Source organism: Dechloromonas denitrificans, from assembly GCF_020510665.1.
GTDB lineage: Bacteria > Pseudomonadota > Gammaproteobacteria > Burkholderiales > Rhodocyclaceae > Azonexus > Azonexus denitrificans_B.
Genome location: NZ_CP075187.1, coordinates 3,357,599 through 3,414,132, shown reverse-complemented (window position 1 = coordinate 3,414,132; position 56,534 = coordinate 3,357,599). Strand labels below are relative to the sequence as shown.

General features: G+C 59.0%; 55 protein-coding genes (2 of these 55 running past the window's edge). 22 read left to right on the top strand and 33 right to left on the bottom strand.

The genetic code is table 11. From position 1 onward, the window contains the following. Positions 1-254, bottom strand: the 5' portion of a protein-coding gene (locus KI614_RS16130; protein WP_226406948.1) for a sodium:solute symporter family protein. The gene continues 1,243 nt to the left of window position 1, outside the view; 254 of the gene's 1,497 nt are visible here — the first part of the coding sequence; its start codon is at positions 252-254; its stop codon lies off the left edge, out of view. Positions 255-339: 85 nt separating this feature from the next. Continuing rightward, entirely contained in the window at positions 340-990 is a 651-nt protein-coding gene (locus tag KI614_RS16125; RefSeq protein ID WP_226406946.1) for a pseudouridine synthase, read from the bottom strand. A 265-nt stretch (positions 991-1,255) separates the two neighbouring features. Here KI614_RS16125 and recA point away from each other — a divergent pair, with 265 nt between their 5' ends. The 9 genes from recA (at position 1,256) to KI614_RS16080 (ending at position 8,621) form a co-directional block, all read left to right on the top strand. After that, a complete protein-coding gene (recA, locus tag KI614_RS16120) occupies positions 1,256-2,284 on the top strand; it encodes a recombinase RecA (protein ID WP_226406944.1) in 1,029 nt (342 codons plus the stop codon). Further along, complete coding sequence (recX, locus tag KI614_RS16115; RefSeq protein ID WP_226406942.1) at positions 2,277-2,720, top strand: recombination regulator RecX; 444 nt, start codon at positions 2,277-2,279, stop codon at positions 2,718-2,720. Before recA ends, recX begins: the two co-directional genes overlap by 8 nt. Next, entirely contained in the window at positions 2,717-3,454 is a 738-nt protein-coding gene (lptB, locus tag KI614_RS16110) for an LPS export ABC transporter ATP-binding protein (protein WP_226406940.1), read from the top strand. Before recX ends, lptB begins: the two co-directional genes overlap by 4 nt. Positions 3,455-3,482: 28 nt before the next feature. Further along, a complete protein-coding gene (locus KI614_RS16105) occupies positions 3,483-4,952 on the top strand; it encodes an RNA polymerase factor sigma-54 (protein WP_226406939.1) in 1,470 nt (489 codons plus the stop codon). A 15-nt stretch (positions 4,953-4,967) separates the two neighbouring features. Beyond that, positions 4,968-5,291, top strand: a complete 324-nt coding sequence (gene hpf, locus KI614_RS16100; RefSeq protein WP_203468028.1) for a ribosome hibernation-promoting factor, HPF/YfiA family — start codon at positions 4,968-4,970, stop codon at positions 5,289-5,291. A gap of 54 nt (positions 5,292-5,345) precedes the next feature. Next, entirely contained in the window at positions 5,346-5,792 is a 447-nt protein-coding gene (gene ptsN, locus KI614_RS16095; protein ID WP_226406938.1) for a PTS IIA-like nitrogen regulatory protein PtsN, read from the top strand. Between the two features lie 9 nt (positions 5,793-5,801). After that, positions 5,802-6,737 carry an HPr(Ser) kinase/phosphatase gene (hprK, locus tag KI614_RS16090; RefSeq protein ID WP_226406937.1) on the top strand — a complete coding sequence of 312 codons (936 nt, stop codon included), beginning with the start codon at positions 5,802-5,804 and terminating at the stop codon, positions 6,735-6,737. Positions 6,738-6,787: 50 nt separating this feature from the next. Next, positions 6,788-7,051: a PsiF family protein gene (locus KI614_RS16085; RefSeq protein WP_203468025.1), complete on the top strand. Its 264-nt coding sequence runs from the start codon at positions 6,788-6,790 to the stop codon at positions 7,049-7,051. Between the two features lie 97 nt (positions 7,052-7,148). Next, on the top strand, positions 7,149-8,621 hold the full coding sequence (locus tag KI614_RS16080; protein ID WP_226406936.1) for an IS1182 family transposase: 1,473 nt from the start codon (positions 7,149-7,151) through the stop codon (positions 8,619-8,621). Between the two features lie 100 nt (positions 8,622-8,721). Here the strand turns inward: KI614_RS16080 and KI614_RS16075 are convergent, their stop codons facing one another. The 4 genes from KI614_RS16075 to KI614_RS16060 form a co-directional block, all read right to left on the bottom strand. Next, positions 8,722-9,573, bottom strand: coding sequence for an adenylate/guanylate cyclase domain-containing protein (locus KI614_RS16075; protein WP_226406935.1), 852 nt, complete (start codon positions 9,571-9,573; stop codon positions 8,722-8,724). Positions 9,574-9,641: 68 nt separating this feature from the next. Then, positions 9,642-10,505 (bottom strand): tRNA 2-thiocytidine(32) synthetase TtcA, encoded by an 864-nt coding sequence (gene ttcA / locus KI614_RS16070; protein WP_203469263.1) that lies wholly within the window; start codon positions 10,503-10,505, stop codon positions 9,642-9,644. Between the two features lie 77 nt (positions 10,506-10,582). Then, the gene (locus tag KI614_RS16065) at positions 10,583-13,696 is read right to left on the bottom strand and encodes a response regulator (RefSeq protein WP_226406934.1); all 3,114 of its coding nucleotides are present in this window, start codon (positions 13,694-13,696) and stop codon (positions 10,583-10,585) included. Between the two features lie 11 nt (positions 13,697-13,707). Then, positions 13,708-14,850 carry an FIST signal transduction protein gene (locus KI614_RS16060; protein ID WP_226406933.1) on the bottom strand — a complete coding sequence of 381 codons (1,143 nt, stop codon included), beginning with the start codon at positions 14,848-14,850 and terminating at the stop codon, positions 13,708-13,710. A 96-nt stretch (positions 14,851-14,946) separates the two neighbouring features. Between KI614_RS16060 and KI614_RS16055 the strand changes: the two genes are divergently transcribed. Further along, positions 14,947-16,107 carry a class I SAM-dependent methyltransferase gene (locus KI614_RS16055; protein ID WP_226406932.1) on the top strand — a complete coding sequence of 387 codons (1,161 nt, stop codon included), beginning with the start codon at positions 14,947-14,949 and terminating at the stop codon, positions 16,105-16,107. 3 nt (positions 16,108-16,110) lie between these two features. Here the strand turns inward: KI614_RS16055 and KI614_RS16050 are convergent, their stop codons facing one another. Next, positions 16,111-17,073, bottom strand: coding sequence for a hypothetical protein (locus KI614_RS16050; protein WP_226406931.1), 963 nt, complete (start codon positions 17,071-17,073; stop codon positions 16,111-16,113). A 63-nt stretch (positions 17,074-17,136) separates the two neighbouring features. Here KI614_RS16050 and KI614_RS16045 point away from each other — a divergent pair, with 63 nt between their 5' ends. Next, positions 17,137-17,328, top strand: a complete 192-nt coding sequence (locus tag KI614_RS16045) for a YjfB family protein (RefSeq protein WP_226406930.1) — start codon at positions 17,137-17,139, stop codon at positions 17,326-17,328. On the opposite strand, the gene KI614_RS16040 is transcribed toward KI614_RS16045, so the two are convergent. Then, positions 17,318-18,124, bottom strand: a complete 807-nt coding sequence (locus tag KI614_RS16040; protein ID WP_226406929.1) for an alpha/beta hydrolase — start codon at positions 18,122-18,124, stop codon at positions 17,318-17,320. The genes KI614_RS16045 and KI614_RS16040 overlap by 11 nt on opposite strands. Before the next feature lie 59 nt (positions 18,125-18,183). On the opposite strand from KI614_RS16040, the gene KI614_RS16035 reads away from it, so the two are divergent. After that, positions 18,184-18,381, top strand: coding sequence for a DUF2905 domain-containing protein (locus KI614_RS16035; protein WP_203468017.1), 198 nt, complete (start codon positions 18,184-18,186; stop codon positions 18,379-18,381). Here the strand turns inward: KI614_RS16035 and KI614_RS16030 are convergent. Genes KI614_RS16030 through KI614_RS16020 form a run of 3 tightly spaced genes read right to left on the bottom strand, consistent with a single transcriptional unit; the run spans position 18,346 to position 22,532 of the window. Continuing rightward, positions 18,346-19,584 (bottom strand): multifunctional CCA addition/repair protein, encoded by a 1,239-nt coding sequence (locus KI614_RS16030; protein ID WP_226406928.1) that lies wholly within the window; start codon positions 19,582-19,584, stop codon positions 18,346-18,348. The two genes, KI614_RS16035 and KI614_RS16030, sit on opposite strands and share 36 nt — an antisense overlap. A gap of 16 nt (positions 19,585-19,600) precedes the next feature. Then, on the bottom strand, positions 19,601-20,563 hold the full coding sequence (locus KI614_RS16025; RefSeq protein WP_226406927.1) for a complex I NDUFA9 subunit family protein: 963 nt from the start codon (positions 20,561-20,563) through the stop codon (positions 19,601-19,603). Between the two features lie 37 nt (positions 20,564-20,600). Further along, positions 20,601-22,532, bottom strand: a complete 1,932-nt coding sequence (locus KI614_RS16020) for a lytic transglycosylase domain-containing protein (RefSeq protein WP_226406926.1) — start codon at positions 22,530-22,532, stop codon at positions 20,601-20,603. A 14-nt stretch (positions 22,533-22,546) separates the two neighbouring features. Between KI614_RS16020 and KI614_RS16015 the strand changes: the two genes are divergently transcribed. Next, positions 22,547-23,134 carry a 5-formyltetrahydrofolate cyclo-ligase gene (locus KI614_RS16015; protein WP_226406925.1) on the top strand — a complete coding sequence of 196 codons (588 nt, stop codon included), beginning with the start codon at positions 22,547-22,549 and terminating at the stop codon, positions 23,132-23,134. Here the strand turns inward: KI614_RS16015 and KI614_RS16010 are convergent. From KI614_RS16010 to ilvA, 6 genes are all read right to left on the bottom strand, one after another. Beyond that, positions 23,109-23,399: a hypothetical protein gene (locus KI614_RS16010; protein WP_226406924.1), complete on the bottom strand. Its 291-nt coding sequence runs from the start codon at positions 23,397-23,399 to the stop codon at positions 23,109-23,111. The two genes, KI614_RS16015 and KI614_RS16010, sit on opposite strands and share 26 nt — an antisense overlap. Then, positions 23,396-24,526 carry a MalY/PatB family protein gene (locus KI614_RS16005; protein WP_226406923.1) on the bottom strand — a complete coding sequence of 377 codons (1,131 nt, stop codon included), beginning with the start codon at positions 24,524-24,526 and terminating at the stop codon, positions 23,396-23,398. Before KI614_RS16005 ends, KI614_RS16010 begins: the two co-directional genes overlap by 4 nt. Beyond that, on the bottom strand, positions 24,523-25,455 hold the full coding sequence (cysK, locus tag KI614_RS16000) for a cysteine synthase A (protein ID WP_226406922.1): 933 nt from the start codon (positions 25,453-25,455) through the stop codon (positions 24,523-24,525). The genes KI614_RS16005 and cysK overlap by 4 nt, the downstream gene beginning before the upstream one ends. A 14-nt stretch (positions 25,456-25,469) precedes the next feature. Continuing rightward, complete coding sequence (locus tag KI614_RS15995; RefSeq protein WP_226406921.1) at positions 25,470-26,243, bottom strand: EAL domain-containing protein; 774 nt, start codon at positions 26,241-26,243, stop codon at positions 25,470-25,472. A gap of 14 nt (positions 26,244-26,257) precedes the next feature. Continuing rightward, positions 26,258-27,253, bottom strand: coding sequence for a sulfate ABC transporter substrate-binding protein (locus KI614_RS15990; RefSeq protein WP_226406919.1), 996 nt, complete (start codon positions 27,251-27,253; stop codon positions 26,258-26,260). A gap of 103 nt (positions 27,254-27,356) precedes the next feature. Next, positions 27,357-28,895: a threonine ammonia-lyase, biosynthetic gene (gene ilvA, locus KI614_RS15985; protein WP_226406917.1), complete on the bottom strand. Its 1,539-nt coding sequence runs from the start codon at positions 28,893-28,895 to the stop codon at positions 27,357-27,359. A 127-nt stretch (positions 28,896-29,022) separates the two neighbouring features. Between ilvA and KI614_RS15980 the strand changes: the two genes are divergently transcribed. The 8 genes from KI614_RS15980 to KI614_RS15945 all read left to right on the top strand — a co-directional run bounded on the left by KI614_RS15980 (position 29,023) and on the right by KI614_RS15945 (position 39,456). Further along, positions 29,023-31,038 (top strand): Cache 3/Cache 2 fusion domain-containing protein, encoded by a 2,016-nt coding sequence (locus KI614_RS15980; protein WP_226406915.1) that lies wholly within the window; start codon positions 29,023-29,025, stop codon positions 31,036-31,038. After that, a complete protein-coding gene (locus KI614_RS15975) occupies positions 31,035-31,460 on the top strand; it encodes a YqaA family protein (protein WP_203468005.1) in 426 nt (141 codons plus the stop codon). Before KI614_RS15980 ends, KI614_RS15975 begins: the two co-directional genes overlap by 4 nt. A 149-nt stretch (positions 31,461-31,609) precedes the next feature. Continuing rightward, positions 31,610-35,485 carry a DUF3683 domain-containing protein gene (locus KI614_RS15970; RefSeq protein ID WP_226406913.1) on the top strand — a complete coding sequence of 1,292 codons (3,876 nt, stop codon included), beginning with the start codon at positions 31,610-31,612 and terminating at the stop codon, positions 35,483-35,485. Positions 35,486-35,593: 108 nt separating this feature from the next. Further along, complete coding sequence (locus KI614_RS15965; protein WP_226406911.1) at positions 35,594-36,043, top strand: HIT family protein; 450 nt, start codon at positions 35,594-35,596, stop codon at positions 36,041-36,043. Between the two features lie 86 nt (positions 36,044-36,129). Next, positions 36,130-37,641 carry a hypothetical protein gene (locus KI614_RS15960; protein WP_226406909.1) on the top strand — a complete coding sequence of 504 codons (1,512 nt, stop codon included), beginning with the start codon at positions 36,130-36,132 and terminating at the stop codon, positions 37,639-37,641. 62 nt (positions 37,642-37,703) lie between these two features. Then, positions 37,704-38,123, top strand: a complete 420-nt coding sequence (locus KI614_RS15955; RefSeq protein WP_203468001.1) for a gamma-butyrobetaine hydroxylase-like domain-containing protein — start codon at positions 37,704-37,706, stop codon at positions 38,121-38,123. Positions 38,124-38,127: 4 nt separating this feature from the next. Continuing rightward, on the top strand, positions 38,128-38,865 hold the full coding sequence (gene ubiE / locus KI614_RS15950; protein WP_203468000.1) for a bifunctional demethylmenaquinone methyltransferase/2-methoxy-6-polyprenyl-1,4-benzoquinol methylase UbiE: 738 nt from the start codon (positions 38,128-38,130) through the stop codon (positions 38,863-38,865). A gap of 21 nt (positions 38,866-38,886) precedes the next feature. Beyond that, positions 38,887-39,456 carry an SCP2 domain-containing protein gene (locus tag KI614_RS15945; protein ID WP_226406907.1) on the top strand — a complete coding sequence of 190 codons (570 nt, stop codon included), beginning with the start codon at positions 38,887-38,889 and terminating at the stop codon, positions 39,454-39,456. A gap of 116 nt (positions 39,457-39,572) precedes the next feature. Here the strand turns inward: KI614_RS15945 and KI614_RS15940 are convergent, their stop codons facing one another. The 14 genes from KI614_RS15940 to mnmG form a co-directional block, all read right to left on the bottom strand. Next, the gene (locus KI614_RS15940; RefSeq protein ID WP_226406905.1) at positions 39,573-41,045 is read right to left on the bottom strand and encodes an IS1182 family transposase; all 1,473 of its coding nucleotides are present in this window, start codon (positions 41,043-41,045) and stop codon (positions 39,573-39,575) included. 98 nt (positions 41,046-41,143) lie between these two features. Continuing rightward, positions 41,144-41,569: a F0F1 ATP synthase subunit epsilon gene (locus tag KI614_RS15935; protein WP_203467997.1), complete on the bottom strand. Its 426-nt coding sequence runs from the start codon at positions 41,567-41,569 to the stop codon at positions 41,144-41,146. 25 nt (positions 41,570-41,594) lie between these two features. Further along, positions 41,595-42,998, bottom strand: coding sequence for a F0F1 ATP synthase subunit beta (gene atpD / locus KI614_RS15930; protein ID WP_226406903.1), 1,404 nt, complete (start codon positions 42,996-42,998; stop codon positions 41,595-41,597). Positions 42,999-43,035: 37 nt separating this feature from the next. Further along, the gene (atpG, locus tag KI614_RS15925; protein WP_226406901.1) at positions 43,036-43,896 is read right to left on the bottom strand and encodes a F0F1 ATP synthase subunit gamma; all 861 of its coding nucleotides are present in this window, start codon (positions 43,894-43,896) and stop codon (positions 43,036-43,038) included. Positions 43,897-43,913: 17 nt separating this feature from the next. Further along, a complete protein-coding gene (atpA, locus tag KI614_RS15920; protein WP_226406899.1) occupies positions 43,914-45,452 on the bottom strand; it encodes a F0F1 ATP synthase subunit alpha in 1,539 nt (512 codons plus the stop codon). Positions 45,453-45,461: 9 nt separating this feature from the next. Beyond that, positions 45,462-45,995, bottom strand: coding sequence for a F0F1 ATP synthase subunit delta (locus KI614_RS15915; protein WP_226406897.1), 534 nt, complete (start codon positions 45,993-45,995; stop codon positions 45,462-45,464). A gap of 5 nt (positions 45,996-46,000) precedes the next feature. Next, positions 46,001-46,471, bottom strand: coding sequence for a F0F1 ATP synthase subunit B (locus tag KI614_RS15910; RefSeq protein ID WP_203467992.1), 471 nt, complete (start codon positions 46,469-46,471; stop codon positions 46,001-46,003). Positions 46,472-46,509: 38 nt separating this feature from the next. Beyond that, positions 46,510-46,758, bottom strand: a complete 249-nt coding sequence (gene atpE, locus KI614_RS15905) for a F0F1 ATP synthase subunit C (RefSeq protein ID WP_027457100.1) — start codon at positions 46,756-46,758, stop codon at positions 46,510-46,512. 50 nt (positions 46,759-46,808) lie between these two features. Further along, positions 46,809-47,675: a F0F1 ATP synthase subunit A gene (atpB, locus tag KI614_RS15900; protein ID WP_226406895.1), complete on the bottom strand. Its 867-nt coding sequence runs from the start codon at positions 47,673-47,675 to the stop codon at positions 46,809-46,811. A 2-nt stretch (positions 47,676-47,677) separates the two neighbouring features. Next, positions 47,678-48,019 carry an ATP synthase subunit I gene (locus tag KI614_RS15895; RefSeq protein ID WP_226406893.1) on the bottom strand — a complete coding sequence of 114 codons (342 nt, stop codon included), beginning with the start codon at positions 48,017-48,019 and terminating at the stop codon, positions 47,678-47,680. Between the two features lie 116 nt (positions 48,020-48,135). Then, a complete protein-coding gene (locus KI614_RS15890; RefSeq protein ID WP_226406891.1) occupies positions 48,136-48,987 on the bottom strand; it encodes a ParB/RepB/Spo0J family partition protein in 852 nt (283 codons plus the stop codon). After that, entirely contained in the window at positions 48,984-49,745 is a 762-nt protein-coding gene (locus KI614_RS15885) for a ParA family protein (protein WP_226406889.1), read from the bottom strand. The genes KI614_RS15890 and KI614_RS15885 overlap by 4 nt, the downstream gene beginning before the upstream one ends. Next, the gene (rsmG, locus tag KI614_RS15880) at positions 49,742-50,359 is read right to left on the bottom strand and encodes a 16S rRNA (guanine(527)-N(7))-methyltransferase RsmG (RefSeq protein WP_226406887.1); all 618 of its coding nucleotides are present in this window, start codon (positions 50,357-50,359) and stop codon (positions 49,742-49,744) included. Before rsmG ends, KI614_RS15885 begins: the two co-directional genes overlap by 4 nt. Further along, positions 50,356-52,245, bottom strand: coding sequence for a tRNA uridine-5-carboxymethylaminomethyl(34) synthesis enzyme MnmG (gene mnmG / locus KI614_RS15875; RefSeq protein WP_226406885.1), 1,890 nt, complete (start codon positions 52,243-52,245; stop codon positions 50,356-50,358). Before mnmG ends, rsmG begins: the two co-directional genes overlap by 4 nt. 190 nt (positions 52,246-52,435) lie before the next feature. On the opposite strand from mnmG, the gene KI614_RS15870 reads away from it, so the two are divergent. Next, positions 52,436-54,121: a tetratricopeptide repeat protein gene (locus KI614_RS15870; RefSeq protein ID WP_226406883.1), complete on the top strand. Its 1,686-nt coding sequence runs from the start codon at positions 52,436-52,438 to the stop codon at positions 54,119-54,121. Between the two features lie 21 nt (positions 54,122-54,142). On the opposite strand, the gene KI614_RS15865 is transcribed toward KI614_RS15870, so the two are convergent. Then, positions 54,143-54,904 (bottom strand): ABC transporter ATP-binding protein, encoded by a 762-nt coding sequence (locus KI614_RS15865; RefSeq protein ID WP_226406881.1) that lies wholly within the window; start codon positions 54,902-54,904, stop codon positions 54,143-54,145. A gap of 3 nt (positions 54,905-54,907) precedes the next feature. After that, positions 54,908-56,534 carry the 3' portion of an ABC transporter permease subunit gene (locus KI614_RS15860; protein WP_226406879.1) on the bottom strand. Its footprint extends 134 nt past the window's final position, so the window shows 1,627 of its 1,761 coding nt (coding positions 135-1,761); its start codon lies off the right edge, out of view; the stop codon is at positions 54,908-54,910.

Below are 56,534 nucleotides of genomic sequence, written 5' to 3'. Positions count from 1 at the left end.
GCGATGATCAGGCACATGGCCGAGCCGAATGGGTCGGCAACGACGCCGCGCAAGCCCTCCTTGACGAAGGTGGCGGAAACGCCGAAGACAGCTTCGGCACCAAACCAGGTGGCAAATACGGTTGCGGTCACGACCGGCAGCGGCAGGTGGCGTCCGGCGACGGCAAAGTCTTTGGCGCTATGAACGCGGGTTGCCGCAAACAGGCCGATGCCGATGGAAACGAGCAGGTAAAGGACGACGAACCAAATCAGCATTTTTGCGCGGTCGACCGTGGCAAGAGGTTGAAAACGCGGGAATTATACGGTCAATGCGGGTTGTCGTTGCGCTTGCCCGAAGCGTTCAGAATGGAACCGGGCAGTGAAATTCCAGGCGCTCTTCGGTCAGTGGGTGAAAGACCGCCAGATCGCGGGCGTGCAATTGCAGGCGGTCGGCCATGAATTCAGCTTCCCCGCCGTAAAGATCGTCACCGAGAATGGGGTGGCCGATCGACAATAAATGAACCCGCAACTGGTGCGAACGGCCGGTCACCGGCTCCAGTTCGACGCGGCTGCTGCGGCCATCTGCGGCGGTCGACACAACGCGATAGCGCGTCAGTGAGGGGCGGCCAAGCTCGAAGTCGACCATCTGCTTCGGCCGGTTCGGCCAATCGACGATCAGCGGCAGGTTGATTTCGCCACTCTTGTTTTCCGGCTGGCCGATCACTACGGCGACGTACAGCTTGTCCACCTTGCGGTCCTGGAACTGGCGCGACAGCCGGCGGTGCATTTCCGGCCCGCGTGCAAAAACCAGCAGCCCCGAGGTTTGCATGTCGAGCCGATGGACGGTCAGCGCATCGGGAAAATCGCGCTGAACCCGGGTCAGCAGGCAATCCTGCTTCGCTTCGCCGCGCCCCGGCACCGACAGCAGGCCATGCGGCTTGTTGACGATGATCATCGACGGGTCGGTGTAAAGATAATCGAGGGGGGCGAGCGGGGGCGGTGAATACGTCATTGGCGGAAAATCTGCAGGCGGCGAAATGGCAAGGCAGCAATGCGGACTTGCATTCGCAGGGCGCCAACGGTATAACTGTAAATATACACAGTATATTGTGTGTCGTGCGCTGCTCGCTATACGCAAAGCTTCGACGAAAGGTGTGGAGCATACGCATTCACCGTCGGCGGTGTCTATCGGTAGTGATCATGAACCCGGTAACTGCAATTTCTATTCCATCTTTGGCCCCTGTGCCATAATTCCGTCAAATTCTAGAGGTATGCCCATGGACGACAACAAGGCAAAGGCGCTCGCCGCAGCGCTGCAACAGATCGAAAAGCAGTTCGGCAAAGGTTCCATCATGAAGATGGGCGATGCTGAAATTGACGAAGGCATTCAGGTTGTCTCGACCGGTTCGCTCGGTCTGGACATCGCATTGGGCGTTGGCGGTCTGCCGCGTGGCCGTGTAGTTGAAATCTACGGTCCGGAATCCTCAGGCAAGACGACGCTGTGTCTGCAGGTCGTTGCCGAAATGCAAAAGCTCGGCGGTACTGCGGCCTTCATCGATGCCGAACATGCGCTCGATCCGCAATATGCCCAGAAGCTTGGCGTCAATGTCGGCGACCTGCTGATCTCGCAGCCGGATACCGGCGAACAGGCGCTGGAAATCGCCGACATGCTGGTGCGTTCCGGCTCGGTCGACATCATCATCGTCGACTCCGTCGCCGCCCTCACCCCGCGCGCCGAAATCGAAGGCGAGATGGGCGACCAGATGGTCGGCCTGCACGCCCGCCTGATGTCCCAGGCGCTGCGCAAGCTGACCGCCAATATCAAGAAGACCAACACGCTGGTCATCTTCATCAACCAGATCCGGATGAAGATCGGCGTCATGTTCGGTTCGCCGGAAACCACCACCGGCGGCAATGCCCTCAAGTTCTACGCTTCCGTCCGCCTCGACATCCGCCGTATCGGCGGCATCAAGAAGGGCGATGAAGTGATCGGCAGCGAAACCAAGGTCAAGGTCGTCAAGAACAAGGTTTCCCCGCCTTTCCGCGAAGCCATTTTCGACATCCTGTACGGCGAAGGCATTTCCCGTCAGGGCGAAATTGTCGAAATGGGCGTCGCCCACAAGCTGGTCGACAAATCCGGTGCTTGGTACGCCTATAAAGGCGAAAAAATCGGCCAGGGCAAGGACAACGCTCGCGAGTTCCTGCGTGCCAACCCCGAAATTGCCCAGGAAATCGAAGCCGGCATTCGTGAGGCAGCCAGTACCAACGTCATCAAGCCGGTCAAGGCTGCCAAGGCTGATGCCTGATCCGGTTGTTGCGCTGCGTGTTGCGGCTCTTCGACTTCTGACCCGGCGTGATCACAGCCGGGCGGAGTTGAAGACCAAACTCGCCGCGCAGGCAGAATCCGAGGAACAGCTCGATGCTGTCCTCGAAAGACTGCAGACGGAGCGCCTGCTCTCGGATTCCCGTTTTGCCACTCAGCGCGTCGTTGCCCGGGCCGGACGTTACGGCAACGCCCGGTTGCGCCAGGAATTGCGCCAGACCGGCGTGAGCGACGATGAAATTGCAGCCGCCTTGCCGGAAGCAGGGGACGAGACCGAGCGTTGTCGTCAGGTTTGGGCGAGAAAGTTCAAGCAGTTGCCGCAATCGGCTGAAGAGCGCGGCAAACAGATGCGATTTTTGCAATATCGAGGTTTTTCCGGCGACGCCATACGCCGAGTGATGCGCGGAGCCGAAGAATGACGGACAAGAAGATTTCCACGCTGGCTGCCCACAACCTGAAGAAGCGCTACAAATCGCGCACGGTGGTTGAGGATGTGTCTTTTGAGGTCAAAAGTGGAGAGGTCGTTGGTTTGCTCGGGCCGAATGGTGCCGGCAAGACAACCTGTTTCTACATGATTGTCGGTCTGGTGCCGGCTGATGGCGGCGAGGTTTACATCGACGATGCGAAGCTGACTCACCTGCCGATGCACAGCCGGGCCCGCCAGGGCTTGTCCTATCTGCCGCAGGAGGCTTCGGTCTTTCGCAAGCTGAATGTCGAGGAAAACATTCGCGCCGTGCTGGAACTGCTCGATCTGCCCGAGAAAGAGTTGAATGACCGGCTGGAGGGCTTGCTCGGTGAACTGCATATCGGCCATGTCCGTCACGTCAATGCAGCGGCTCTTTCCGGCGGCGAGCGCCGGCGTGTCGAAATTGCCCGGGCCCTGGCAACCAGCCCGCGCTTCATTCTGCTGGATGAGCCGTTTGCCGGGGTCGACCCGATTGCGGTGCTTGAAATCCAGAAAATCATCCGTTTCCTCAAGGAGCGGGGCATCGGGGTGCTGATCACCGATCACAACGTGCGTGAAACCCTGGGCATTTGCGATCACGCCTACATCATCAGTGCGGGGCGCGTTCTGGCTGCTGGCCGTCCGGATGAAATCGTTGATAATGAAAGTGTGCGCAAGGTTTACCTTGGCGAGCATTTCAAGCTCTGACCGATAAGCAGCGTCCCTACCCCATTCGATGAAACCGGCTCTTCAACTCAAGCTTTCCCAGCATCTGGCCCTGACGCCACAGTTGCAGCAATCAATCAAATTGCTGCAACTATCGACGATCGAGATGCAGCAGGAAATCGAGCGCTATCTGCTTGAAAATCCGATGCTCGAACGGGATGATGATGCCGGAACGGAGTCTTATTCTTCGGCCCAGCAATTCGATGCGCCAAAGAGCGACGAAGGGGAGCGCGAACAGCGGGCTGAGCGCGATGAACGGGATGCGCGTGAAGAGCGCGAGCAGGATATCCCGAGTGCGCCATCCGACGTCGATGACGATCGCTGGTCATCCGATGCCGGTACCTATACCGGGGCTGGTCGCGATGAGGACGATGACAGCGACAGCCACGACATCCATGCCGCAACAACCAGTTTGCGCGATCACCTTGGCTGGCAATTGGGCATGACCCAGCTGTCGGACCGGGATCGCAGCCTGGTGCGTTTCCTGATCGAAGCGCTTGATGATGATGGCTATCTCTCGGCGTCTCTCGACGAGCTGTGGGAAACCCTGCCGCCCGAGTATGAAATCGAGCTGGAGGAGCTGGAAATTGCGCTTCGCCATATCCAGAGTTTCGATCCGACAGGTATCGGTGCGCGTGGGCCGAAAGAATGCCTCGCCCTGCAACTGAAGGTTTTGCCGGAAAACCCGGTGCGCAACCTGGCGCTGACCATTGTCGAGCAACACCTTGAATTACTCGCTGCCCGCGACTTTGCCAAAATCCGTCGTCTGACGGATTGCGAAGATCCCGCCCTGAAAGCGGCACACAGCTTGATCGTCAGCCTTGATCCTCGCCCAGGCGCACGTTTTGCAGCCATTGAAGCGCGCTATATCACCCCGGACGTGATGGTTCGCAAGCTCAAGGGAAAGTGGACGGCTTATATCAATCCGGATGCCTATCCGCGTTTGCGGATCAATCGGTTGTACGCTGAAATCCTGTCACGCCAGCGTCGAGGAAACGGCAACATGACCGGCCAGCTGCAGGAAGCACGCTGGCTGATCAAGAATGTTCAGCAACGGTTTGAAACGATTCACCGTGTTACCCAGGCGATCGTCGATCGTCAGCGCCAGTTTTTCGAGCATGGCGAAGTGGCGATGCGTCCGCTCGTGCTGCGCGAGATTGCCGATATTCTCGGTTTGCACGAGTCGACCGTGTCACGCGTTACCAGCCAGAAATACATGGCCACGCCGCGCGGTATCTTTGAATTGAAATACTTTTTTGGCAGTCACGTTGCCACCGATACCGGTGGTGCGTGTTCTGCAACGGCCATCCGGGCACTGATCAAACAACTGATCGGCGCAGAAGATGGCAAGAAGCCCTTGTCGGATAGCCAATTATCCGAAATACTAGGCCAGCAGGGAATCGTTGTAGCCCGACGCACAGTAGCCAAATACCGTGAATCGCTTAACATCCCGCCGGTCAATTTACGCAAGACCCTGTAGAGAGAGGAGAAAAGCATGAATCTGCAGATCACTGGTCACCATATCGACGTTACCCCTGCTTTGCGCGAGTACGTTGAAAACAAACTTGACCCTGTTGTTCGCCATTTCGATAAAGTCACCGGCGTTAACGTGATTTTGTCTGTCGAGAAGCTCAAGCAGAAAGCAGAAGTGACCGTCCACGTTCCGGGCAAGGACATGCATGTCGAAGAGTCCGGTGACGACCTCTACGCAGCGATTGACTCGATGTTCGACAAGCTTGATCGCCAGGTCCAGAAATACAAGCAAAAAGTTCAGGATCACCATCGCGGTGAAAAGCCTGTCATTCTCGCGGCTGAATAATTGCCGTTCGGCCGCAGCCACCGCGCTGCGGCCCATGCATCACTGAATTTTCCTATGAACCCCTTAGCCAATATTCTGTCAGCCACCCAGGTCATTCTTGATCTTGAGGCCGGCAGCAAAAAGCGGGTCTTCGAACAGGCCGGCATGCTTTTCGAGAGTCATCTCGGGCTTGCCCGTGCGGTTGTCTTCGAAAGCCTCTTTGCCCGTGAAAAACTGGGTTCGACCGGTCTTGGGCAAGGTATTGCCATTCCGCACGGTCGGATCAAGGGCCTCAAGCAGGCTGCCGGTGCTTTCTTGCGTCTGGCAACTCCCGTACCGTTCGACTCGCCGGATGGGCGTCCGGTCAATCTCCTGTTCGTGCTGCTGGTTCCAGAGCAGGCGACCGAGCAACATCTCCAGATTCTTTCCGAACTGGCCCAGCGCTTTGCCGAAAAACCATTCCGGGAAGCCTTGCTTGCGGCAAGCGATCCTGCCGCTGTGGTTACCCTGTTTCAGGCCTGAGCCAGTTACGTGCGTCACATCAGCCTGACCCAGCTCTACGAAGATAATCGGGAAAAGCTGCTGCTCAGCTGGATGATGGCGCAGCAGGCCGAACGCAACATCGAGATCAAGTTGTCGAACAACTATGGTGCCGATGTGGTTGGGCACATCAACATCATTCACCCAGAACGACTGCAGGTCATGGGGCAGGCCGAATATGACTGGGCTTTCCGCATCGGAGAGCGTCGCTTCGCGCAGATGTTTCTCGACCTGCTTGCGGCCTTGCCGCCAGCAGTCATCGTTGCCGATGGTCTGACACCTCCGGATATCCTGATCGACGCCTGCAAGCAGACGAATACGCCGTTGCTCCTGTCCCCCAAGCCGTGCTCGGCAGTGATTGACCTGCTGCGCATTTACCTGTCTGCCCGACTGGCTGATACGGTCAATCTGCATGGCGTATTCATGGATGTGCTGGGCATGGGCGTGCTGATTACCGGTGATTCCGGGGTTGGCAAATCCGAACTGGCACTTGAGCTCATTTCGCGTGGCCACGGTCTGGTCGCTGACGATGTGGTCGAAATGGCCCGTATTGCACCGGCCACGATCGAAGGGCGCTGCCCCGGCATGTTGCGCGACTTCCTGGAGGTGCGCGGTCTGGGCTTGCTGAATATCCGGACCATTTTCGGCGAAACGGCTTCCCGCCGGAAAATGAAACTCAAACTGATCGTGCATCTGCAAAAGACGGTCTCTGCCGGTGATGCCCCCCGTTTGCCGCTCGATGCCCAAACCCAGGAAGTGCTGGGAGTGCCGGTCAGGAAGGTTGTGATTCCGGTTGCTGCAGGCCGTAATCTGGCGGTCTTGCTGGAGGCGGCCGTGCGCAACACGATTCTGCAGCTGCGGGGGATCGACAGCATGCAGGACTTCATGGATCGTCAGCAGCGCATGATGCTTGACGATGATGCATGAATGATCGATAGTTGCCCGGCTACTATCAACCAACCCCGAGGGACTGAACGATGAAAAAACTGATTAGCCTGCTGCTCGTTGCTTTTGCCGCTTCATCCGTTTATGCCGCCGATGATTGCGCTTCGCGTGCTGCCGAAAAGAAACTGGCAGGTGCCGCCAAGAACAGCTTCATGAAAAAATGCGAAGCCGACGCACAAGGTCCGGCTGCTGCAACCTGCAATGCGACGGCCAAGGAAAAGAAACTGGCTGGAGCTGCAAAGAACAGCTTCGTGAAAAAATGTGTTGCTGATGCTCAGGCCGGTGGCGCGAAGTAACGCGGTCGACCATTGAAAAAGGCCATCTTCGGATGGCCTTTCAGACTGCTGACAAAGCCTCCAAGCGATTGGGGGCTTTATTTTTTATAATGCAGGCATGCTCAAGCCTGTCTACCCCGCCCAAACGGAACTGGAGATGGTGACGTTGGAGCAATTGGTCCCGAAAGACCACTTGCTCCGGCTGCTCGACCAGCACATCCGGTTTGATTTCATTCGTGAAGCGACCCAGCACCTGTATTGCGAGAACAATGGCCGACCAGCGATTGATCCGGTGGTGTTGTTCAAGATGTTGTTCATTGGCTACTTGTTCGGGATTCGCTCCGAGCGACGGCTGGTGAAGGAAATAGAGGTCAATGTGGCTTACCGCTGGTTTCTCGGCTTTCGACTGACGGACAAAGTGCCGGATGCCTCGACGCTGTCGCAGAATCGCCGTCGCCGCTTTGTCGGGACGGACATTGAGCAACGCATCTTTGACGGGATTGTCGAGCAAGCCATTGAGCACAAGCTGATTGGCGGGCGGGTGCTGTACACCGACAGTACCCACCTGAAGGCGAACGCGAACAAGCGGCACTTTGAAGTGCATCAGGTCGAGCAAACCCCTGCGGCCTACCTGGCCGAACTGGATGCAGCCATCGAAACGGACCGAGCCGCCGCGGGCAAGAAGTCGCTCAAGCGTGATGACGATGATTCGACACCGCCGATGAAGGAGGTCAAGGTCAGCACGGTCGATCCCGACGCAGGTTTCATGGCCCGCGACAACAAGCCGACCGGCTTCTTCTATCTGGATCACCGGACTGTCGATGGCGTGCATGCTTTGATCGTCGATACCCATGTCACGCCGGGCAATGTCCATGACAGCCAGCCCTACCTTGCCCGCCTGGATCGGGTCATGGAGCGCTTTGATCTGGCCGTGGGCGCCGTCGGGCTGGATGCCGGGTATTTCACCCCGCAAGTCTGCAAGGGCATTCTCGAGCGGGCACTGTTCGGGGTGATGGGCTACAAGCGACCCACACACCGCGATGGCTATTTCTACAAACGGGACTATCTCTACGATGCGGTCCAGGACTGCTACCGCTGCCCGGCCGGGGAGGTTCTACCGTACCGGACGACCAACCGGCTGGGTTATCGCGAATACGCCTCGAACCCGGCGCGGTGTGCCGATTGCGGCGTGCGCGGGCAATGCACGCAGAGCCGGAACCATCAGAAGCTCGTGACCCGGCATCTCTGGGAAGGTTTCAAGGAAGCGATCAACGCCAATCGCCTGAGCGACCTGGGCAAACGGCTGTACGCCCGGCGCAAGGAAACGGTGGAGCGCAGTTTTGCCGATGCCAAGGAGTTGCACGGCCACCGTTACGCCCGTTTCCGTGGCTTGGCCAAGGTGCAAGCGCAGTGCCTGCTCTCGGCGGCCTGTCAGAACATGAAGAAGATGGCCCTGTTGCTGGCCCGCAAGGCGGCAGCCTTATTGGCCAAAATCCTCGCACGAACCCGTTTTGCCGCCCCATTCGCCCGCCATCTTTGGCAGATCGGGGTTCCTAACCTGAATTTCAGAATCCGCCTCGCTTCGGCTTGAAGCCAGGAGTCTCCCTGATTTCCAACCAGAAAAACAAAACCCCCGAAAAATCGGGGGTTCGTCAGCAGTCTGAAAGGCCATCTTCGGATGGCCTTTTTATTTACTGCAGGCTGAATTCGGCCTTGTCTGCCGAAGGGTCGTTGCCGGAGTTGCCAAAGGCGATCCAGCCCTCACCTTCGAGGCGCATTTCATGGTGCCTGACCATGACTTCCCGATGTTTTCCGAAGCTGACAAAACTGCCATTGGTGCTTGTGTCGACCAGAAAGAATCCCTCTGGCCGAAGTTCGATCCGGGCATGCTGACGAGAGGCTTTGCGATCTTCAACCAGAATCTTGCATCCCAGATCGCGGCCAAAGGTGAGCGTCTGACTTTTTTCGTCCATCAGGAACGATTTACCACGATAGCGAATTGTCAGTTTTGCCGCTTGAGCAGCCGCTGGTGCGGCAGCGGCATCTTCCTTGGGGGCCGGATTCCGAACCAGAAACAGGCTGACCGAGGCGGTCGACTCGCGGATCGTCCCACGGCCGGGTTGGGCCTGCAGGATGATGGCCGGATGATCGATGATTTCAGCCTGAATGACCGAACTGGCGAGAATCTGGTCGCCACCGGCGATGCCGGCAATCCGAGCGGTCGTGGTGACTGTTTCGCCCACCGGTTTTTGTCCGTTGAAACTGACCTGGCCCGCATGAATGCCGATACGAATACTCAGTTTGTGCCCCGACACCGCGGGCAGATCGGCGATGCGCTGCTGCATGTCGATGGCGGCAAGGCAGGCTTCTGCCGCGGTTTCGAAACTGGCGAGTAATTCGTCACCGACCATTTCACCAATCAGTCCGCCATAGCCTTCGATCGAGCGGGACATCCGGTTGACGCAACGTTCGATGGCATAGGCCGCCTCGGCCTGGCCGAGATGCTCGAACAGCCCGGCACTGCCCGATATGTCGGCAAACATGATGACTCGTCTTTGTTGCGCTTGGCTCATACCGGATCAGTGGCGGAAGTGGCGAAAGGGAGTTCGGATTAAAATGACAGGTTGATTGGAATGCTACCTGACAATGGCATTTCCGGGGCATCAAAAGCAATATCGCCTTCTTCGATGGCGGTGTCCAGCGTCTGGCCTTTGAAGTCGAAAAACCGGTTGTCGGCGAGATGGGATGGCACGACATTCTGCATTGCGGTGAGCACCGATTCGGTCCGGCCCGGAAAACGTTTGTCCCAGTCGGCCATCATTTCCTTGATTTTCTGGCGCTGCAGATTTTCCTGCGAGCCGCAGAGGTTGCAAGGAATGATCGGGAACTCCATGCCGCGGGCAAATTTGGCAATATCGCTCTCGGCACAATAGGCCAGCGGACGAATCACGATGTGTGCCTTGTCGTCAGTGACCAGTTTTGGGGGCATGGCTTTCAGCTTGCCACCAAACAGCAGGTTCAGGAACAGCGTGTGCACCATGTCGTCACGGTGGTGGCCGAGGGCGATCTTGTTGGCCCCCAACTCTTTGGCGGTACGGTAAATGATGCCGCGACGCAGGCGGGAACAGAGCGAACAGGTGGTTTTACCTTCCGGAATCTTGTCTTTGACGATCGAATAGGTGTCGGATTCGACAATCCGATACTCAATCCCCACCGAATCGAGATAGCGCGGCAAGACATCGGCCGGAAAGCCGGGCTGCTTCTGGTCGAGATTCATGGCGATCAGGCGGAACTTGATCGGTGCGCGTTGTTGCAAGGCCATCAGGACGGAGAGCAGCGTGTAGGAGTCTTTCCCGCCAGACAGGCAGACGAGTACGGTGTCACCATCCTCGATCATGTTGTAGTCGGCAATGGCTTTGCCGGTGCGGCTTTCGAGGGATTTGCGGAGTTTTTGCAGAGTGTTTGAGATCGTCATGATGAATTTGCGCATTTGCCGTCTGCTTGCCGGAAATCAGACAAAAGACTGCGGTCGACCGTGAAAAAGGGGCGAGTTTACCTTGCCGGGTGCTTGCTGATAGCGACTAGATGACGTGAGATCGCACGAATTTCTGTTTCCAGCGAATCGATTTCCTGCGCAATACCGTCGAGTTGAACATTTTTGGCCCGTACTTCAAGGCTACTGGCGACCCGTACGGCGGGCTCTGCTGCAAAACAGGCGAGCGATCCCCGAAAACTGTGGGCCAGTCGTTCGAGCGTTGCAGCATCGTTGTCGGTTAGCGCATCACGCATGCGAGCGAGATCGCGCTCCCAGGTGTCGAGAAAAACGTCGGCAATGATTTCGACAGTCTCGCGGTCTGCGCTGCGCAGTGCTGCGGCATAGTCGAAGGCACCGGGTTCCTCGTCCGGCGGGTCGATTCGTGCCCCGAAACCGAGCAGTTTCTCAAGCAGCTCCTTGGTCTTGATCGGCTTCGAGATGTAGTCATCCATGCCTGCCCGGAAACAGGCTTCCCTGTCGCCCTGCATTGCTGCCGCCGTCATGGCAATGATCGGTGTCCGCACCTGTTGTTTGATGGCCTCGCGCTCGCGGAACAGGCGTGTTGCATCTAGCCCGCCCATGACCGGCATCTGCATATCCATCAGGATCAGGTCGAACGATTGGTGATCGAGAATATCCAGCGCTTCCTGGCCGTGTTTGGCCAGGGTGGTCCGATGTCCCCATTTTTCCAGCAGGCCGAGAGCCAGTTTCTGATTGGTCGGATGATCTTCGACCAGCAGGATATCCAGCGTACGCTGCAATTCGCGCAGTGCATGGCGTGTGACCAACTGGGTTGGCGGTGCCGATGGTTCGCGGCTTGCGTTGTCGAAAACCCGACAGAGTGCGGCAAGCAGTTCTTCCGAGGCGATCGGCTTCGAGAAGAAGCCGGCGATACCGGCTTCCTGGCATCGTTGGCCATCGCCGCGCATGGCACCGGATGAGAGCATCAGCATCGGGGGCAAATCGGCATGTTCGCTGCGCAGACAACTGGCCAGTGCATAGCCATCCATCTCCGGCATGTGGGCATCAAGGATGATGCAGTCGAAGCCGCGGGTGTCATTGCGCATCAGGACCAGCGCTGCGCTGCCTGAATCGACGTCTTCGGTGATCACGTTCCAGGCGGCAAGCATGCCGCACAGGACGCGACGGTTCGTTGCGTTGTCATCGACGATCAGCATCCGTCGCCCGCGTAGATCAATCTGGCAGGCGGGCATGGGGGCCGGTTGGGCATCGATCTCCAGCGGGATGGCGAAATGGAAGGTGCTGCCCTTCCCCGGCTCGCTGATCAAGCCCATTTCTCCGCCCATCAGTTCGACAAGGCGACGTGAGATCGACAGGCCGAGGCCGGTACCGCCGTATTTGCGGGTTGTCGAGGTGTCTTCCTGCGAGAAGGCGTCGAAGATCAGCAGCTGCTTGTCCTGGCTGATGCCGATGCCGGTGTCGCGGACGGAAAACTGGATCGTGGCCTGCGGGTCGAGTTTTGCGGTCAACGAGGTTTTGAGGGCAATTTCGCCCTTTTCGGTAAACTTGATCGCGTTGCCGATGAGATTGAGCAGAACCTGACGAATCCGGCTGGGATCACCGATGACCTGGCGCGGAACATCATGCTGGATCTCGCAAACCAGCTCGATGTTTTTCTCATGGGCGCGCAGGGCCAGCGTCTTCAAGGTATCGGCAATGACACGATGGAGATCGAAGGAAATATGCTCGACCAACAGTTTGCCGGCTTCGATTTTTGAAAAATCGAGGATATCGTTGATGATCGTCAGCAAGGCTTCGGACGATGATTTGACGATGCTCAGGAATTCGCGCTGTTCTTCGGTCAACGCCGTATCCAGGGCCAAATCCGTCATGCCGATGATGCCGTTCATCGGCGTACGGATTTCATGACTCATATTGGCCAGAAAATCGCTCTTTGCCCGGCTGGCCGCTTCGGCCGCCTCCTTGGCGAGCAGGCTGGCGGCTTCGGCCTGTTTGCGCTCGGTAATGTCGATGATCGTGCCAAGCAGACCGTAAGGGCTGCCATCCCGCCGGTTGAGCGACGCTTTGCGATAAATCGTGTCAAAGCGCAGGCCGTCCTGGTTGTGCACCGATGCCTCGTAAATCTGGGTGCCTTTGACGGCGAAGAGTTCGGCGTCCTTCTCGGCATGGATACGGGCATCTTCCGGCGAAAGCACATCGAACAGTGTGCGTCCGATGAAATCCTCGCGGCGGACATTGAACATCAACTCGAAGGCGCGGTTGAGCCGCATGTAACGTCCGGCGGTATTCTTCATGTAGACCGGCAGCGGGATGGCTTCGATCAACTCCTCGACCAGGTGCAGTTGTTCTGACAACTGGCTTTCCATCAGTTTTCGGTCGGTGATTTCGGTCCGGATGCCGATATATTGCTCCGGCTGCCCGGCTTCATCGAGCAAGGGAACGATGGTCGCATTGACCCAGTAAAGGTCGCCGTTCCGGGCCCGGTTGCACATTTCGCCATGCCACACCTGACCGAGGCTGATCGTGCCCCACATGTCGCGGAACAGCGACGTCGGATGCATGCCTGAATTGACGATGCGATGGTTCTGCCCGATCAGTTCTTCAAGCGTGTAGCCACTGATCGCACAAAACCGATCGTTGGCGTAAAGAATGGTACCGTTGGCATCGGTGATGCTGACGATGGCGTGCTGGTCGAGGGCAAATTTCTGGTTGGCCAACTGGCGGCGACCTTGCTCACTTTCAGCGACCAGCTCCCCGATTTTTTGCGACAGGACAGCGATATCGTCATCGGCCAGCGCCTGCTCATTTTCAAGCGGATCGCTTTGCGGCAGCAAATCCCGGGCAACTGCGCGCAGCGATTTGAGTGCACTTTCACGCCCGGCCAGTTCGTTGCGCAGCTTGTCGTTGGTTGCCGACAGTTCGCCTGATGAGATTTCAAGGCTGCGCGTGCGCAACTCAAGGTCACGCTCGTATTGATCGTAGCAACTGCCGACCCGCTCAAGCAAATCCCCAAATCCGGCCAGCAGCCCCTGCAACGCCGGATCAGCCGTTTCAGCTGCCGCCTGCAGGGTGGCCAGCAAACGAGCGAGTTCCGTCTCATCGGCGACGCCGATGCTGCGTTTAAGCTGGCGCAGAAGGGTCTTTTGCATGGCTTGTCGGTTCAGACTTCTCCGAGGTAGGTGATGGTCATTGTCTGATTATGCAGCTTGCAGGATGTGCCCGGTGTGAATGGGCTGATTTCACCATAAGAATAAAACCCGGTGAGGACGGCTTTGCTGCCGAAAATCTCGGCAACGGCTTCGACTTCCTCATCAACGCGGGTACCCATGACCAATTTGCGGCCAACGCAGCTGACCAGGATGGCCAGTGATTCTCCGGGTGCTTCGAGCAAGGATTTGGCTGCTTCAGCAGCTGCCTCGGCCCCGTTGACCAGTTTATCCGTACTGGCGTGCATCAGCTTGAGATAACCATTAACGTTGATTTCTCCAGCAAGGGTCAGGCTGCCGCTGGTTTCATCGACGCCCAGGATGGTGCGAATCAGACCGATGGCGTTGTGATCCTCGCCGAGCATCGCAAAAGGAAACAACAGGCCAGAGGCCGGCAGGTCCTGGGCGTGTTCGCCAAGATAGCGTTTGTAGATGTCGAGCGCCGGCTCGCCATCGAGTTCGTAAAGAATATTACCCTCGCAGCGCGTCACCTTGCGGGCCGGGCCGAAGGGTTCCCAGCCGCCGAAGGAGCCATGGCCGAAGGACAGAGCGTTGCCGCACAGACCGATAGCGACGACCCCATGTTCGGAAACGCCTTCCTGGCCAAGCGTGAATGTCTGCTTGAATGCACCACCATCGCCGGCCAAACCGCCGGTGATCGGCACTGCATTGCCGATGATGCTGGTCAGTCCGTCAACCAGGGCGCTGCCATTGATATTGACCCCCGGGCCGAAAATCAGCACGGTTTTCAGGTCGACCGCAGCAAGTTGCCGGCCAATGCGTTCGCCGGCCCCAAAGGAGTCGGCCATTCCGGTAAGCTGCGTGCTGGCCGCAAGTAAGCGTGTAGTGGCAAATTTGACAGCGGTGATCGTGCAGCTTCCATCATCGACACCGTCAGAAGTGATTTCCCCTGCCGTTGAACAACCGAGTTGTCGGGCTTTGGGGAATGCGGCACGCAATGTATCGGACAGACCGGGTTCGGTCATTTGGGGTACGGAGCCGAAAAGAAGCAGCAGATCGGGATCGGCCAGCGATAAAGAAGCGAGTTTGCTGTTCAGCTCGGCTGCTTTCCGAATGACAATCTGTTTGATGTGCATGACGCTTCCCTTTGGCGTGTATTTATGACAAAAATATCACAAATAAGGCCGGTTTTTGTAATTTTGCGGCTTAAATCTGACTAAAACAGTGACATCATGATGAATCTTCCCGTGCCGGATCCAGACGCTCTCGCCCATAGCGAGTCTTTGAAGCAATTGATTTCAGACGAAATATCCAGGAATTCCGGCCAAATTTCGTTCAGCCGTTTCATGGAGTTGGTCCTCTATGCGCCGGGTCTTGGCTACTACACCGCGGGGGCACGCAAGTTTGGCGCGGCTGGTGATTTTGTCACTTCTCCGGAAATGACGCCTCTTTTCGGCCAGGCAGTGGCGCATCAGGTTGCACAGATCATGCAACTGTCAGCGCCGGTCATCCTCGAAGTGGGGGCCGGCTCCGGTCGCCTGGCGGCCGATTTGCTGCTGGCTCTTGAACAAATCAATGCGCTGCCAACCCAGTACCTGATTCTTGATTTATCGGCTGACCTGCGGCAACGGCAGCAGGAAACGCTGGCTCAAGCCGCCCCTCACCTGCTTTCACGGGTGACCTGGCTGGATGCCCTGCCCGATCAGTTTTCCGGTGTTGTCCTGGCCAACGAGCTACTCGATGCCATGCCGGCCGATATTGTCGCGTGGCGCGACCCGGCTATCGCCGAACGCTGTGTCGGCATTTCCCCAGAGGGATGTTTCACGTGGATCGAACGACCCGCAACCGGTGCGCTCTTGGCCGCGGCAGAAAAAATTGGCGAGCAATGTCACCTGCCGCCGGGTTTCGAAAGTGAAATCAGTCTGGCGGCGGGCGCCTGGGCGGCAGAATGGGGACATCGCTTGCAGTGCGGTGCGTTGCTATTGATCGACTACGGGTTCCCAAGGCGTGAGTTTTATCACCAGCAACGCGGGCGCGGGACCTTGATGTGCCACTACCGTCATCATGCGCATCCGGATCCGTTTTATCTGCCCGGTTTGCAGGATGTCACGGTCCACGTCGATTTCACGGCGATTATCGCGGCTGCCCATGGTGCCGGCCTGGAGCTTCTTGGCTATACCAGTCAGGGCCAGTTTTTGCTCAATTGCGGCATTCTCGAGTGCCTGGCGGCTCTGCCCCAGGCGACGCCGACATACATCCGGGCGAGCGGAGCGGTGAACAAACTGCTGATGCCGCACGAGATGGGCGAGCTGTTCAAAGTGATCGCCATCGGGCGAAATATCGAAGACAGCCTGTGCGGCTTCAAGAGTGGCGACCAGAGTCACCGTCTCTGATCTTCAGCGTCTGGCCAGCTCGCGGAATTGATTCGGCTGACCAAGAATCAGTCGGCCGAATTCATCGAGCAGCGCATCATCGAGCTGCAGCGGCGAAATGGTGAAAATGGCGCTGCCCAGGCGTTCCAGATTGCGTGTTTCGAGGATTAGGACGCCTTTGTCGAAATCAGCCTTCCAGCGTGCATTGACACTGATTTGAGGCTGAATTTCGAATTCTGCACGTTCGACAAAGCGGCGCTGGTTGCGGAATTCCTTGCAGGTGAACTGCAGGCCGAAATCGAAGAGTTGTGTACGGAAACGCTCGATCGCCAGTCCCTCGCGTTCGACGATGATCGTTCCGGGGCTGCTCAGCGAGTATGAAAAAGTCACCAGTTCGATCAGGGCGCCGTCACCCTGCGATTGCTTGCGGTAATCCGAAAAACCTTCCTGCCAGTTGAGCCGGTTGAGCTTGATCGTATCCAGCAGAACGTATTCGCGCGGGATTTCTGGTTTGACGACATTGAGTTGCTGGACAAAGTCGTGCAGATAGAAAAACAGATAGTTCAATGCCTGGTCGATGGCGACGTTCGAGGACGTGCGCTGGGCCAGGGCGGAATGCAGTTCACGCTGCCGAACATCCGCCTGCTGACGTAGCTGGTCGAGCAGACCGCCGCGCTTTTCCACGGTCAACGCAGCCTGATCGGCTGATTTTGCTTGCGGCTTGGCCGTTGCTGGGGAGGCACTGGTGCGGTTTGGGGCGAGCGCAGGGAAAACCAGTTGCGGATCGCTCATGCCAGCTCTTGACGCAGCAACATGCTCTTGTTGGGCACGTTTCTCGGCAGCATCGAGATCAAATGTCGCAATATCGGCGAGCAATGATGATTCAAATGCGGCGATATCGGTGGTGCGCTCCGTGCTGCGATCCCGTTTGGCCTGGATGGCCCGAAGAATGGCAGAAGAGGTGTCAGGTGCGTCGTGCTGGCTCATTGCTTTGACAGGTTTTATAACTGTACTAAAGTAGTATTTTCTCCGGATTGGAGCAAGAGCAACATGGATATTTCCTCACTCGGCAGTCTTTCTTCTGCCCTCGCACAAGCCCAGACCGGAGATGCGGTCGGGACGCTGGTGCTCAAGAAAGCGATGGATATTCAGGCGCAAAGTGCCATGCAATTGATTGCTGCACTACCCGATGTGCCGAACAATCCACCGAATCTGGGTAACAGCGTCGATATCAAGGCCTGATTTCGGCCAGCCAGTCCTGCAAGGCGGCGGCAACGAGCGGCCATTCCTTTTCATGGGTGACGGCATGGCCCATGCCGCGGAAAATATGGGCCGGCAATCCATAGGTCTGCCCAGTGGTCTGGACCAGGAAGGCGGGAACCAGTACATCAAGTTCGGCTCCCAGGATCAGCATGGGCGGACGATGCATGGCGTGCAGATTGGGCAGATTGAACATCGACATGTCCCACAGCGCACGGTGCGATTCCGGCTGCATCCGGTCGAGCCAGGCGGCCAGCATGGTTTCGTCGATTTCACCGGCAAACAGCGCTTCGCGCAGGATTTCGGTATCCGGGTAATTGCCGCTCATGATCCGGTTGATGTCCATGAACAATTGCGGTTTCTGGAACATCAGGTGGAATTGTGCGGCAATCAGGCCCTGCGGCGGCACCGAGCAGACCAGTGCGGCGCCCGGTACTTGATGACGCTCAAGGTATTTCTGGACGATGAAGCCGCCCATCGAGTGTCCGACCAGGACCGGCGTTTCGCCCAGCCAGTCGACCACCGTGCCGATGTCGTCGACGTAATCGGTGACCGAATGCCAGTCGATCTGGTCGCGGCCATGGCTGCCACCGTGACCGCGCAGCGACACGGCGTAACAGGGATAGCCGGCCTTGGCGAGAAACGGCATGAAGGTTTCGGTCCACATCCAGCCGCCGGCAAAAGCGCCGTGCACGAAGAGGACGGGCGGACGTTTTGTTTTCTTGGCAGGCAGGCAGGAAAAAACTTCTAGCCCTTCAACGATTTGATTTTTGAGCATGGGAATCCGTTGGGTGAAGCGTGATTAAATGCGACTTTCACCCTGCTGTGCAAGGCAAAATGTTGAAATGGATCTTGACGCTGGTTATCGCGATTTTTCTGCTGGGCATCATCAGCCCGCATCTGGCGCGCTTTATTCGCTTCGGCAAGCTGCCGGGTGATACGGCTTTTCGCTTTAGGGGCCGGACTTACGCTTTTCCGTTTGCTTCGACCCTGATTTTCTCACTGCTGCTCTGGCTGGTTTCCCGCATCATCTGAGAGCGCCTGGACGGCCTTGACCCGTGCCTGATGAATGCGTTCGGGAATGCTCCCCTTATCGCTGCAGGCGGCCGCGATTTTCCCGGCTTCGACCCGGTTGACCGCAGCAAGGGCGTCCAGCAGCCGTTGCGGGCTGTGGTAAGGCCGGTTTTCCCAACCCAGCCGACCGGTGTAGTCACACAGGCAGGTGTCGAGCAATTGCTTGAAACGCTCCGGGCGACGCAGCGCGTCGGTTTTCTCGAAAAGCGTGACGATGGTGCTGGCTTTCAGGTCGGCAGAGCGATGCACGTTGCCGTGGTAGCGCGCCATCAGGAAAGCCAGGTCACGGCAGTCGTTCGGGACCTTGAGGCGAGCGCCCAGTTGTTCGGCCAGGCGAACGCTGCGTTCTTCGTGACCAATGTGGCGCGGCAGGATGTCGGCCGGCGTTTCACCCTTGCCGAGATCGTGGGTCAGCGCCGCATAGCGCACGGCCAGCCCGAAACCGCGCCGGGCCGATTGGTCGATGACCATCAGCGTGTGTATGCCGGTATCGACTTCAGGGTGGTAGTCGGGGCGCTGAGGCACACCGAACAGCTTGTCGAGTTCCGGCATCAGGCGCAGCAGCGCACCACACTCGCGCAGCACTTCGAACATGCGCGATGGCTGGTCTTCCATCAGGCCTTTGGCCACTTCCTGCCAGACACGTTCGGCAACAAGGTGATCGACCTCGCCGCAATCGACCATCTGGCGCATCAGCCCCATTGTTTCCGGGGCAACGCTAAAGTCGCTGAAACGAGCGGCAAAACGGGCAATGCGCAGGATGCGTACCGGATCTTCGGCAAAAGCCGGACCGACATGGCGCAGGATTTTGGCCGCCAAGTCGCGTTGACCGTGAAAAGGGTCGACCAACTGGCCATCATCGCCCTTGGCCATGGCATTGATCGTCAGATCGCGCCGGGCGAGATCTTCTTCAAGCGTGACATCGGCCGCCGCGTGGAAGGTGAAACCGTGGTAACCGTGACCGGACTTGCGTTCGGTGCGGGCCAGTGCGTACTCCTCCTGCGTTTTGGGATGGAGAAACACCGGGAAATCCTTGCCGACCGGACGGAAACCATGGGCCTGCATGGTTTCCGGGGTGGCGCCGACGACGACGTAATCGCGGTCGGCATTGGCCCGTCCGAGCAATTCGTCGCGGACAGCGCCGCCGACGATGTAAATCTGCACGGTCGGGCCGGCGGGCTTAGCGCCCGGCGCGGAAGCGGAAGCTGTCGAGCTTGCCCTTCGGCGTGTTGAGCGCGATGTAGGACGGGGCGATGGCTTCGAGGGCCGTCGGCTGCCAGTGGGCCAATACCGTGGCACCCGGCTGGCCGACGCTGTCGACCTGCATCGAGCGCAGGTTGTCCGGCGAAAGCAGCGGATTCGGTGCCAGCCACATCAACCCGGCCTGCAGATAGGCCCAGCCTTCCGACAGGGGCAGAATGGTGGCATTGCTGCCAGTCAGCTCAGCGGTGTAGTCCACCAGTTCGCGTAGCGTGTAAACCTTGGGGCCGACCAGTTCGTAGGTCTGGCCGAAAGTGGCTTCGTCGCTCAGGCTGTCGACGAAAGCATCGGCTACGTCTGCCGCCCAGACAGGCTGGAAGCGGGCATGGCCGAAACCGAGCGGGAAGATCGGCAGCTTCTTCAGGGCGGAAGCAAAGGTGTTCAGGAAGGAGTCGCCGAGGCCGAAAATGACCGACGGACGGAAAACCGTGACATCGAGTTCGTTCTTGGCGGCGAGCACGAGGGCTTCACCATCACCCTTGGAGCAGAGGTATTCGGACGGGCCTTTCGAGTCGGCCTGCAGGGCGCTCATGTGCACCAGACGACGGACGCCGGCTGTTTTGCAGGCCGCAATGATTTTCTTCGGCAGTTCGACGTGCGCCTGTGCGAAGTCGCGGCTGTACGGCAGCTGGACGTCACGGCTGTGCAGGATGCCGACCAGGTTGATCACGGCATCCTGACCCTGCATCAACGCGGCCAGCGTTTGCTCGCAGTGGATGTTGGCTTCCGGCATCTCGATGTTCGGCTGGATGATCAGCGCCTTGGTGCGCTCGCGACGACGGGTCGGAATCGTGACTTCGATACCGCGTTGCGACAGGCGATTGGCGATATAGGTACCGATGAATCCGCTACCCCCCAGCAACAAGACTTTTTTGATGGCCATCTGGAACCCCGAAGTCGAAACTCGAAAAACTTGAATTTTAAGGCAAATCTGCGTCTTTTGGCGCATCCGATGTGCGCGCGCCGACGACACCCAGCCGGGCTTTCAGCGAATCCGGCTTGCCATTGAACAGGGCCGAGTAATAAACCGCATTGCTCATGACTTTCTTGACGTAGTCGCGTGTTTCGCTGAACGGGATGGTTTCGGCATAGATTGCCCCTTCCAGCGGACGCTCGGCGCGCCATTTCTTGGCCCGGCCCGGCCCGGCGTTATAGGCGGCAGAAGCCAGTACCGGGTGATTGTCGAGGTTTTCCATGACCAGGCGCATGTAGCTGGTGCCGAGCAGGACGTTGGTTTGCGTGTCGTGCACCTGGCTGTGGTTGTACTCGCGCAGGCCAATTTTCTTGGCCACCCATTTGGCGGTTGCCGGCATCAACTGCATCAGCCCGGAGGCGCCGACATTCGATTTTGCACTGGTAATAAAGCGGCTTTCCTGGCGCATCAGACCGTACACCCAGGCATCATCGAGCGATTGATTCTGGGCTGCCGGCCGGACATGCTCGCCGTAAGGTGCGAGGAAGCGCAGGCTGTAATCGTGTTCGTTCTTGGTCCGGTCGGCGGTGTTGATCGCCCGGTCCCAGATCTGGTTACGCTTGGCCAGGTCGGCGGCGGCGAGCAGTTCGCGATCATCCATGCCGCGCAGCGACCAGTTCCATTCCTTGACGGCTTCTGTTCGCATGTCGAGCCGGAAAAACGCGAGAGCCCGGCGAATGCCCGGATTTTCCCGCGCTGTTTTTTGTTCTTCGCTGGTTGGCGGTTTGGCCTTGGGCGGTGGCATGACGCTACGACCCAGTTCCTCATCGGCCAGATTGCCGTAGAAATTGGACTGGCCGGCAATCTTTTCGAACAAGGCATCGGCATCCGTCGTCCGGCCACCGGCTTTCTGGGCGCGGCCCAGCCAGTAGATCCATTCGGGTCTGGCCGCCAGTTCGGGCGGCATCGATTCAATGGTTTTCAGGACGGTGCCCCATTCCTGGGCGCGCAGTGCAGCACGTACCTTCCATTGGTAAGCATCTTCGGAAAGCGTCGTCTTGCCGGCGGCATTGAACCAGGCCACGGCTTCCGGCATGTGTTTCTTGGCGGCCTGCAGGCCGATCTGACCCCAGGCCCACTGCTTTTCAGAGTCCTGCATCTTGCCCTTGAGCTTGTCGAGCTCGTCGGCTGCGGCACGTGGGTCGTTGGCTGCCATCCGTTGAATGGCGATGGCTGCCAGTTCGCGCCCTGCCCGGCTCGACGCCCAGTTGCCTGGCTGGCGGACGAGATAGCCCATCGAATTGCTGATCGCACTGTCGAGCGCCCGACTCTCCGGGAGCTGGCTGTCCGGCAGGTAATTCAGCGTGGTCTTGGCCCAGCCCGGGCGGTTGGCCTCGATCTGGCGACGGGCGCGTTGCCAGACATCGTCGCTGCTCATGCGTTGGCCGCTGACCAGTGCGTCGATCACCGGACGACATGGTTCCGGCGGCTCAAGCTGGGTCAGCCAGAGTTTTGCGGCTTCATCGAGAACGGTTTTGTCGTCACGCGCCAGACGGGCTTGCTGGTTGATGCAAACGACGTCCGGTTCCGGGGCGATCAGGCGGGCGTATTCCGTTTCCACCTCGTTCCACGTGGAACGCTTGGCCAGCCAGCGAATCCAGTCGACGCGCAGCTTTTCGGCGACATAGCTTTTCTCGTTGCGCTCGAAGAAGGTGCGCATCGCACTGGCGTCGCCCTGATCCATCCACATGCGCAGACGGTAACTTTCGACGTAAGGCGCCAGTTCGTGATTGCCGAGTTGGGCGGTTGCGCGCTCCAGCTTGTTGCGGTCGCCAGCCCGGAAGGCGTCACGGGCGGTGAGGAAGGCGAGGTCGCGGCTGTCCTGCGCGAAAAGAGGGAAGGAAAGGGACAGGCTTAAAACGAGAAGGCGAAACTTCATGCTAGATTTGACGAATGAGTGAGCTGATCGAGGATAACACGGGCTGGCGGCGGGCGTTGCGGCGCGAGATGGTGGCGCGCCGGTCGGCCATGCCGCCAGCCCGTCATGCGGCCTTGTCGGCCGAGATTGTCGGGCATTTGCTGAGCGGGCTGCCGGCGCCTCGGATTGCCGCATTTTGCTGGCCGATCAAACACGAACCGGATGTGCGGGCGATTGCCGAGCCCTGGGCAAAGCGAGGCGTACATCTGGCTTTACCGGTTGTCGTCGCCGAGGCCAAACCGCTGGCATTTCGCTTGTGGACCGCGACAACGCAGCTCAGTCCTGACCGTTACGGGATTCCGACGCCGCAGGATGGCGAATTTGTCCATCCGGACCTGATTTTGCTGCCACTTAATGGCTTCGATGCTGCAGGTTATCGGCTCGGTTATGGCGGTGGCTATTTTGACCGGACGCTGGCTGCGCTTGAGCCGCGCCCGTTGGCGGTCGGCGTCGGTTTCGAGATCAACCGGCTGGACAGCATCCGGCCGGAAATACACGATCAGCGTCTCGACTGGATCGTCACCGAAAACGGCATTTTCAGTCCGTCGACCGCCGGATGCTGAACAGGCCGAGGGCGAAGAGCAGCGAAACAAGCATCGCCAGCAAAGCCTGGCGCAGATCGTAAAGCCCTGTGCGCATGGCCAGTTCGATGGCGTTGCCGTGTTGCAGGGCGAGCAGCATTGCGGCCAGTGAGATGGCCAACCAGGCCCGACGACGTGTGCTGCCCTGCCCTTTGAGCAGGAAAAGTTCGGTCGCAATCCAGGCCGCACTGGTTTGTGCAACGGCGGCCAGTAACAGGGCAAAAACAGCGAGCGTGTAGGGATTCATCGTGCGGTGCAGGCTTGTTTGAAACGCCGCAGGGCTTCTTCGAGCGTGCTGCGCGGACAGCCGAAATTCAACCTGAGCCAGCCGGGAGCGCCAAAATCGGCGCCATCCGACAAACCGAGGCCGTGTGCTTCAAAGTGGGCGGCCGCTTGAGCCAGTCCGAGTGAGCGCACGTCGATCCAGGCCAGGTAAGTGGCTTCGACGTGACTCATTTTGATGCCCGGAATGGCGTTGACCGCAGCTTCCAGTAAATCGCGATTGCCGGCCAGATAGGCGATCAGCTCGTGATGCCACTCGGTGCAGTCACGATAGGCCGCTTCGCAGGCGGCCAGACCGAGCACATTGACGTGCGGCACGATGCCATCCATGGCGCGCAGGAAACGGCGGCGCAGGCCGGCATCCGGAATGACGGCAAAAGCGCAGCCGAGGCCGGGAATATTGAAGGTTTTCGACGGGGCCATCAGCGTGATACTGCGCTTGGCCGCATCGGGCGACAGACTGGCGAAGGGGATGTGGTGCTTGTCGGCGTCGAGAATCAGGCCGCAGTGGATTTCATCCGAACAGACGATCAGGTCGCGTGCCTCGGCAAACGCCGCGAGATCGAGCAGTTCCTCCCGGCTCCAGCAACGGCCGACCGGGTTGTGCGGATGGCAGAGCAGGAAAAGGCGGGTTGCTGCGGTCGACGCCTCGCTCAGGGCATTTTTGTCCCAATGCCAGCGCCCGTCGGTTTGGGCCAGATCGACCCGGTTGAGTACGCGTCCGGACAATTTCGGGGCCGACAGGAAGGGCGGATAAATCGGCGTGGCAGTCAGCACTTCGCCATCGATCGCACGACAGGCAATGTTCAGCCCGCTGACCAGACCCGGCAGCCAAACGATCCAGTCAGCTTCCACTTGCCATTGATACTCGCTCACAAGGTGAGTGAGTACTGACTCTGTGAGCGATGTCGGCGCATGACCATAGCCAAAGACAGCATGCGTCAGACGTTCTTGCAGCGCCTCAAGCACCGCGGGCGGCGCTGCAAAATCCATATCGGCAACCCACAGGGGCAGGATGTCGCGACCGGCGTACTTGCTCCATTTAATGGAGCCGGAAGCTTGCCGGTCGATGATGCGGTCGAAAATACTCAAACTTCGAGGTGCTGATAAAGAGCGGTGGACAGATAGCGTTCGCCGAATGACGGAATGATCACGACGATCAGCTTGCCGGCATTTTCTGGGCGTTTGGCCAGTTCGAGTGCCGCCCAGGTGGCTGCGCCGGAAGAAATGCCGACCAGCAGGCCTTCTTCGGTTGCCATTTGGCGTGCCGTGGCAAAGGCATCTTCATTCTTGACGCGAATGACTTCATCGTAGGCGGCCGTGTTCAGCACGCCCGGCACGAAGCCGGCGCCAATCCCCTGAATCGGGTGTGGTCCCTTGGCGCCGCCGGACAGTACCGGTGAAGCGTCCGGCTCGACGGCAACGATCTTGACGCCCGGTTTCCGTGCCTTGAGCACTTCGCCGACGCCGGTTATTGTGCCGCCCGTGCCGACGCCGGCAACAAAGATATCCACCTGGCCATCGGTATCGCGCCAGATTTCTTCAGCCGTCGTGCTGCGGTGAACCGCCGGATTGGCCGGGTTTTCAAATTGCTGCGGAATGAAGTAGCGCGCATCGGCAGCGGCCAGTTCTTCGGCTTTCTTGATTGCGCCGCCCATGCCTTCGGGGCCCGGCGTCAGAATCAGCTCGGCGCCGTAGGCCTTGAGCAGCAGCTTGCGCTCGCGGCTCATTGTTTCCGGCATGACAAAGGCGCACTTGATGCCGCGTGAGGCGCAGACCATGGCCAGGCCGATGCCGGTATTGCCCGAGGTTGGCTCAAGGACGACGGTGTCCGGCCCGATTTTGCCGGCCAGTTGTGCTGCGTCGAGCATGGCAACGGCGATCCGGTCCTTGACGCTGTGGCCGGGGTTGAAAAATTCGAGCTTGGCAGCAATGGTGGCACCGTTGCCGGCGTTCAGGTGATTGATGCGAACCAGCGGGGTATTGCCGACCAGTTCAGTGATGTTGTTGGCGATTTTCATGGTGGCTCCAGAGTTCAGTCGCGCAGATTGTAGGCGAGTCCATCGGGCTTGTGGGTAGAAACGCAGTCACGGGCGGCATTCCCGAAAAGAATGCACTGCCCTAGCCGCGCTCCGCTTGCCCGGGCGATTTCAAGATCTTCCCGCGTGTCCAGCTGATCGACGTGAATCAGTGCCCCTGCGGGAAAGGATGGGGTGCCGAGCGTTGTAACCAGATATTTGACGATATCCGGCGCAAACAATTCCGGATGCTCGCCCTGGCTTGAGAACGCAATCCGATAGCCGCGCTCGCGGTAATTTTCAACCGCTGCGGCGAATCGGGCATCATCCGGATGAATGCCGGTTTTCAGCTCCAGAACGATGTCGACCGGGGCAAGCCCGCAGCATTTGAGGATGGTTTCGAAAACCAGCCCGTGCTGGCTGGGAACGGCCAGCAAATGGCGGGGATGGACAGACAGCTGCAAGTAGCCGCCGGCGTGGCGGTGCTGGGCGAGGAAATTCAGGGCATGTACGGTGCGGCACAGGCGGTCGAAATGCACGACCGCCTCATCCGACGTGCAACGCTGGTACGCAGCGTCGCTGTCCAGAGCCTCTCCGACTTCGTTCTCGGCGGCGAGCAAGGCCTGGTGGCCGACGACTCGCCCGGTTTGCAGATTGACGATAGGCTGGAACAGCGAACGCAGGCGCAGCCCATCATGCCAGGCGGCGGCCCGTCCTTCCTCAAGATAAAGCGTGCTTTCGCCAACGGCATTGTTGCGGTTGAAATAGTGGATCAAGTCGATCAGCGGCATGTTGCTCTCCTGCGCTATTTCTTCAGATAAATCTGATCGAAGCTGCCGCCATCGGCAAAGTGGGTCTTTTGTGCCTTCTGCCAGCCGCCGAAGGTGTCGTCGATGGTCACCAGCTTGATCTTCGGGAACTGGGCCGCATACTTCGCCGCCACCTTGGCATCACGCGGCCGGTAGTAATGTTTGGCGGCGATGTTCTGGCCTTCTTCGGAGTACAGATAGTCGAGGTAAGCCTGGGCCGTCAGGCGCGTGCCGCGCTTTTCAACGACTTTGTCGACGACTGCTACCGGCGGCTCGGCGAGGATGGAGAGACTGGGCGCGACGATTTCGAATTTGTCCTTGCCGATCTCGTTGACCGCCAGCTGCGCCTCGTTTTCCCAGGCAATCAGTACGTCGCCCAGGCCGCGTTCGACGAAGGTGGTCGTCGAGCCACGAGCGCCGGAATCGAGTACCGGTACATTCTTGAAAATGGCCTTGAGCAATTCGGCCGCCTTCTGTTCGTTGCCGCCCGGCTGCTTCAGCGCCCAGGCCCAAGCTGCCAGATAATTCCAGCGGGCGCCGCCCGAAGTTTTCGGGTTCGGGGTGATCACGCCGACGCCCGGCTTGGCCAGGTCGCCCCAGTCCTTGATCGCTTTCGGATTGCCTTTGCGGACGAGGAAGACGATGGTCGAGGTGTAAGGCGAGGAGTTGTTCGGAAAGCGCTTCTGCCAGTCGGGCGGAATCAGCTTGCGTTCGACCAGTGCGTCGATATCGTAAGCCAGCGCCAAGGTGACGACATCGGCTTCCAACCCGTCGCGCACGGCCATTGCCTGTTTGCCCGAGCCGCCGTGCGACTGGCGGAAATTGATCTGCTGGCCGGTCTTGCCCTGCCAGTGCTTGCCGAAGGCAGCGTTGAAGTCCTTGTACAGCTCGCGGGTCGGGTCGTAGGACACATTGAGCAGCGAGGTCTGGGCAAAGGCGCTGCTCAGGGCGAATACTGCGGTCAACGCCGCAGAAAGAATGATTTTGCGCATGAAAAACTCCAGTCATGGGGCCGAAATGGCGATGACTGGAGTTTAGGTAGTGCGCTTTATTCTGTGAAAGAATTGATTTTCACAAAATTATAACCAAATAGAATTAACCAAGAAAAAGCTTGTAAGCCGGGTTTTTGCTCTCGTCCCAATGGGCGTAGCCGAGGTTCTTCAGGAACTCCCGGAATTGACCCATTTCGCCCGGCGGCACCTGCATGCCGACCAATACCCGGCCATAGTCGGCGCCGTGGTTGCGATAGTGGAACAGGCTGATATTCCAGCCGGCACTCATCTGGGTCAGGAAATTCATCAGCGCGCCCGGCTTTTCGGGGAATTCGAAGCGGTAGACCAACTCGCTCATGCCCTGTTCGCAGACCTGCGGGGCGTGACCGCCGACCATGTGGCGAATGTGGTTCTTGGCGATTTCGTCGTCGGTCAGATCGATGGTCGGGTAGCCGTGCTTGCTCAGTTGCTCGACCAGCTTGGTCGATTCGTTGCGGTCAACGACCTGCAAACCGACAAAAACGTGGGCTTCGCTGGCCGTGTGATAGCGGTAGTTGAATTCGGTGACGTTGCGCTTGCCGATCAGGCCGAGGAATTTTTTATAGGCGCCCGGCTTCTCCGGCAGCGTCACGGCGAGCACGGCTTCGCGGCGTTCGCCGACTTCAGCCCGCTCGGCGACGAAGCGCAGACGGTCGAAATTCATGTTGGCACCGGAGGTCACGGCGATCAGGTTCTTGTCTTTCAGCTTGTGCTGGCGGGCGTATTCCTTGGCCCCGGCGACAGCGAGCGCACCCGCCGGTTCGAGAATCGAGCGGGTGTCTTCGAAAACATCCTTGATCGCCGCGCAGATGGCATCGGTATCGACCAGGATCACTTCATCGAGGTATTCCTTGCACAGTCGGAAGGTTTCCTCGCCGACGAATTTGACGGCGGTGCCATCGGCAAACAGGCCAACCTGGTCGAGCCGGACGCGCTTGCCGGCAGCCAGCGATTGCTTCATGGCGTCGGCATCGAAGGTTTCAACGCCGATCACCTTGATTTCCGGACGCAGGCGCTTGATATAGGCCGCAACGCCCGCCGCCAGGCCGCCGCCGCCGATGGCGCAGAAAATGGCCGTGATCGGCCCATTGTGGCGCGAATGCTGGCGCAGGATTTCCATCGCCACGGTACCTTGGCCGGCGATGACTTCCGGGTCGTCAAAGGGGTGAACGAAGGTCAGTTTCTCGCTTTTTTCCAGTTCGACCGCGTGGGCATAGGCTTCGTCGAAAGAGTCGCCGTGCAGCACGACTTCGCCACCGCGTGACTTGACCGCGTCGATCTTGATGCCCGGTGTCGAGGTCGGCATGACGATCACGGCCCGGCAGCCCAATTTGCTGGCTGACAGTGCGACACCCTGGGCATGGTTGCCGGCCGAGGCGCAGATCACGCCGCGCTTCAGCTTTTCGGCAGAAAGGCTGGAAATCTTGTTGTAGGCACCGCGCAGCTTGAAGGAGAAAACCGGCTGCATGTCCTCGCGCTTGAGAATGATCTTGTTGCCGACCCGGCCAGAAAGGTTGTTGGCCAGTTCGAGCGGCGTTTCGATTGCCACGTCGTAAACCTGAGCATTCAGAACTTTTTCAAGGTAGTCGGGGACGGCATGCATGGTGGATTTCCGGTAAGGCAAAAGACGAAATCTAGCAGCTTAGGGGCGCCTTTGTCTTTCCAGGCATTGCGGGGCAAGGGTCTTCAGCGCAGAATTGGCGAAAAAACAGGTCTTTCAGGGAGAAGTAATGTTGTCGGAAAAGCTTGCTACGCGGGTGAGTGCGGTGGTTGCTGCCGTTTGTGCGATTGCTTTCGCAGCAGTTGCCTTGTTTTCATTGCTCACCTTCTCGAAAGCGGAGCGAGCCAGTGCGGAAGAGGCTGCCCGGGGTCAGGTATCGGCGGTCGTCGATCTGCTTGAGCTGACCTCAAAAAGTCACGAGGCGGCGGGCATGAAACGCTTGGGCGTGCTCAAGACCATGCTGGGTGACACGCTGAAAGCCGCTGATGTTTCGACCGAAAAGGACGCTTTCGGCCTGCCGGTTTTCCGGGTTGCCGGCGAAGTGGTCAATGCCAATGAGCGTTTGATGGCTCGCTGGAAGGAGATTCTGATTGCCGAACCTGCGCTGCTGCTCCTGAATAGTCAGGGAGAGATGGTGCGCGTTGCCACCTTGCTCAAGGACAAGGAGGGCAAGAGCATGGTTGGCAAGCCGATTGCAGCCAATGCGCCGGAAACCCTGACGGTTTTGGAGGGCAAGGAATGGTCGGGCGTTGTCCAGCGTGGCGGAAAGTTTTATGTCAGCGCATTTTTGCCGCTCAAAAACGCCCAGGGCAAGGTGTTGGGGGCCTGGTCGGTGCGCAGCGATGTCAGCGAAGACATGGGGCGCCTGAATGAAACGCTGAAAAAAATGAAATTCGGCGATACTGGTTACCCGTACGCGATCAAGATCGAAAAAAATACGGATGACAGCTTCCTGACCTTGCATCCCAAGCTGGAGGGCAAGACGGCGCGCGAAGTTCAGGGACCTTTGCCGATGCTGGCGGCGCGAATGTCCGCCAAGGATGAAGGGACCATCGTTTATCCCTATAACGACGAAACAGGCCGGGAGCGCGAAAAAATCGTCGTCTTCAAACGTTCGCCGAGTTGGGGTTGGACGGTCGCCGGGGGAACCTGGATCGATGAATACAACAAGAATGCAAGCTCGATTCGCCTGCAACTGGGGTTTGCCTGTTTGCTGGGGGCCGTGCTTTGTGCTCTTGCCGCCTGGTTTGCGGCCACACGGGGCCTGGCCGGCGTGCAGCCGGTGGTTGAGGGCGTTCGTCGCATGGGGGCGGGGGATTTTTCCCAGCCGATTCCGAGCGCCAGTTGCGAAATCGGCATCATTGCACACGAGGCAAATACTGCGCGCGACAACATCGGTCGCTTGATTGGCAATATTTCAAGCGCCTCGGCCACCGCCTTCTCTTCTGCCAAGTCGCTCGAACAGGCTGCGTTGGCAGCCACCTCTTCCGCCGATGAGCAATCCGCCTCGGCGGCTGAACTGGCGACGGCAATCGAACAGCTTTCGGAAAGCATTTCGCATACGGCGAATCAGACCCGGCAATCGGCCAATGCGGCAGGTGAAACCCTTGCGCTGGCCCAGCAGGGTACTTCTGCGGCGAATTCGGTCTCTGCCGAAATGCACAAGATCGCCCAGGAAACGGCTAGTGCCGAGGCCTTGATGGCTCAGCTGGCGGTCAATGCCAGCGAAATCGCCGGCATGGCCAGTTCGATTTCGGAATTGGCCGATCAGACCAATCTGCTGGCACTCAATGCGGCCATTGAAGCTGCGCGGGCCGGTGAGGCCGGGCGGGGTTTTGCCGTGGTGGCCGACGAGGTGCGCAAATTGGCCGAGAAGTCGACGCAATTCACCAATCGTATTGCCCAGACGGTTTCTGCCACTTCGTCCGGCACGGCCCGTGCGGCCGAAGCCGCCAAGCAGATCGCTCAGCAGGCCCAGGAGGCCCGACGTCTGGCGGCCGATGCTGAAACAGCACTGGGGGCGATTGCCGAAGCAGGTCGGCGCTCGGTTGAGGCATCGACCGAGATCGCCAGTGCGGCACAACAGCAAGGTGCAACCAGCCACACCATTTCCCAGGCGGTTGAACGGATTGCCGAAGGTGCCGAGTTGAATTCGAACCAGGCCAGGCAGTTGCTCGGAGAAGTCCGGGCGCTTGAAGGTGTGGCACGGGGTCTGGAACAGAGTGCGGCCAGCTTCCGGACTTGAGCCTGCTTGAATTTGATCCGGTGTATGGTCTGTGGGGGCTTGGCCTCTACAGTTTTCTGGCTGCGACGCTATTGCCCGGAGGTTCGGAAGTCGCGTTGTTTGCGTTGCTGCGTCTCCAGCCGGAATCGTTTTTTGCCGCTTTAGCCGTGTCGACCGCAGGCAACACGCTGGGCGGCATGTTTTCCTGGGGTTGCGGGCGCTACCTGCCACGTTGGCAACGCCTGGAGTCGCTGCCGGCCAAGGCATGGGTCGAGCGCTGGGGAAGCCCCCTGCTGCTCTTCTCGTGGTTGCCGCTGATTGGCGATGCCCTGTGCATCGCGGCCGGCTGGTTGCGCTTGCACTGGGCGGCCTGCTGCCTGTTCATGGCGCTGGGCAAATTTGTCCGTTACTGGCTGGTGGCCCAGGGCGCCATCGGTCTCTGAACGAAGGTTGAGCATTCCCCATTTGCCGGTCAAATTGGCCGGTTTGCAGGGAAAGCTGAACTTTGCCCGGCCGGACCAGTCCACCTGTGCCGGCATGTTGCGTTGCAATACGCTAAAATCCACCTTTTGACGGACCTCCGGCTGCTCCCATGACTGCCCGCCTGCGCGAAATCCCCTACAACTACACCTCGTTTTCCGATCGCGAGATCGTCATCCGCCTGCTTGGCGCCGATAACTGGGCAATTCTCGACGAGCTTCGCGTCGAGCGCGTTACCGGGCGTTCGGCACGCATGCTTTACGAGGTGCTGGGCGACATCTGGGTCGTGCAGCGCAACCCGTATCTCGAAGACGACCTGCTTGATAACCAGGAGCGCCGCAATGCGCTGGTCAATGCCCTGCGCCATCGCCTGACCGAGGTCGAGAAGCGCCGGGCAGAAAGCGAGACGGAGGACCCCGAGCGGGCTGCCAAGGTCAAGCGTCTGGTTGCCGCTGCACAGGCTGCGGTCGACCGCTTCGCAGCACGGTTTTCCGAAACCTATGATCTGCGCCGCAAGGTCCAGAAGATTCTCGGCAAGCACACGCGCAAGGACAATATCGCCTTTGATGGCCTGGCTCGCGTTTCGCACGTCACCGATGCGACCGACTGGCGTGTCGAATACCCCTTCGTCGTCCTCTACCCGGATACCGAGGAAGAGATCGGTCACCTTGTGCGCGGCTGTTTCGAAGCCGGCCTGACCATCATCCCGCGTGGCGGCGGCACCGGCTATACCGGCGGCGCCGTGCCGCTGACGCCGTATTCGGCGGTGATCAATACCGAAAAGCTGATCGACATGAGTCCGGTCGAGAACATCGTTCTCCCGGGGCATACGGAAGCCTACGCCACCATCCGCACCGGTGCCGGTGTCGTGACCGACCGCGTTTCCGAAGCTGCCTCGCTGGCCGGCCGCGTTTTCGCGGTCGACCCGACTTCGGCCTCGGCTTCCTGTATCGGCGGCAACATCGCGATGAACGCCGGCGGCAAGAAGGCCGTGCTGTGGGGCACCGCGCTCGACAATCTGGCCTGGTGGAAGATGGTCGATCCGGACGGCAACTGGCTGGAGGTCGAACGCCTCAACCACAACTACGGCAAGATCCACGAGCAGGAATTGGTCGAATTCCGCCTCAAGCGCTTTGATCCGAGCGGCAAGAAGCTGCTGAGCGAAGAAGTCCTCAGCATGCCCGGTGCCGCTTGCCGCAAGGTCGGCCTGGGCAAGGACGTGACCGACAAGTTCCTCGGCGGCGTGCCGGGCGTGCAGAAGGAAGGGACCGACGGCATCATCGTCGCGGCGCGCTGGGTACTGCACAAGATGCCGCCGATCTCGCGCACTGTTTGCCTCGAATTCTTCGGCCAGGTCCGTGAGGCCGTGCCGGCGATTGTTGAAATCACCGATTACTTCAAGCCGGGCGGTGCCGGCCATGCCGCCGGTGTCCAGCTGGCGGGTCTCGAACACCTCGACGAGCGCTACGTGAAGGCCGTCGGCTACGCGACCAAGGCCAAACGCCACGGCCGTCCGAAGATGGTCCTGATCGGCGACATCGTCGGTCACGACGAAGCCGAGGTGATGAAGGCCGCTTCCGAAGTTGTACGCATGTGCAATCTGCGTGCTGCCGAGGGCTTTATCGCGGTCGACGCTGAAACACGCAAGAAATTCTGGCTCGATCGTTCGCGCACCGCCGCCATTTCGCGCCACACCAACGCCTTCAAGGTCAATGAAGACGTGGTTATTCCGCTGCCGCGCATGGGCGAGTACTGCGACGGCATCGAGCGCATCAACATCGAGCTGTCCACGCAGAACAAGCTGGCGCTGTGCGATGCCCTGAGCCAACTCCTCGAAGGCGAATTGCCGCTGCACGAAGGCGATGCCAATGTCGACAAGGCCGTGCTGATCGGCGATCGCCGCCAGGCTGCATTGGATTATGTAGCTTCGGTCCGTCGCCGCTGGGCCTGGCTGCTGGCCAATCTGGACATGCCGCTGGCCGACGCCGAGGCTCAGTTTGCCGACTATGGCGTGGTGGCTGGAGAATTGACCAACAAGGCGGCCAATCCGGTGCTTTTCCACCGCATGCAGGATTTTTCGGTCCGCACCTCGTGGAAGCAGGAACTGAAGGCTCGCCTGTCCAAGATTTTTGATGGCAGCGTTTATCGTCCGATCCTTGAGCGTATCGAAGCGATCCACAAGGAAGTGCTGCGCGGCCGCGTTTTCGTCGCCCTGCACATGCACGCCGGCGACGGCAACGTGCATACCAACATCCCGGTCAATTCCGACAACTACGAGATGCTGCAGACGGCGCACAAGGCGGTCGAACGCATCATGCACCTGGCGCGCGGTCTGGACGGTGTGATTTCCGGCGAGCACGGCATCGGCATCACCAAGCTTGAATTCCTCTCCGACGAGGAAATCGGCCCCTTCCGCGCCTACAAGCAGAAGGTCGACCCGGAAGGCCGTTTCAACAAGGGCAAGCTGATGCCCGGTGGCGACATGGGCAATGCCTACACGCCGTCGTTCAGCTTGCTTGGCACCGAGTCGCTGATCATGGAGCAGTCCGAGATCGGCAAGATTTCGGACATGGTCAAGAACTGCCTGCGTTGCGGCAAATGTAAGCCGGTCTGCTCGACCCACGTGCCGCGCGCCAACCTGCTCTACAGCCCGCGCAACAAGATTCTCGGTACCTCGCTGCTGGTCGAGGCCTTCCTGTACGAGGAACAGACACGGCGCGGCATTTCGCTCAAGCATTTCGACGAATTCAACGATGTTGCCGACCATTGCACGGTCTGTCATCGTTGCGTCAAGCCTTGCCCGGTCGACATCGATTTTGGCGATGTTTCCGTGGCGATGCGCAATTTCCTGCGCAAACAGGACAAGAAGCGCTTCAGCCCCGGTACCGCGGCGGCGATGACTTATCTGAATCTGAAGGACCCGGCGACCATCAAGCTGATGCGCGGCGTGATGATGGACTTCGGTTTCAAGGCCCAGCGTCTGGCCCACAAGGCGGCCAAGGCGATTGGCCTGGTCCAGGATACCCGGGCGCATCCGCCGGCCACAGTGGGCGCGCCGACGGTCAAGACGCAGGTCATCCACTTCCTCAACCGGCCGATGCCGGGCAACCTGCCGAAGCGGACTTCACGCGCCTTGCTTGATATCGAGGATGACAAGGTTATTCCGGTCATCCGCAATCCCAAGGTGGCGAGCGGCGATTCGGAAGCAGTCTTCTACTTCCCGGGCTGCGGCTCGGAGCGTCTGTTCTCGCAGGTCGGTCTGGCCACGCAGGCGATGCTTTACGAAACGGGTGCCACGACGGTGCTGCCGCCGGGCTACCTGTGCTGCGGCTACCCGCAGAACGCTTCCGGCGATGCAGACAAGGGGCAGAAGATCACGACGGACAACCGCGTGTTGTTCCATCGCGTCGCCAATACGCTGAACTACCTTGATATCAAGACGGTGATTGTTTCATGTGGAACATGCATGGATCAGTTGCAGAAGTACCAGTTTGAAAAGATCTTCCCCGGTTGCCGCCTGCTCGACATCCACGAATACCTGATGGAAAAGGGCGTCAAGCTGGAGGGGGTGAATGGTACGCGTTACATGTACCACGATCCCTGCCATACCCCGATGAAGGCCTACAACCCGCTCGCCGTGACCAAGTCGCTGATGGGCCAGGAAGTGCCGCTGACCGATCGATGCTGTGGTGATTCCGGTTCCTTCGCCTATTCACGGCCGGATATTGCGACCCAGGTGAAGTTCCGCAAGCAGCAGGAAATTGAAAGCGGTGCCGAGAAGCTGCGGGCTGATGGCTTTAGCGGTGAGGTCAAGATTCTGACATCCTGTCCGGCCTGCCTGCAGGGGCTGTCGCGTTACGATGACGATGCCAGTACCAAGGCGGATTACATCGTGGTCGAGATGGCCAAGCATCTGCTGGGTGAAAACTGGGCTGCACAATATGTCGATCGCGCCAATAACGGCGGGATTGAGCGCGTTTTGCTGTGATTCTGGCCTGGATTTCGCGGTCGACCGTGCAATCCAGGCATTTTCCGGTTCAACTTGCGATATTGGCCAGACGGTGTAATTCTGTTGGAATGACCGGAGTGATTTGACGTGAACACCAGCAACGGCACCTGTGAACTGTGCAACAACCCTGGCGGGGAAATTCTCTGGCAATCTCCTGCGTGCCGGATTGTGCGCGTTGCCGATGCGAACTTCCCGGGATTCTGCCGGGTTATCTGGGGCCGGCACGTACGGGAAATGAGCGATCTGGGCAGCGCCGATCAGCGCTATCTGATGGCGGTTGTCTTGCAGGTCGAAAAAGTCGTGCGTGACCTGTTCTCCCCGGACAAGATCAATCTGGCCAGTTTCGGCAATGTCGTGCCGCATTTGCATTGGCACATCATTCCTCGCTGGCAGGATGACCGGAACTTCCCCGAACCCATCTGGGGGCTGGTCCAGCGGGAAAGTACAACTGCCCGGCCAGAAATCAGCAATCAACGCATCACTGCCGCACTGGATGCTGCGCTGGCTGATTTGCCGTATATCCCGGAGGCATCATAGACAGCCGGTTCTCGACCCCTCTCGTCATTCGCGATCAGCAGGCCGGACAGGATTACCTTTCCCGCCTGCCATTGAGCAATCTGGTCATGGCCGAGCAGCAGCTGGTCGAGTTTCTCGATGCCCTGCTGACCCAGCCGCCTGCTCCCGATTGCCTGCTGGCTTTGCTCGAACAGGCCCGTCCGCCGATGTGCTATGTCGAGGAAGAGTTGGCTCGCCGCTATCAGAACAAGCCCCTGATCCTTGCGGATGACGAAGCGGCCGTGTTTGGCCGGGTTGTCGGGGTCTGGAAAAAGATGAGCCAGGCTTATGCCCTCTGCGCCCGTCTGGTCGAGCCCGATGCCGGTAATCCGGATTATGCCGAACTGGTTGCCACCATCCTGCACCGTTGCCTCTACTACAGCGGGATGGTCATTCTTGAGCATTTCCGAGCACGCCGGGAATTGCCTCCCGGTGCATGGCGCCGTTTGCACCGCTATTACAGCGCGGCAGAACAATGGGGGGTGACAACCACGCCTGTTGAGGATGCGCTTGAACATGGAACCCAGGAAACGCACTGTGCGGCAGCTTACGTCACCCTGCTGCTGGTCGACCTGGCCAGCCCTTACCGCAGCAGTTTCAGGGAAATGAACCTGATCCGTCATTGGGCCGGCATGTGGGCCGGTCTGGTGTCAATTCATCCGATGGGGCGTGAACAGGCTGCCTGCCCCTACGTGATCGAACTGGAAAAGGATCTGGCGCTGCATTCGGGCAAACAGCTTGCCGTTCCCGGTAGCGATGCGCGCAGGCTGGATACGCTGCAATTGAGCCAGCAAATCCAGCACATGCTGCACCAGTTGCGTGAGCGGATTACACCGTCGCAACTCGGCTTGGGTGAGGAAACGACGGGACAGGTCATCCAGCTGCTGAACCGCCTGATTCGCCCGTGGGCACAAACCGAATCGCCCAGGAAATTCAGAAGGTTTGCCGCCAAAGGCACTGCCCGCGTTGCGAGCGGCTTTGATGCGATGCATTTTTTCGTGACGGGCAAAGAGTTTGTTCAGCCCGATGCGGCACTGGCCTATTCGCGCAAGGAACTGGAGCAGCTGTTCACCTTCCGTGACCGGATTGAAACCTCCCAGGTGGTTTCAGCGCAGCCCAAGGCCAATTTTCCGATCGACGAGTGGGCTGCGATCGATCAGTCCGCCAACGGTTTTCGGCTGATGCGCAGCAATGCCGGCCACAAGATCATGCACAGCCAGCTGGTGCTGATTTCGCCGCATGATGGCGAACATTTCTTGCTGGCTCAAATTGCCTGGCTGATGGAAAAACCGGATGCCAGCGTGATTGTCGGTGTTGCAACCTTGCCGGGCTTGCCAACGGGTATTGGCGTGCGCCTCGCGGCAGATAAATCGGCTGACAGCAAACGCTATGTCAGAGCTTTCCAGTTGCCGGCCCTGCCGGCGATCAAGGAAGAAAGCTCCATCGTGATGCCTTTTGGCGTCTACCAGCCGGGCCGGATTCTTGAAGTCAGCTCGGGCAGCGAAACATGGCTGGTCAAAATGCACCATATCCTGCAGCGCGGTGCCGATTTTGACCGGATCAGCTACTTGCCGGTTTGACCTATCTTGCCGTCTTGGTCCTGCGAGTACGCTAAACTAACGGTCTTATCCAGGAGAACACTATGGCGGGTATGGATCGGGATACGCCCATTCCAAACGAAATCAAGTTGCACCAGAAATCTCGATTGCTGGAGCTGAACTACGAAAGTGGTGAATCTTTCCAGCTTGATTTCGAGTATTTGCGTGTAATGACGCCTTCAGCCGAGGCTCGCGGTCATGGCCCGGGTCAGGAAACCCTGCAGGCGGGTAAACGTAATGTCGATATCGAACGCATCGAACCGGTCGGTACTTATGCCTTGCGTCTTGTCTATTCGGATGGTCATGACAGCGGTCTCTACTCCTGGGATCTTCTCTACAATCTGGGGAAACATCACAGCGAACTGTGGGCTGAATATCTGACCCAACTCGAAGCCCAGGGTTTGTCCCGCGATATCGATACCCGTACTCGTCCAGCAGCCGGTGGCTGCGGTCAACATCACTGAAATCATGAAAAACGATACTACCCATTTCGGCTACGAATCCGTTGCCGAGCAGGAAAAGGCCCGCCGCGTCGCAGACGTATTTGATTCTGTAGCCAGCCGCTACGATTTGATGAACGATCTGATGTCGGGTGGCATGCACCGGCTCTGGAAGGCATTCACCATTCAGCGCAGCGGTGTGCGCGAAGGTTCGCGCGTACTGGATGTGGCTGGCGGCACCGGAGACCTGTCGCTGGCTTTTGCCAAACGCGTTGGCAAGAGCGGTCAGGTCTGGCTGACGGACATCAACAATGCCATGTTGGCCCGCGGCCGGGACCGTCTGCTCGATAAAGGCTACATGCTCCCGGTTGCCCAGTGCGATGCTGAAAAACTGCCCTTCCCTGACGACTGGTTTGATTGTGTGACCGTTGCCTTCGGCTTGCGCAACATGACGCACAAGGATGCCGCACTGGCTGAAATGCGCCGTGTGCTGCGGCCGGGTGGGCGCTTGCTGGTCCTTGAGTTTTCACAGGTCTGGAAGCCGCTGGCGCCGCTGTACGATTTCTATTCCTTCCAGGTGATTCCACGCGTCGGCAAGCTGGTGACCAACGATTCGGATAGCTATCGCTATCTTTCCGAGTCGATTCGGGTTCATCCGGGGCAGGAAGAACTCAAATCGATGATGGAAGGTGTCGGCTTCGAAAAGGTTGAGTATTTCAACCTGGCGCTCGGCGTTGTTGCGCTGCATCGCGGGTTCAAGTTCTAAAGCCTGGCCCAAGTCAGTCCGATGGCATCCATTGAATCAATTCTTGTCCCTGCGCTGAATCATCTGCTTGATGGCGAGCCGTGGGCTGCAGAGCGGCTGCGCAGCCATTCCGGTGCGCGTCTTCAGATTGAAGCGGGGCCTCTGGTTCTCGCTCTGGTGATTAACGCCCAGGGACAATTCAGCCCTTGTGACACCACTTCCCCTGCCCTGGTCACCATTACCCTGCCGGCCGATTTGCCAGTCAAATTGATGGTCGACCGCGACAATCTTTTTTCATCGGTCCGGCTGTCAGGTTCAGCCGATCTGGCTGAAACGCTGGCCTTCGTCTTCCGCAATTTGCGCTGGGATGCAGAGGGCGATCTGGCTCGTCTGGTCGGTGATATACCGGCCCGCCGCACCTTGATGACCCTGCGCGATCTTTCTGCTCATTGCCTGGGGAGTACCCGGCGAGTAGTCGACAATGTCAGCGAGTACATCCGGGAAGATTCCGGCCTGCTGGTGAATCAAGTTGAAATCGTTAATTTTGGCAGCGAAATCAATCGGTTGCGCGATGATTTGGCCCGTCTTGAAAAACGAGTGGCCAGTCTCTGATACCGTGACTCCGGGCAAATAAAAAGGGCAGCCTTGGCTGCCCTCAGACTGCTGACGAACCCCCGATTTTTCGGGGGTTTTGTTTTTCTGGTTGGAAATCAGGGAGACTCCTGGCTTCAAGCCGAAGCGAGGCGGATTCTGAAATTCAGGTTAGGAACCCCGATCTGCCAAAGATGGCGGGCGAATGGGGCGGCAAAACGGGTTCGTGCGAGGATTTTGGCCAATAAGGCTGCCGCCTTGCGGGCCAGCAACAGGGCCATCTTCTTCATGTTCTGACAGGCCGCCGAGAGCAGGCACTGCGCTTGCACCTTGGCCAAGCCACGGAAACGGGCGTAACGGTGGCCGTGCAACTCCTTGGCATCGGCAAAACTGCGCTCCACCGTTTCCTTGCGCCGGGCGTACAGCCGTTTGCCCAGGTCGCTCAGGCGATTGGCGTTGATCGCTTCCTTGAAACCTTCCCAGAGATGTCGGGTCACGAGCTTCTGATGGTTCCGGCTCTGCGTGCATTGCCCGCGCACGCCGCAATCGGCACACCGCGCCGGGTTCGAGGCGTATTCGCGATAACCCAGCCGGTTGGTCGTCCGGTACGGTAGAACCTCCCCGGCCGGGCAGCGGTAGCAGTCCTGGACCGCATCGTAGAGATAGTCCCGTTTGTAGAAATAGCCATCGCGGTGTGTGGGTCGCTTGTAGCCCATCACCCCGAACAGTGCCCGCTCGAGGAGGCCCTTGCAGACTTGCGGGGTGAAATACCCGGCATCCAGCCCGACGGCGCCCACGGCCAGATCAAAGCGCTCCATGACCCGATCCAGGCGGGCAAGGTAGGGCTGGCTGTCATGGACATTGCCCGGCGTGACATGGGTATCGACGATCAAAGCATGCACGCCATCGACAGTCCGGTGATCCAGATAGAAGAAGCCGGTCGGCTTGTTGTCGCGGGCCATGAAACCTGCGTCGGGATCGACCGTGCTGACCTTGACCTCCTTCATCGGCGGTGTCGAATCATCGTCATCACGCTTGAGCGGCTTCTTGCCCGCGGCGGCTCGGTCCGTTTCGATGGCTGCATCCAGTTCGGCCAGGTAGGCCGCAGGGGTTTGCTCGACCTGATGCACCTCAAAATGCCGTTTGTTGGCATTCGCCTTCAGATGCGTGCTGTCCGTGTAAAGCACCCGCCCGCCAATCAGCTTATGCTCAATGGCTTGCTCGACAATCCCGTCGAAGATGCGTTGCTCAATGTCCGTCCCGACAAAGCGGCGACGCCGATTCTGCGACAGCGTCGAGGCATCCGGCACTTTGTCCGTCAGTCGAAAGCCGAGAAACCAGCGGTAAGCCACATTGACCTCGATTTCCTTCACCAGCCGTCGCTCGGAGCGAATCCCGAACAGGTAGCCAATGAACAACATCTTGAACAACACCACCGGATCAATCGCTGGTCGGCCATTGTTCTCGCAATACAGGTGCTGGGTCGCTTCACGAATGAAATCAAACCGGATGTGCTGGTCGAGCAGCCGGAGCAAGTGGTCTTTCGGGACCAATTGCTCCAACGTCACCATCTCCAGTTCCGTTTGGGCGGGGTAGACAGGCTTGAGCATGCCTGCATTATAAAAAATAAAGCCCCCAATCGCTTGGAGGCTTTGTCAGCAGTCTGAGGGCAGCCTTGGCTGCCCTTTTTTTATCCGCTGTTCCGGAATCAGTGCGTATGTTTGCGCAGATGCTGAATCGTCTGAAGCTGTGCAATTGCTTGCGCCAGTTCGGATTCGGCCGCAGCGTAATCCATTTCTGCTTTCCGGTTGGCCAGTGCTTCTTCGGCCCGCTTCTTGGCTTCAAGCGCCTTGGCTTCGTCCAGGTCGTGGGCACGGATGGCGGTGTCAGCCAACACGGTAATCATGTCGGGCTGTACCTCCAGCATGCCGCCAGACACATAAACCAGCTCGAATTCGCTCTGGTCCAGCACCTTCAGACGAATAGTGCCGGGCTTGATGCGAGTGAGCAGCGGGGTGTGGCGCGGCAGAATGCCGAGTTCCCCGGCTTCGCCGGGAAACACCGCAACCTCGACCAGGCCGGAGAAGATGGACTCTTCGGCACTGACGACATCACAATGAACAGTCATAACCATGAATGGCTCCTATCCAGAAACTGCATTACTGCAGTGTCTTGGCCTTTTCGATGACTTCCTCGATACCGCCAACCATGTAGAACGCTTGTTCCGGCAGGTGATCGTATTCACCGGCACAAATGCCCTTGAAGCCCTTGATGGTTTCCTTGAGCGGGACGAACTTGCCCGGGGAACCGGTAAAGACTTCAGCAACGTGGAACGGCTGCGACAGGAAACGCTGAATCTTACGAGCACGGGAAACGGCGAGCTTGTCTTCAGGAGACAGTTCGTCCATACCCAGAATCGCGATGATGTCGCGCAGTTCCTTGTAGCGCTGCAGGTTCATCTGCACGGCACGGGCAACAGCGTAGTGCTCTTCGCCAACGACTTGCGGGTCGAGCTGGCGCGAAGTGGAGTCGAGCGGATCGACAGCCGGGTAGATACCCAGGGAGGCGATGTCACGTGACAACACAACGGTGGAGTCCAAGTGCAGGAAGGTGGTAGCCGGAGACGGGTCGGTCAAGTCATCAGCAGGCACGTAAACGGCCTGGATGGAGGTGATCGAGCCAACCTTGGTGGAGGTAATACGCTCTTGCAGACGGCCCATTTCTTCAGCCAGCGTCGGCTGATAGCCCACGGCGGAAGGCATACGGCCGAGCAGTGCGGAAACTTCCGTACCAGCCAGGGTGTAGCGATAGATGTTGTCGACGAAGAACAGGATGTCGCGGCCATCATCACGGAAACGCTCGGCCATGGTTAGGCCGGTCAGCGCGACGCGCAGACGGTTGCCCGGCGGCTCGTTCATCTGACCGAACACCATTGCAACCTTGTCGAGAACGTTGGAGTCCTTCATTTCGTGGTAGAAGTCGTTACCTTCGCGGGTACGCTCACCAACACCGGCAAACACGGACAGACCCGAGTGTTGCTTGGCGATGTTGTTGATCAACTCCATCATGTTGACGGTCTTGCCGACGCCGGCGCCACCGAACAGACCGACCTTGCCGCCCTTGGCGAACGGGCAGATCAGGTCGATAACCTTGATGCCGGTTTCGAGCAGATCGACGGAAGAAGACAGCTCGTCGAACTTCGGCGCAGCAGCGTGAATTTCACGCAGCTCGTTGGAGTCGATCGGGCCGGCTTCGTCGATCGGACGGCCGAGGACGTCCATGATGCGACCCAGCGTACCCATGCCGACCGGCACGGAGATGGCTGCGCCAGTGTTGTTAACTTTCATGCCGCGGCGCAGGCCGTCGGAAGAACCCATAGCGATGGTACGTACCACGCCGTCACCCAGTTGCTGCTGAACTTCGAAGGTCAGACCTTCTTCGGCCATACCATTGGCTTCAGCGGCATCCAGCTTGAGTGCGTCGTACACCTTCGGCATCGCTTCGCGCGGGAAGTGGATGTCCACAACTGCGCCGATACACTGAACGATTGAACCTTGACTCATATTCAAATCCCCAAAAATTAAAAGCTTCGCGCTTGCGTCAGACGGCGGCTGCACCGCTTACGATTTCCGACAGTTCCTTGGTAATCGCGGCCTGACGGGCCTTGTTATAGACCAGCTTCAATTCACCGATAACGTTCTTGGCGTTGTCGGAAGCAGACTTCATGGAAACCATCCGGGCAGATTGCTCGGAAGCCATGTTTTCAGCGACTGCCTGATAAATCAAAGCTTCTACATAACGGATCAGCAGATCGTCGATCACTGCCTTGGCTTCGGGTTCGTACACATAATCCCAGTTCGATTTGTTCGAACCGACGGCATCGCCGCTCAGGGGGAGAAGTTGTTCGAAAACCGGCTCCTGCTTCATCGTGTTGATGAAACGGTTGTAGCCAATATAAAGCGCGTCGATCTCGCCATTCATGTAGGCGTCGAGTTGAACCTTGACCGGTCCGATCAGCTTTTCCAGATGCGGAGTGTCACCGAGACCCGTTACATGTGAAACGATCTTGGCGCCCGCGCGCTGCATGAAGCCGAAACCCTTGTTACCGATGCAGGTAGCCTGAAGCTTTTTGCCCTCGGCCTCAAAAGCCTTCATCTTGCTGACCACGAGGCGCAAGACGTTGGAATTGAGACCGCCGCACAGGCCCTTGTCCGAGGTGATCAGGATCAGGCCGACATTGGCCTGGTCACGGTTCATCAGGAACGGGTGCTTGTATTCGGTCAGGGCATGAGCCAGATTGCCTGCAACGCGCCGGATTTTCTCGCCATAAGGACGGGCAGCACGCATCCGTTCCTGCGCTTTGCGCATTTTGGATGCGGCCACCATTTCCATGGCCTTGGTGATCTTTCGCGTATTCTCTACGCTCTTGATCTTGTTGCGAATTTCCTTGCCGCTAGCCATGCAATTCTCCTAGCTGATCAGGCCCAGCTGCCCTTGAAGGCGGTGATGCCGGCGGCCAGAGCCTTTTCGGTATCACCGCTGAGGTCTGCAGACGACTCCATGGTATTCATGACGTCGGCACAGTTAGCCTTGAGGTAACCGAGCATGGCCTTTTCGCATTCCAGAGCACGCTTGACTTCGACGTCGTCGAAGTAGCCCTTGTCAGCTGCATACAGCGTGACGGCCATTTCGGAGATGCTCATCGGCGAGTACTGGGCTTGCTTCATCAGCTCGGTCACCAGACGGCCACGCTCCAGCTGCTTGCGGGTTGCTTCGTCGAGATCGGAAGCAAACTGGGCAAATGCAGCGAGTTCGCGGTACTGGGCCAGGGCCAGACGGACACCGCCGCCGAGCTTCTTGATCAGCTTGGTCTGGGCAGCACCACCGACGCGGGACACGGAGATACCGGCATTGATAGCAGGACGGATACCGGCATTGAACAGGTCGGTTTCCAGGAAGATCTGGCCGTCGGTGATTGAGATCACGTTGGTCGGAACGAATGCGGAAACGTCGCCAGCCTGGGTTTCGATAACCGGCAGTGCGGTCAGCGAACCAGTCTGGCCCTTGATCTCGCCATTGGTGAACTTCTCAACCCATTCTTCGGAAACGCGAGCAGCGCGTTCGAGGAGGCGTGAGTGGAGATAGAACACGTCACCCGGGTAGGCTTCACGGCCTGGCGGGCGGCGCAGCAGCAGGGAAACCTGACGGTAGCCCCAAGCCTGCTTGGTCAGATCGTCATAAACGATCAGGGCGTCTTGACCGCGGTCGCGGAAGTACTCACCCATCGTGCAGCCAGCGTAAGGAGCCAGGTACTGCAGTGCAGCGGATTCAGAAGCGGAAGCAGCAACAACGATGGTGTTGGCCATCGCGCCGTGTTCTTCCAGCTTGCGAACGACGTTGGCGATGGTCGAAGCCTTTTGACCAATAGCGACATAGACGCAGAAAACGCCGGTGCCCTTCTGGTTGATGATGGCATCGACAGCAACGGCGGTCTTACCGGTTTGGCGGTCGCCAATGATCAGCTCGCGCTGACCACGACCAACCGGAACCATGGAGTCCACACACTTCAGGCCGGTTTGCACCGGCTGGGAAACGGACTTACGCCAAATAACGCCCGGCGCAACCTTTTCCAGCTTGTCGGTTTCCTTGGCGTTGATCGGACCCTTGCCGTCGATCGGCTGGCCCAGCGTGTTGACCACGCGACCAAGGAGTTCCGGACCAACCGGCACTTCCAGAATGCGACCCGTTGTCTTGACAACGTCGCCTTCGGAAATGTGCTCGTATTCGCCAAGGATAACAGCGCCGACGGAGTCGCGCTCGAGGTTGAGTGCCATGCCGAAGGTGTTGCCGGGGAATTCCAGCATTTCGCCTTGCATGACGTCTTGCAGACCATGCACGCGGACGATACCGTCAGTGACGGAAACCACGGTGCCCTGCGTGCGCACTTCCGATGCGCCTTGCAGGTTCTGGATCTTGCTCTTGATCAGTTCAGAAATTTCGGAAGGATTCAACTGCATGAAATTCTCCTAGTTGTTCAGCGCCACGGCCATCGAGTCGAGTTTGCCGCGGACTGAAGCATCCAGCACCTGGTCACCCACGGCGACCTTAACCCCACCAATCAGGGACGGATCGATAACGACACGGCCTGTCAGACGGGTACCAAAGCGGGCTTCGAGCTGCTTGAGCAGCGTCGACACCTGGGCGTCGTCAATGGGAAATGCGGAATGCACCACCGCCTCTTTGACCCCTTCTTCCTGGCTCTTGGCCAGGTCGAAAAGCCGGGAAATCTCCGGCAGGAGCGCGAGACGCCGGTTTTCTGCGAGGGTACGAATAAAGCTGCCGAGTGTTGCGTCGCTATCTTCCGACAGCGAAATGAACAGTTCAGCAACCTGCTCGGCGGAGAGCCGGGGATTGCCCATGACCGAAGCCATGTCCCCGTCCTGGGCGATCAAGGCCAAACGCGCAAGGCGTGCAGCCCAGATGCCCTGCGCCCCGGTTTCCTGAGCTATCCGGTAGGCAGCTTCAGCATAGGGGCGGGCGATGGTGACAGATTCAGCCATAAGCTTTACAGATCCTGTTTGATCGTGGCCAGAATATCGGCATGAGCCTGGGCATTAATCTCGCGGCGCAGAATTTTTTCTGCACCGGATACAACCAGGGCAGAGACTTGTTCGCGCAATTGTTCCTTGGCGCGGACAGCTTCCTGGTCGATTTCAGCCTTGGCGCCGGCGACGATGCGGTCAGCTTCGGCCTTGGCCGTAACTTTCGCTTCTTCGACTACCTGAGCAGCACGCTTTTCAGCTTGAGCCAGGAGTTCGGCGGCTTTTTCCTTGCCTTCACGGAGTGCTTCCGTAGAGCGCTTGGTGGCCAGTTCGAGATCATGCTTGCCGCGTTCGGCGGCAGCCAGTCCATCCGCGATCTTCTTCGCACGCTCGTCGAGCGCCTTCACAATGGGGGGCCACACGAATTGCATCGTGAACCACGCCAGAATGAAGAACACAACGAGCTGTGCAAACAACGTTGCGTTCAGATTCACGGTTCTAGTCCTCTAAAAGTTGATCGGGTGAGGACCGATTAAACCAGCTTGAACGGGTTGGCGAAGGCGAACATCATGGCGATACCAACGCCAATCAGGAATGCAGCGTCGATCAGACCGGCCAGCAGGAACATCTTGGTTTGCAGAGCATTCATCAGCTCAGGTTGACGTGCAGATGCTTCAATGTACTTGCCGCCCATCAGGCCAATACCGATACAGGCACCGATAGCGCCCAGACCAATGATCAGGCCGGCAGCCAGAGCAACAAAACCGAGAACGTGTTCCATGACAACTCCTTGCTAAGTTAAAAAAGTAAAGACTACAAAGTTACTACAAATCAGTGTGCTTCGTGTGCCTGGCCAACGTAGACCAGTGTCAGCATCATGAAGATGAAAGCCTGCAGTGCAACGATCAGGATGTGGAAGATTGCCCAGATCGAGCCGGCAATGACGTGGCCGGCAAACAGGGAAACTCCGGTTGCGCTGGCCGACCATGCTGCACCCATCAGGGCGATCAGCATGAAGACCAGTTCGCCTGCGTACATGTTGCCGAACAGTCGCATGCCGTGGGAAACGGTCTTGGCGAGGAATTCGATCATCTGCATGGCGAAGTTGATTGGATAAAGCAGCGGGTGGCTACCGAACGGTGCGGTGAAGAGTTCATGCACCCAGCCACCGATGCCCTTGATCTTGATGTTGTAATAAACACAGACGAGCAGGACGCCGACGGACATGCCGAGGGTGCCGTTCAGGTCAGCGGATGGGACAACGCGCAGATAGGCGTGATGATCGCCAGTGATGGTTTGCCAAATGGTCGGCAGAAGATCGAGTGGCAGGAAGTCCATCGAGTTCATCAGGAAAATCCAGATGAAAACGGTCAGCGCGAGAGGGCCGACGAACTTGCGCGATTCAGCGCTATGGACGATGCCCTTGGCCTGGTCGTTGACCATTTCGAGGACGATTTCGACGGCAGCCTGCATGCGGCCCGGTACGCCAGAGGTGACGCTCTTGGCGACGCGCCACATGACGAAAAGACCGATGATGCCCATCAACACCGAGAAAATCATGGTGTCGAGGTTGATCACGCTGAAATCAATGACGTCCTTCTGAGCGTGACCGGTGGAGTTCCAGTGCGTCAGGTGGTGGACGATGTATTCGCCGGCGGTCGGCGCGTTTGCTGCTGTTTCGTGGCCTGCTGTAGACATAATCAGGATTTCTTCCAAAACGCTATAAAACCTGCATGCAAGACAATCGCAAAGCCGATCAGCAAGCTGGGCCAGTGCATCTCGGGATACCCCTTGACGGCGATTGCCAGTAATCCGATGGTGGCTGCAATCTTGAGGAACTCACCGATGAAGAAGTTCGCTGCGTAAGAGGCGCCAGAGCGATCATTCACCATCGTCAGACGGATGGCGAAGAAAAGGTTGGGAAGTATGCAGGCAACAGCCGCCAATCCCACCGAAACAAGCCCCCGTGTTCCTACTATTGCACCGGCCCCGATCGCTGTTATCAGCGCTGCACCAAACTGGAGGAAAATCGCTCTATACATGGTGCCCTGCAATCGTTGACCGGCTGTGCCACACAGACCTAAATGATACAAGAGTTAAACGCCGTACGTCAATGAAATTACGGGTTTTCCTCAATGTCCGGCTGGCCATTACTGGTTTACCGGAGGCGTCCGAGAATTCCGTCGAGCTGGTCGAGATCGTTGAATTCGATGGTCAATTTACCGGCGCCCTTTTTGTTGCTGCGGATCGCCACGGCGGCGCCGATGACATCCGAAAGCTCTTCCTGGAGGCGGAGAATGTCGCGGTCGACAGGCTGGACTGTGGATGGTTTGGGCGGGTTGATGATCTGCTGGACGAGGCGTTCGGTTTCGCGCACGGACAACGATTTCTGGATGATGCGCTGGGCCAGTGCAACCTGCTGCGCTCCGGGGATGGGCAGCAGGGCGCGGGCGTGACCCATGTCGATTTTGCCGGCCATGAGGAGTTCCTGGACTGCTGCGGTCAACTGCAGTAAACGAAGCAAATTGGTCGCTGCCGGGCGTGAGCGGCCTACGGCATCGGCTGCCTGCTGGTGGGTCAGGCCGAATTCGTCGATCAGGCGTTGCAGGCCCTGGGCTTCTTCGAGTGGGTTGAGATTCTCGCGCTGGATGTTCTCGATCAGCGCCATGGCCAGCGCCTGTTCATCCGGAATGCTGCGGATCAGCACCGGCACTTCGCTCAGGCCGGCCAGTTGGGAGGCACGCCAGCGGCGTTCGCCGGCGACGATTTCGTAGCGTTCGGCACCCGGCGTCGGGTCGATGGCGCGCACCAGAATCGGTTGCATGACGCCCTGCGCCTTGATCGAGGCGGCCAGTTCAGCCAGTGCGGCATCGTCCATGTGCGTGCGCGGCTGGTATTTGCCGGGGCGCAGGCGCTCGACCGGCAAATTGCGTTGCTCGTCGCCGTGCGGCTTGTCGTTGCCGGAAAGCAGGGCATCAAGGCCGCGGCCGAGTCCTTTCATCTTGATCATGGGGCGACCCTTTCGAGAATTTCTTTGGCGAGCGCGCTGTAGGCTTGCGCGCCCTTGGAATTTTTGTCAAAAGCGATGACCGGCTTGCCGTAGGACGGGGCTTCGGCGAGGCGGACATTGCGTGGCACGATGGTCTTGTAGACCTTGTTACCGAAGTGGCTTTCGAGTTCGTTTGAAACCTGTTGCGTCAGCGTGCTCTGGGCGTTGTACATGGTCCGCAATAGACCTTCGATTTCGAGCCGGGAGTTCAAGTGGGCGCGCACCTTGCGCAGCGTCTCGACCAGGTCGGACAGGCCTTCCAGTGCGTAATACTCGCATTGCATCGGGATCAGCACGGAATCCGATGCCACCAGGCCGTTGACCGTCAGCATGTTGAGGGCTGGCGGGCAGTCGATCAGGATGAAGTCGTAGGTTGCATGACCGGCTTGCAGCGCATTTTTCAGGCGGTATTCGCGCTCGCTGAGTTCGATCAGTTCGACTTCGGCGCCGGCCAGTTCGCGGTTGGCCGGCAGGATGTCGAAACCGAATTCGGTGTGGATGCAAACCTCGCTCAAGGTCGCGGCACCGATCAGCAGTTGATACACCGTCGGCAGGGCTTCCTTTTTGGTGATTCCGGCACCGGTGGTTGCATTGCCTTGCGGATCGAGGTCGATCAGCAGGACGCGCTGACCTTCGGCGCCAAGCGAGGCGGCAAGATTGACGGCTGTCGTGGTCTTGCCGACGCCGCCTTTCTGGTTGGTGATGGCGAGTACTTTCATGACCCGGCTTTCAAAATGATCAAATGTCTTTCGGCATCCAGCCCCGGTACGCTGAGCGGAATGATCGTTTCAACCGATACATCGGCCGGCAGTGCGGCGATTTCTTCGTCAGGACGGACGCCCTTCATGGCCAGCCAGCGGCCGCCCGGGGCGAGTAAGTGGCGGGTCAGGCTGACGAACAGTGCCAGTTCGGAAAAAGCCCGCGAGCTGATCTGGGCGTACTGTCCGGTCATTTCTTCGACTCTGGCGTGGTGCACCGCGACATTCTTCAGTCCCAGCTCGATGCTTGCCTGCTGCAGGAAGGTGGCTTTCTTCTGGACGGTATCGACCATGCTGACCGAAAGTTCGGAGCGGGTGATAGCCAGCGGAATGCCGGGCAGCCCACCACCGCTGCCGACATCGAGCAGCGCGCCTGAACCGATATGCGGCAGGATGGCCAGCGAGTCGAGCAAATGGTGCGAGACAGCCTGGGCCGGATCGCGCAGCGCGGTCAGGTTGTAGGTCTTGTTCCACTTGAGCAGCAGGTCGCGGAAGGCGAGCAGTTTGTCCTGCGTTGCTTGGGGGAGCTCAAGGTGCAATTCGGCGAGGCCTGCGGCCAGTGCGTTGCGGCTCATACGGCCACCTGCGAAAGATTGTGGCGCTTGAGATGGATCAGCAGCAGCGAGATGGCGGCCGGGGTGATGCCCTGGATACGCGAGGCTTGGCCGATGGTTTGCGGCCGATGCTGGGTCAGCTTCTGCTTGACCTCGTTGGACAGCCCGGCGACGGTGCCGTAATCCAGATCGGCCGGCAAAATCATGCTCTCATAGCTGGTCGACCGCGCCACTTCGTCGGCTTGCCGATCAATGTAGCCCTGATACTTGGCCGAAATTTCCAGTTGCTCGACAACCAGCGGGTCGGTCTGTGCTTCGCCGGCGCCCGGCAAGGTGAGCAGCGATGCGTAGGAGACTTCCGGCCGACGCAGCAACTCGAACAGGTTGTACTCGTGTTCGATGGCTTTACCGAGGACGCGGACGCAATCTTCGGACGGCGTGATTTTTGGATTGACCCAGGTTGCCTTCAGGCGTTCCTGCTCGGCGGCGACGGCGTCGCGCTTGCGGCAGAAGGCGTCCCAGCGTGCATCGTCGACCAGGCCAAGCGCCCTGCCCTGTTCGGTCAGGCGCAGGTCGGCGTTGTCTTCGCGCAGGCTGAGGCGGTATTCGGCACGGCTGGTGAACATCCGGTAGGGATCGGAAACACCGCGCGTGATCAGGTCGTCGACCAACACGCCGAGGTAGGCTTCATTGCGCTTCGGGCACCAGCCGGACTCGCCGCGCACATAGCGTACTGCGTTGACGCCGGCCAGCAGGCCTTGCGCGGCGGCTTCTTCGTAACCAGTTGTACCGTTGATCTGTCCGGCGAAGAACAAGCCGTTGATCGCCTTGGTTTCCAGCGTGTCCTTGAGGCCGCGCGGGTCGTAAAAGTCGTATTCGATGGCGTAGCCGGGGCGCAGGATGTGCACGTTTTCCATGCCGCGGATCGAACGGACCAGCGCCAGCTGGATGTCGAAGGGCAGGCTGGTTGACACGCCGTTCGGGTAGATCTCGTGCGTCGTCAGGCCTTCGGGTTCGAGGAAGACGTTGTGCTGGTTCTTGTCGGCAAAGCGGTGGATCTTGTCCTCGATCGACGGGCAGTAACGCGGGCCGACGCCTTCGATGACGCCGGTGTACATCGGCGAACGGTCCAGGCCGCTGCGGATGATGTCGTGCGTGCGCTCGTTGGTTTCGGTGATCCAGCATGGCAACTGGCGCGGGTGCTGGGCCGCGTTGCCGAGGAAGGAAAAGACCGGCATCGGGTTGTCCGAATGCTGTTCTTCCATCACTGAAAAATCGATGGTCTTGCCGTCCAGGCGTGGCGGCGTGCCGGTCTTCAGGCGGCCTTGCGGCAGCTTCAGTTCCTTCAGACGGCCGGCCAGCGATACGGAGGGCGGATCGCCCATGCGGCCGCCGGTGTAGTTTTCCAGTCCGACGTGAATCTTGCCGTTGAGGAAGGTTCCCGCGGTCAACACCACGGCATCGGCCAAAAAGCGGATGCCGAGCTGGGTCACAGCGCCGCAGACTTTGTCGCCTTCGACGATCAGGTCATCGCAGGCTTCGGCAAAGATGGTCAAATTGGGCTGGTTTTCGAGTCGACCGCGAATCGCCTGCTTGTACAGCACGCGATCGGCCTGGGCGCGTGTGGCGCGTACAGCCGGGCCTTTCGAGGCATTCAGAATGCGGAACTGGATACCGGACTCATCGGTCGCTGCAGCCATCGCCCCACCGAGCGCGTCGACCTCACGGACCAGATGGCCCTTGCCGATGCCGCCGATCGACGGGTTGCAACTCATTGCTCCCAGCGTATCGAGATTGTGCGTCAGCAACAGCGTGTTCGCGCCCGCTCTTGCCGCAGCCAGCGCAGCTTCGGTGCCGGCATGGCCGCCGCCGACAACGATCACGTCAAAACGGGTGGGATAGAGCATGGTTGGGCAATGTTGCAGCGCAGTATCGGGAGGCGGATTTTACGTCAGGTCGCTGAAAAAACACAGGTTTTTGCCAGCCTGGATGGAGCCTTGGGTGATCCCGGTGATGTGGCCCGAAAGCCTTGCCCTTCTTGCTGTTCGCTCGGAAGTGCAGTACCTTGGCTGGATACGCACACGTTAAGCAAAGCGCATGGCCACCCTTGATAACGACGAGATGCTGCTGGTTTTACAGCAGTCACTGACAAAAAAACGGGTTCTGATCGTTGATCGCCATTCTCCGGCACGCGATTCCATGCGCCTGATGCTTTCGGCACTGGGCGTTACTGCGGTGCACGGTGCCGGCAATTCCGCCGAGGTGATTCGCCAGGTCAAGGCCAACCGTTTCGATATCATTCTTTCCGATTTCGTCCTCGATGACGGCCGTGACGGCCAGCAACTGCTGGAGGAACTGCGCCATGCGCACCTGATTCCGCTGTCGACGGTTTATCTGATCATTACCAGCGAACGCGGTTACACCAATGTCGTTGCGCTGGCTGAGTTGGCACCGGATGACTACCTGATCAAGCCATTTACCGCCGAGCAGTTGCAGGCCCGGCTGGTTAAGGCTATCTACAAGAAACATATCCTGCGCAAGATTTACGAGCAGATCGAACGGGGGGCCTTGCAGGAAGCCATCGCAGCCTGTGACCGCGTTATCCAGCAGCAACCCGCTTTCATGTACGACGCCTTGCGTTTCAAGGGCGAGTTACTGCATTCGCTGGGCAAGACGCGTGAGGCCGAGGAAGTTTTTCGTCATGTGCTTGAAGGGCGGGTGGTGCCGTGGGCCAAGATGGGCCTGGCGACTGCCCTGCGCGACCGCGGATCGCTGGATGAAGCCGAGCAACTGGCCGAACAGGTGACTCAGGACACGCCGGAATATCTTTCGGCCTACGATTTCCTGGCTTCGGTGCACGAGGCCCAGGGGCGTCTGGATTCGGCGCAGCAAGCTTTGCAGCGGGCAGCCGATGCCTCACCGCACAACACCGTGCGTCAGCGTCTGGTTGGCGATGTAGCGGTGCGCAACAAGGATTTTCTCTCGGCTGAAAAGGCGTATGGCAAGGTGATTCAGCGCAGCAAGGGATCGACGCTGCGCACTGTCGATGATTTCGCCAACCTGTCGCGCGTGCTGGTCGAGCGCGGTGAAATCGATGGCTCGCGCAAGCTGGCGGCCGAGATGAAGCGTGAGTGGCGGGGCGACAAGCAGGGCGAGTTGGCAGTGCTGGTGACTGAAAGCCTTTGTCTTGAAGCCGAAGGATCGGCTGAAAAAGCCAAGGAACTGGTCGACAGGGCGCTTGAGCTGCAACAGCAGGTCAGCGCCGAGGCTGCAGAAAAGGGCCGGCATGTTTCCCAGCGGCTGGCGGTCGATCTGGCGCATGCCTGCTTTGCCACGGGCAAGCAGGAGGCGGCCCAGAAATTGATGCGTCAGGTTGCGGCAGAGAATCACGAAGATCCGCATCTGACCGAACAGATCACCAGCGTCTTTGAAAAAACCGGTCAACCGGATGCCGGCAAGGCCTTGCTCGATCAGGTTGGCAAGGAAATCATCGAACTCAACAACAAGGGCGTGCTGGCGGCGCGTAGCGGCGATCTGGACGGTGCCGTGCAGTTGCTGATCCAGGCTGCCGAGCAGGTTCCCAACCTGCAATTCCTGATCAATGCGGCCAAGGCCATTTTCACGCTGCTTGACCAGAAGGGCTGGGATGCCGATCTGGCCGCGAAGGGCGTCGTTTATCTGCAACGCGCCCAGCGCAAGGACCGCAAGAGCCAGAAAGTGGCTTCGGCCCGCGAGCTCTACGTTTCTGTCGCGCGCAAGAACGGGGTCGTGCCGGAAGCCTAGCTTGCCGCGGTCGCCCCGGGTTCAGTGCTGCTTTTGCCCGAGTCCGAGATAGGCTTCGATCACCCGCGGATCGGCCGCCAGCTCATTGCTCGGGCCGGCCAGCGAGACTTCACCGGTTTCCAGCACATAGCCGTAATCGGCGATTTGCAGCGCGGCGCGGGCATTCTGCTCGACCAGCAGGATGGCGACGCCGGTCTTTTTCAGTTCGGAAATGATGCGGAAAATTTCCTTGATGATCAGCGGGGCAAGCCCCAGGCTGGGTTCATCGAGCATCAAGAGTTTGGGCTTGGCCATCAGTGCGCGGCCCATCGCCAGCATCTGGCGTTCGCCGCCGGATAAAGTGCCGGCCAGCTGGTTGCGGCGTTCTTCGAGGCGCGGGAAAAGTTCGAAAACCTCGTCCATCGTTTCCATGTGGTCGCGGTGGCCGGTGCGGTAGCGGTCGAAGGCGCCGAGGACCAGGTTGTCCTCGACACTCATTTCGGAGAACAGCTCGCGCTTTTCCGGTACCAGCGTCATCCCCTGGCGAACCAGGGTTTCGACCTGACGCTCGCGGCCCTGGGCATGGCCCATGTAGACGATGTCGCCATCGGCCGGCAACAAGCCCATCAGGGCGGAAAGCAAGGTCGTCTTGCCGGCGCCATTCGGACCGATGACGGTGACGATTTCGCCGCGCCGGATGGTCAGGCTGACCTGGTGCAAGGCTTCGACCTTGCCGTAGGCGACGCGCAGATCCTTCACTTCGAGGATGATTTCGTGGTCGTGCAAATGCGGGTGCTTGGTCATGATTTACTCCACGCCGCCGAGGTAGGCTTCGAGCACCTTCGGGTTGCGCTGAATTTCTTCCGGCAGGCCCTCGGCGATTTTCTCGCCGAATTCCATGACGACGATGCGATCGGCCAGGCCCATGACGAAATCCATGTCGTGTTCGACCAGCAGGATGCCCATGCCTTCGCTGCGCAGCTTGCCGAGCAGTTCGGCCAATGCCTGTTTTTCACGATAGCGCAGGCCGGCCGCCGGCTCGTCGAGCAACAGCAGGCAGGGGTCGGAACATAGTGCACGGGCAATTTCGACAATGCGCTGCTGGCCAAGGGCGAGACTGCCGGCCGGTTCGAACATGTGCTCGGCCAGGCCGACGCGTTCGATCTGACGGGCAGCTTCGGCCAGCAGGCGGTTTTCTTCGGTACGGTCGAGGCGCAAGGCGGCGGCCAGAACCCCCTTGCTGCCGCGTAGATGGGCGCCGATGGCCACGTTTTCGAGCACCGACATCTGGCCAAGCAGGCGGACATGCTGGAACGTCCGGCTCATGCCGCGCCGGGCAATGTCGCGCGAAACCATCTTCGCGGTCGACTCGCCGAGAAACTCGATTTTGCCCTCGCTGGCCGGGTTGACCGCGGAAATGCAGTTGAACATCGTGCTCTTGCCGGCGCCGTTCGGCCCGATCAGCGCCATGACTTCACCGGCCTTGACGGTGAGCGACAACTGGTTGTTGGCGACCAGTCCGCCGAAGCGCTTGGTTACCTCCGTGGCTTCCAGCAGCAGCGTGCCGCCCTCGGCCAGTTGGCGGCGCGGCATGGCGTCGGCTTGCGGCACGGCGCGCTTGACCCGGCGTTCCGGCACGAGCTTGAGAATCAGCGGCCAGATACCGTCACGCGCCCGCTGCAAAATGAGCACCATGGCGATGCCGAAGACGATGATCTCGAAATTGCCGCTCTGGCCGAGCAATTGCGGCAGCAGGTCCTGCAGCCATTGCTTGAGGATGGTGATCAGCCCGGCGCCGAGTACGGCACCCCAGACGTGACCGATACCGCCGACGACGGCCATGAACAGGTATTCGATACCCTGGGTCAGTGAAAATGGCGTCGGATTCACAAAGCGTTGCAGGTGGGCATAGAGCCAGCCGGAAATGCTGGCCAGCAAGGCGGCGATCAGGAAAATGACGATCTTGGCCTGCGGCGTATTGACGCCCATCGCCTCGGCCATCACCGTGCCGCCCTTGAGTGCGCGGATGGCGCGGCCCTGACGTGAATCGAGCAGATTGCGGATGGTCAGGATGGCGAGCAGGACGACCAGCCAGATCAGGTAGAAAAATTCACGCCCTGATTTCAGTTCCCAGCCAAACAGTTCGACGGTCGGAATGCCGGTGATACCGGTATGGCCGCCAAGGAATTCAACATTACCGAACAGGAAATATAGGCTCATGCCCCAGGCAATGGTGCCAAGCGGCAGGTAGTGGCCGCCCATGCGCAAAGTGATGAAACCGAGGAACAACGCCACCGACGCGGTGATGGCCAGGCCGATCAGCAGGGTCAGCCAGGGCGACAGACCGTAGGCCGTGGTCAACCAGGCGGTTGTGTAAGCACCGAGGCCGACAAAGGCCGCCTGGCCGAACGAGGTCAGGCCGCCGACGCCGGTC

What these genes read in the sequence shown, in the direction of transcription:
- KI614_RS16125 (WP_226406946.1), bottom strand. Translation starts at nt 990, where the DNA reads ATGACGTATTCACCGCCCCCGCTCGCCCCCCTCGATTATCTTTACACC.
- recA (WP_226406944.1), top strand. Translation starts at nt 1,256, where the DNA reads ATGGACGACAACAAGGCAAAGGCGCTCGCCGCAGCGCTGCAACAGATC.
- recX (WP_226406942.1), top strand. Translation starts at nt 2,277, where the DNA reads ATGCCTGATCCGGTTGTTGCGCTGCGTGTTGCGGCTCTTCGACTTCTG.
- lptB (WP_226406940.1), top strand. Translation starts at nt 2,717, where the DNA reads ATGACGGACAAGAAGATTTCCACGCTGGCTGCCCACAACCTGAAGAAG.
- KI614_RS16105 (WP_226406939.1), top strand. Translation starts at nt 3,483, where the DNA reads ATGAAACCGGCTCTTCAACTCAAGCTTTCCCAGCATCTGGCCCTGACG.
- hpf (WP_203468028.1), top strand. Translation starts at nt 4,968, where the DNA reads ATGAATCTGCAGATCACTGGTCACCATATCGACGTTACCCCTGCTTTG.
- ptsN (WP_226406938.1), top strand. Translation starts at nt 5,346, where the DNA reads ATGAACCCCTTAGCCAATATTCTGTCAGCCACCCAGGTCATTCTTGAT.
- KI614_RS16085 (WP_203468025.1), top strand. Translation starts at nt 6,788, where the DNA reads ATGAAAAAACTGATTAGCCTGCTGCTCGTTGCTTTTGCCGCTTCATCC.
- KI614_RS16080 (WP_226406936.1), top strand. Translation starts at nt 7,149, where the DNA reads ATGCTCAAGCCTGTCTACCCCGCCCAAACGGAACTGGAGATGGTGACG.
- KI614_RS16075 (WP_226406935.1), bottom strand. Translation starts at nt 9,573, where the DNA reads ATGTTTGCCGACATATCGGGCAGTGCCGGGCTGTTCGAGCATCTCGGC.
- ttcA (WP_203469263.1), bottom strand. Translation starts at nt 10,505, where the DNA reads ATGACGATCTCAAACACTCTGCAAAAACTCCGCAAATCCCTCGAAAGC.
- KI614_RS16065 (WP_226406934.1), bottom strand. Translation starts at nt 13,696, where the DNA reads ATGCAAAAGACCCTTCTGCGCCAGCTTAAACGCAGCATCGGCGTCGCC.
- KI614_RS16060 (WP_226406933.1), bottom strand. Translation starts at nt 14,850, where the DNA reads ATGCACATCAAACAGATTGTCATTCGGAAAGCAGCCGAGCTGAACAGC.
- KI614_RS16055 (WP_226406932.1), top strand. Translation starts at nt 14,947, where the DNA reads ATGATGAATCTTCCCGTGCCGGATCCAGACGCTCTCGCCCATAGCGAG.
- KI614_RS16050 (WP_226406931.1), bottom strand. Translation starts at nt 17,073, where the DNA reads ATGAGCCAGCACGACGCACCTGACACCTCTTCTGCCATTCTTCGGGCC.
- KI614_RS16045 (WP_226406930.1), top strand. Translation starts at nt 17,137, where the DNA reads ATGGATATTTCCTCACTCGGCAGTCTTTCTTCTGCCCTCGCACAAGCC.
- KI614_RS16040 (WP_226406929.1), bottom strand. Translation starts at nt 18,124, where the DNA reads ATGCTCAAAAATCAAATCGTTGAAGGGCTAGAAGTTTTTTCCTGCCTG.
- KI614_RS16035 (WP_203468017.1), top strand. Translation starts at nt 18,184, where the DNA reads ATGTTGAAATGGATCTTGACGCTGGTTATCGCGATTTTTCTGCTGGGC.
- KI614_RS16025 (WP_226406927.1), bottom strand. Translation starts at nt 20,563, where the DNA reads ATGGCCATCAAAAAAGTCTTGTTGCTGGGGGGTAGCGGATTCATCGGT.
- KI614_RS16020 (WP_226406926.1), bottom strand. Translation starts at nt 22,532, where the DNA reads ATGAAGTTTCGCCTTCTCGTTTTAAGCCTGTCCCTTTCCTTCCCTCTT.
- KI614_RS16015 (WP_226406925.1), top strand. Translation starts at nt 22,547, where the DNA reads ATGAGTGAGCTGATCGAGGATAACACGGGCTGGCGGCGGGCGTTGCGG.
- KI614_RS16010 (WP_226406924.1), bottom strand. Translation starts at nt 23,399, where the DNA reads ATGAATCCCTACACGCTCGCTGTTTTTGCCCTGTTACTGGCCGCCGTT.
- cysK (WP_226406922.1), bottom strand. Translation starts at nt 25,455, where the DNA reads ATGAAAATCGCCAACAACATCACTGAACTGGTCGGCAATACCCCGCTG.
- KI614_RS15995 (WP_226406921.1), bottom strand. Translation starts at nt 26,243, where the DNA reads ATGCCGCTGATCGACTTGATCCACTATTTCAACCGCAACAATGCCGTT.
- KI614_RS15990 (WP_226406919.1), bottom strand. Translation starts at nt 27,253, where the DNA reads ATGCGCAAAATCATTCTTTCTGCGGCGTTGACCGCAGTATTCGCCCTG.
- ilvA (WP_226406917.1), bottom strand. Translation starts at nt 28,895, where the DNA reads ATGCATGCCGTCCCCGACTACCTTGAAAAAGTTCTGAATGCTCAGGTT.
- KI614_RS15980 (WP_226406915.1), top strand. Translation starts at nt 29,023, where the DNA reads ATGTTGTCGGAAAAGCTTGCTACGCGGGTGAGTGCGGTGGTTGCTGCC.
- KI614_RS15970 (WP_226406913.1), top strand. Translation starts at nt 31,610, where the DNA reads ATGACTGCCCGCCTGCGCGAAATCCCCTACAACTACACCTCGTTTTCC.
- KI614_RS15960 (WP_226406909.1), top strand. Translation starts at nt 36,130, where the DNA reads ATGGCCGAGCAGCAGCTGGTCGAGTTTCTCGATGCCCTGCTGACCCAG.
- KI614_RS15955 (WP_203468001.1), top strand. Translation starts at nt 37,704, where the DNA reads ATGGCGGGTATGGATCGGGATACGCCCATTCCAAACGAAATCAAGTTG.
- ubiE (WP_203468000.1), top strand. Translation starts at nt 38,128, where the DNA reads ATGAAAAACGATACTACCCATTTCGGCTACGAATCCGTTGCCGAGCAG.
- KI614_RS15945 (WP_226406907.1), top strand. Translation starts at nt 38,887, where the DNA reads ATGGCATCCATTGAATCAATTCTTGTCCCTGCGCTGAATCATCTGCTT.
- KI614_RS15940 (WP_226406905.1), bottom strand. Translation starts at nt 41,045, where the DNA reads ATGCTCAAGCCTGTCTACCCCGCCCAAACGGAACTGGAGATGGTGACG.
- KI614_RS15935 (WP_203467997.1), bottom strand. Translation starts at nt 41,569, where the DNA reads ATGGTTATGACTGTTCATTGTGATGTCGTCAGTGCCGAAGAGTCCATC.
- atpD (WP_226406903.1), bottom strand. Translation starts at nt 42,998, where the DNA reads ATGAGTCAAGGTTCAATCGTTCAGTGTATCGGCGCAGTTGTGGACATC.
- atpG (WP_226406901.1), bottom strand. Translation starts at nt 43,896, where the DNA reads ATGGCTAGCGGCAAGGAAATTCGCAACAAGATCAAGAGCGTAGAGAAT.
- atpA (WP_226406899.1), bottom strand. Translation starts at nt 45,452, where the DNA reads ATGCAGTTGAATCCTTCCGAAATTTCTGAACTGATCAAGAGCAAGATC.
- KI614_RS15915 (WP_226406897.1), bottom strand. Translation starts at nt 45,995, where the DNA reads ATGGCTGAATCTGTCACCATCGCCCGCCCCTATGCTGAAGCTGCCTAC.
- atpE (WP_027457100.1), bottom strand. Translation starts at nt 46,758, where the DNA reads ATGGAACACGTTCTCGGTTTTGTTGCTCTGGCTGCCGGCCTGATCATT.
- atpB (WP_226406895.1), bottom strand. Translation starts at nt 47,675, where the DNA reads ATGTCTACAGCAGGCCACGAAACAGCAGCAAACGCGCCGACCGCCGGC.
- KI614_RS15895 (WP_226406893.1), bottom strand. Translation starts at nt 48,019, where the DNA reads ATGTATAGAGCGATTTTCCTCCAGTTTGGTGCAGCGCTGATAACAGCG.
- KI614_RS15890 (WP_226406891.1), bottom strand. Translation starts at nt 48,987, where the DNA reads ATGATCAAGATGAAAGGACTCGGCCGCGGCCTTGATGCCCTGCTTTCC.
- KI614_RS15885 (WP_226406889.1), bottom strand. Translation starts at nt 49,745, where the DNA reads ATGAAAGTACTCGCCATCACCAACCAGAAAGGCGGCGTCGGCAAGACC.
- rsmG (WP_226406887.1), bottom strand. Translation starts at nt 50,359, where the DNA reads ATGAGCCGCAACGCACTGGCCGCAGGCCTCGCCGAATTGCACCTTGAG.
- mnmG (WP_226406885.1), bottom strand. Translation starts at nt 52,245, where the DNA reads ATGCTCTATCCCACCCGTTTTGACGTGATCGTTGTCGGCGGCGGCCAT.
- KI614_RS15870 (WP_226406883.1), top strand. Translation starts at nt 52,436, where the DNA reads ATGGCCACCCTTGATAACGACGAGATGCTGCTGGTTTTACAGCAGTCA.
- KI614_RS15865 (WP_226406881.1), bottom strand. Translation starts at nt 54,904, where the DNA reads ATGACCAAGCACCCGCATTTGCACGACCACGAAATCATCCTCGAAGTG.